General features: G+C 42.0%; 52 protein-coding genes, 3 tRNA genes and 1 riboswitch (1 of these 56 running past the window's edge). Of the genes, 18 read left to right on the top strand and 37 right to left on the bottom strand.

Annotated features, from left to right (window positions below):
- Both AB669_RS20160 and AB669_RS20155 read left to right on the top strand, forming a co-directional pair.
- Nucleotides 1–2,189, top strand: partial view of a mechanosensitive ion channel family protein gene (locus AB669_RS20160; protein WP_047801165.1) — the 3' portion only. It extends 154 nt beyond the left edge of the window; only the last 2,189 of its 2,343 coding nucleotides appear in the window; the start codon falls outside the window, past its left edge; its stop codon occupies nt 2,187–2,189.
- Nucleotides 2,190–2,236: 47 nt separating this feature from the next.
- Nucleotides 2,237–2,731, top strand: a complete 495-nt coding sequence (locus tag AB669_RS20155) for a DUF416 family protein (RefSeq protein ID WP_047801164.1) — start codon at nt 2,237–2,239, stop codon at nt 2,729–2,731.
- A 16-nt stretch (nt 2,732–2,747) separates the two neighbouring features.
- On the opposite strand, the gene AB669_RS20150 is transcribed toward AB669_RS20155, so the two are convergent.
- The 3 genes from AB669_RS20150 to AB669_RS20140 form a co-directional block, all read right to left on the bottom strand.
- The gene (locus tag AB669_RS20150; RefSeq protein WP_197082454.1) at nt 2,748–3,446 is read right to left on the bottom strand and encodes a DUF1826 domain-containing protein; all 699 of its coding nucleotides are present in this window, start codon (nt 3,444–3,446) and stop codon (nt 2,748–2,750) included.
- Between the two features lie 34 nt (nt 3,447–3,480).
- Nucleotides 3,481–3,948: an Lrp/AsnC family transcriptional regulator gene (locus tag AB669_RS20145; protein ID WP_047801162.1), complete on the bottom strand. Its 468-nt coding sequence runs from the start codon at nt 3,946–3,948 to the stop codon at nt 3,481–3,483.
- Between the two features lie 112 nt (nt 3,949–4,060).
- The gene (locus AB669_RS20140) at nt 4,061–4,552 is read right to left on the bottom strand and encodes a hypothetical protein (RefSeq protein WP_047801232.1); all 492 of its coding nucleotides are present in this window, start codon (nt 4,550–4,552) and stop codon (nt 4,061–4,063) included.
- Nucleotides 4,553–4,773: 221 nt separating this feature from the next.
- Here AB669_RS20140 and pncB point away from each other — a divergent pair, with 221 nt between their 5' ends.
- Entirely contained in the window at nt 4,774–5,961 is a 1,188-nt protein-coding gene (pncB, locus tag AB669_RS20135) for a nicotinate phosphoribosyltransferase (RefSeq protein ID WP_047801161.1), read from the top strand.
- Between the two features lie 31 nt (nt 5,962–5,992).
- Here pncB and AB669_RS20130 read toward each other — a convergent pair whose 3' ends face one another.
- From AB669_RS20130 to AB669_RS20100, 7 genes are all read right to left on the bottom strand, one after another.
- A complete protein-coding gene (locus AB669_RS20130; RefSeq protein WP_156166819.1) occupies nt 5,993–6,544 on the bottom strand; it encodes a hypothetical protein in 552 nt (183 codons plus the stop codon).
- A gap of 233 nt (nt 6,545–6,777) precedes the next feature.
- Nucleotides 6,778–7,476, bottom strand: a complete 699-nt coding sequence (locus AB669_RS20125) for a DUF421 domain-containing protein (RefSeq protein ID WP_053058505.1) — start codon at nt 7,474–7,476, stop codon at nt 6,778–6,780.
- 357 nt (nt 7,477–7,833) lie between these two features.
- Entirely contained in the window at nt 7,834–8,160 is a 327-nt protein-coding gene (locus AB669_RS20120; RefSeq protein ID WP_047801159.1) for a hypothetical protein, read from the bottom strand.
- Nucleotides 8,161–8,847 (bottom strand): lipopolysaccharide assembly protein LapB, encoded by a 687-nt coding sequence (locus AB669_RS20115; protein WP_156166818.1) that lies wholly within the window; start codon nt 8,845–8,847, stop codon nt 8,161–8,163. It lies immediately after the preceding gene.
- Nucleotides 8,848–8,937: 90 nt separating this feature from the next.
- Nucleotides 8,938–9,453: a PH domain-containing protein gene (locus tag AB669_RS20110; RefSeq protein WP_047801157.1), complete on the bottom strand. Its 516-nt coding sequence runs from the start codon at nt 9,451–9,453 to the stop codon at nt 8,938–8,940.
- Nucleotides 9,454–9,598: 145 nt separating this feature from the next.
- Nucleotides 9,599–10,114: a hypothetical protein gene (locus AB669_RS20105; protein ID WP_047801156.1), complete on the bottom strand. Its 516-nt coding sequence runs from the start codon at nt 10,112–10,114 to the stop codon at nt 9,599–9,601.
- Entirely contained in the window at nt 10,111–11,334 is a 1,224-nt protein-coding gene (locus AB669_RS20100; RefSeq protein ID WP_156166817.1) for a hypothetical protein, read from the bottom strand. Before AB669_RS20100 ends, AB669_RS20105 begins: the two co-directional genes overlap by 4 nt.
- Nucleotides 11,335–11,676: 342 nt before the next feature.
- On the opposite strand from AB669_RS20100, the gene AB669_RS20095 reads away from it, so the two are divergent.
- Nucleotides 11,677–11,946, top strand: a complete 270-nt coding sequence (locus AB669_RS20095; RefSeq protein ID WP_082120750.1) for a DUF3072 domain-containing protein — start codon at nt 11,677–11,679, stop codon at nt 11,944–11,946.
- A gap of 111 nt (nt 11,947–12,057) precedes the next feature.
- Here the strand turns inward: AB669_RS20095 and AB669_RS20090 are convergent, their stop codons facing one another.
- From AB669_RS20090 to AB669_RS20055, 8 genes are all read right to left on the bottom strand, one after another.
- A complete protein-coding gene (locus tag AB669_RS20090; protein WP_047801154.1) occupies nt 12,058–12,315 on the bottom strand; it encodes a hypothetical protein in 258 nt (85 codons plus the stop codon).
- Nucleotides 12,309–12,485 (bottom strand): hypothetical protein, encoded by a 177-nt coding sequence (locus AB669_RS22270; RefSeq protein WP_156166816.1) that lies wholly within the window; start codon nt 12,483–12,485, stop codon nt 12,309–12,311. The genes AB669_RS20090 and AB669_RS22270 overlap by 7 nt, the downstream gene beginning before the upstream one ends.
- Before the next feature lie 19 nt (nt 12,486–12,504).
- A complete protein-coding gene (locus tag AB669_RS20085) occupies nt 12,505–13,764 on the bottom strand; it encodes a hypothetical protein (RefSeq protein ID WP_047801153.1) in 1,260 nt (419 codons plus the stop codon).
- A gap of 4 nt (nt 13,765–13,768) precedes the next feature.
- Nucleotides 13,769–15,058, bottom strand: a complete 1,290-nt coding sequence (locus AB669_RS20080) for a hypothetical protein (protein WP_047801152.1) — start codon at nt 15,056–15,058, stop codon at nt 13,769–13,771.
- Nucleotides 15,059–15,085: 27 nt separating this feature from the next.
- Nucleotides 15,086–16,645: a hypothetical protein gene (locus AB669_RS20075; RefSeq protein ID WP_047801151.1), complete on the bottom strand. Its 1,560-nt coding sequence runs from the start codon at nt 16,643–16,645 to the stop codon at nt 15,086–15,088.
- 182 nt (nt 16,646–16,827) lie between these two features.
- Nucleotides 16,828–17,655 carry an AraC family transcriptional regulator gene (locus AB669_RS20070; RefSeq protein ID WP_047801150.1) on the bottom strand — a complete coding sequence of 276 codons (828 nt, stop codon included), beginning with the start codon at nt 17,653–17,655 and terminating at the stop codon, nt 16,828–16,830.
- 137 nt (nt 17,656–17,792) lie between these two features.
- Complete coding sequence (locus AB669_RS20065) at nt 17,793–18,371, bottom strand: hypothetical protein (RefSeq protein WP_156166815.1); 579 nt, start codon at nt 18,369–18,371, stop codon at nt 17,793–17,795.
- Nucleotides 18,372–19,108: 737 nt separating this feature from the next.
- Nucleotides 19,109–19,999, bottom strand: coding sequence for a winged helix-turn-helix domain-containing protein (locus tag AB669_RS20055; protein WP_047801148.1), 891 nt, complete (start codon nt 19,997–19,999; stop codon nt 19,109–19,111).
- 99 nt (nt 20,000–20,098) lie between these two features.
- Between AB669_RS20055 and AB669_RS20050 the strand changes: the two genes are divergently transcribed.
- Nucleotides 20,099–21,184 (top strand): two-component regulator propeller domain-containing protein, encoded by a 1,086-nt coding sequence (locus AB669_RS20050; RefSeq protein ID WP_047801228.1) that lies wholly within the window; start codon nt 20,099–20,101, stop codon nt 21,182–21,184.
- 13 nt (nt 21,185–21,197) lie between these two features.
- Here the strand turns inward: AB669_RS20050 and AB669_RS20045 are convergent, their stop codons facing one another.
- The 3 genes from AB669_RS20045 to AB669_RS20035 are packed head-to-tail and all read right to left on the bottom strand — an operon-like array spanning nt 21,198 to nt 23,829.
- On the bottom strand, nt 21,198–22,307 hold the full coding sequence (locus AB669_RS20045) for an FAD-dependent monooxygenase (protein WP_047801147.1): 1,110 nt from the start codon (nt 22,305–22,307) through the stop codon (nt 21,198–21,200).
- Between the two features lie 60 nt (nt 22,308–22,367).
- Nucleotides 22,368–23,222, bottom strand: a complete 855-nt coding sequence (locus AB669_RS20040) for a helix-turn-helix domain-containing protein (protein WP_047801146.1) — start codon at nt 23,220–23,222, stop codon at nt 22,368–22,370.
- 25 nt (nt 23,223–23,247) lie between these two features.
- The gene (locus AB669_RS20035; RefSeq protein ID WP_047801145.1) at nt 23,248–23,829 is read right to left on the bottom strand and encodes a DUF5025 domain-containing protein; all 582 of its coding nucleotides are present in this window, start codon (nt 23,827–23,829) and stop codon (nt 23,248–23,250) included.
- 83 nt (nt 23,830–23,912) lie between these two features.
- Between AB669_RS20035 and AB669_RS20030 the strand changes: the two genes are divergently transcribed.
- Together AB669_RS20030 and AB669_RS20025 are read left to right on the top strand one after the other, a co-directional pair.
- Entirely contained in the window at nt 23,913–25,052 is a 1,140-nt protein-coding gene (locus AB669_RS20030) for a DUF4932 domain-containing protein (protein ID WP_047801144.1), read from the top strand.
- 10 nt (nt 25,053–25,062) lie between these two features.
- A complete protein-coding gene (locus tag AB669_RS20025; protein WP_156166813.1) occupies nt 25,063–25,824 on the top strand; it encodes a hypothetical protein in 762 nt (253 codons plus the stop codon).
- 17 nt (nt 25,825–25,841) lie between these two features.
- Here the strand turns inward: AB669_RS20025 and AB669_RS22260 are convergent, their stop codons facing one another.
- Complete coding sequence (locus tag AB669_RS22260; RefSeq protein WP_047801142.1) at nt 25,842–26,024, bottom strand: hypothetical protein; 183 nt, start codon at nt 26,022–26,024, stop codon at nt 25,842–25,844.
- Nucleotides 26,025–26,092: 68 nt separating this feature from the next.
- Nucleotides 26,093–26,194, top strand: a riboswitch (TPP riboswitch).
- A gap of 85 nt (nt 26,195–26,279) precedes the next feature.
- On the opposite strand from AB669_RS22260, the gene AB669_RS20015 reads away from it, so the two are divergent.
- The 4 genes from AB669_RS20015 to AB669_RS20000 are packed head-to-tail and all read left to right on the top strand — an operon-like array spanning nt 26,280 to nt 28,949.
- The gene (locus AB669_RS20015) at nt 26,280–26,996 is read left to right on the top strand and encodes a class I SAM-dependent methyltransferase (RefSeq protein WP_047801141.1); all 717 of its coding nucleotides are present in this window, start codon (nt 26,280–26,282) and stop codon (nt 26,994–26,996) included.
- A complete protein-coding gene (locus AB669_RS20010) occupies nt 26,942–28,042 on the top strand; it encodes an AIR synthase family protein (protein ID WP_047801140.1) in 1,101 nt (366 codons plus the stop codon). Before AB669_RS20015 ends, AB669_RS20010 begins: the two co-directional genes overlap by 55 nt.
- On the top strand, nt 28,039–28,695 hold the full coding sequence (locus tag AB669_RS20005) for a thiamine phosphate synthase (protein WP_231582723.1): 657 nt from the start codon (nt 28,039–28,041) through the stop codon (nt 28,693–28,695). Before AB669_RS20010 ends, AB669_RS20005 begins: the two co-directional genes overlap by 4 nt.
- A complete protein-coding gene (locus AB669_RS20000; RefSeq protein WP_047801138.1) occupies nt 28,692–28,949 on the top strand; it encodes a Trm112 family protein in 258 nt (85 codons plus the stop codon). The genes AB669_RS20005 and AB669_RS20000 overlap by 4 nt, the downstream gene beginning before the upstream one ends.
- 101 nt (nt 28,950–29,050) lie before the next feature.
- Here the strand turns inward: AB669_RS20000 and AB669_RS19995 are convergent, their stop codons facing one another.
- From AB669_RS19995 to AB669_RS19950, 10 genes are all read right to left on the bottom strand, one after another.
- Nucleotides 29,051–30,223, bottom strand: coding sequence for a glycoside hydrolase family 88 protein (locus AB669_RS19995; RefSeq protein ID WP_047801137.1), 1,173 nt, complete (start codon nt 30,221–30,223; stop codon nt 29,051–29,053).
- A gap of 36 nt (nt 30,224–30,259) precedes the next feature.
- Complete coding sequence (locus AB669_RS19990) at nt 30,260–32,134, bottom strand: RagB/SusD family nutrient uptake outer membrane protein (RefSeq protein ID WP_047801227.1); 1,875 nt, start codon at nt 32,132–32,134, stop codon at nt 30,260–30,262.
- A gap of 11 nt (nt 32,135–32,145) precedes the next feature.
- Nucleotides 32,146–35,232: a SusC/RagA family TonB-linked outer membrane protein gene (locus AB669_RS19985; RefSeq protein WP_047801136.1), complete on the bottom strand. Its 3,087-nt coding sequence runs from the start codon at nt 35,230–35,232 to the stop codon at nt 32,146–32,148.
- A 254-nt stretch (nt 35,233–35,486) separates the two neighbouring features.
- Entirely contained in the window at nt 35,487–37,382 is a 1,896-nt protein-coding gene (locus AB669_RS19980) for a 7TM diverse intracellular signaling domain-containing protein (RefSeq protein ID WP_053058503.1), read from the bottom strand.
- Nucleotides 37,383–37,668: 286 nt separating this feature from the next.
- Nucleotides 37,669–38,256: a DUF4468 domain-containing protein gene (locus AB669_RS19975; RefSeq protein ID WP_047801135.1), complete on the bottom strand. Its 588-nt coding sequence runs from the start codon at nt 38,254–38,256 to the stop codon at nt 37,669–37,671.
- 112 nt (nt 38,257–38,368) lie between these two features.
- Entirely contained in the window at nt 38,369–38,707 is a 339-nt protein-coding gene (locus tag AB669_RS19970) for a hypothetical protein (RefSeq protein ID WP_047801134.1), read from the bottom strand.
- An 886-nt stretch (nt 38,708–39,593) separates the two neighbouring features.
- Nucleotides 39,594–39,667 (bottom strand) — tRNA-Pro (locus AB669_RS19965).
- A 50-nt stretch (nt 39,668–39,717) separates the two neighbouring features.
- Nucleotides 39,718–39,791, bottom strand: a tRNA-Pro gene (locus tag AB669_RS19960).
- A gap of 101 nt (nt 39,792–39,892) precedes the next feature.
- Nucleotides 39,893–39,979 (bottom strand) — tRNA-Ser (locus AB669_RS19955).
- An 81-nt stretch (nt 39,980–40,060) separates the two neighbouring features.
- Nucleotides 40,061–42,067, bottom strand: a complete 2,007-nt coding sequence (locus tag AB669_RS19950) for an HD family phosphohydrolase (RefSeq protein ID WP_156166823.1) — start codon at nt 42,065–42,067, stop codon at nt 40,061–40,063.
- 190 nt (nt 42,068–42,257) lie between these two features.
- Here AB669_RS19950 and AB669_RS19945 point away from each other — a divergent pair, with 190 nt between their 5' ends.
- The 7 genes from AB669_RS19945 to AB669_RS19920 all read left to right on the top strand — a co-directional run bounded on the left by AB669_RS19945 (nt 42,258) and on the right by AB669_RS19920 (nt 49,643).
- Nucleotides 42,258–43,115, top strand: a complete 858-nt coding sequence (locus tag AB669_RS19945) for an SPFH domain-containing protein (protein ID WP_047801225.1) — start codon at nt 42,258–42,260, stop codon at nt 43,113–43,115.
- Nucleotides 43,116–43,149: 34 nt separating this feature from the next.
- Complete coding sequence (locus AB669_RS21870; RefSeq protein WP_082120747.1) at nt 43,150–43,323, top strand: Arc family DNA binding domain-containing protein; 174 nt, start codon at nt 43,150–43,152, stop codon at nt 43,321–43,323.
- Nucleotides 43,324–43,425: 102 nt separating this feature from the next.
- Entirely contained in the window at nt 43,426–44,604 is a 1,179-nt protein-coding gene (locus AB669_RS19940) for an acetyl-CoA C-acyltransferase (RefSeq protein WP_047801132.1), read from the top strand.
- A complete protein-coding gene (locus AB669_RS19935; RefSeq protein ID WP_047801131.1) occupies nt 44,605–45,498 on the top strand; it encodes a hypothetical protein in 894 nt (297 codons plus the stop codon).
- 146 nt (nt 45,499–45,644) lie between these two features.
- Complete coding sequence (locus AB669_RS19930; RefSeq protein WP_082120746.1) at nt 45,645–47,240, top strand: peptide MFS transporter; 1,596 nt, start codon at nt 45,645–45,647, stop codon at nt 47,238–47,240.
- A gap of 66 nt (nt 47,241–47,306) precedes the next feature.
- Complete coding sequence (locus AB669_RS19925; protein ID WP_047801130.1) at nt 47,307–48,788, top strand: peptide MFS transporter; 1,482 nt, start codon at nt 47,307–47,309, stop codon at nt 48,786–48,788.
- Between the two features lie 114 nt (nt 48,789–48,902).
- A complete protein-coding gene (locus AB669_RS19920; RefSeq protein WP_047801223.1) occupies nt 48,903–49,643 on the top strand; it encodes a polyprenol monophosphomannose synthase in 741 nt (246 codons plus the stop codon).
- Here the strand turns inward: AB669_RS19920 and AB669_RS19915 are convergent.
- The 5 genes from AB669_RS19915 to AB669_RS19895 form a co-directional block, all read right to left on the bottom strand.
- Nucleotides 49,632–50,150 carry a YdeI/OmpD-associated family protein gene (locus AB669_RS19915; protein WP_047801129.1) on the bottom strand — a complete coding sequence of 173 codons (519 nt, stop codon included), beginning with the start codon at nt 50,148–50,150 and terminating at the stop codon, nt 49,632–49,634. The two genes, AB669_RS19920 and AB669_RS19915, sit on opposite strands and share 12 nt — an antisense overlap.
- A gap of 53 nt (nt 50,151–50,203) precedes the next feature.
- The gene (gene dnaE, locus AB669_RS19910; RefSeq protein ID WP_231582722.1) at nt 50,204–53,203 is read right to left on the bottom strand and encodes a DNA polymerase III subunit alpha; all 3,000 of its coding nucleotides are present in this window, start codon (nt 53,201–53,203) and stop codon (nt 50,204–50,206) included.
- Between the two features lie 67 nt (nt 53,204–53,270).
- Complete coding sequence (gene dinB / locus AB669_RS19905) at nt 53,271–54,575, bottom strand: DNA polymerase IV (protein ID WP_047801127.1); 1,305 nt, start codon at nt 54,573–54,575, stop codon at nt 53,271–53,273.
- Between the two features lie 201 nt (nt 54,576–54,776).
- Nucleotides 54,777–56,738 carry an OmpA family protein gene (locus tag AB669_RS19900; protein ID WP_047801126.1) on the bottom strand — a complete coding sequence of 654 codons (1,962 nt, stop codon included), beginning with the start codon at nt 56,736–56,738 and terminating at the stop codon, nt 54,777–54,779.
- A 42-nt stretch (nt 56,739–56,780) separates the two neighbouring features.
- The coding region (locus tag AB669_RS19895) for a type IX secretion system membrane protein PorP/SprF (RefSeq protein WP_047801125.1) at nt 56,781–57,671 on the bottom strand (891 nt) is incomplete at its 5' end.

The raw sequence follows: 57,671 nt of genomic DNA, 5'->3' as shown, positions 1-57,671 counted from the left end.
CTCAATCCGCTATTACTGAAATCAATGCAGCGAATAAAAAAGGTTATGCCCTCGATGAAACCTCCCGCCGCATAGCGGATGTTCGCACCAGTATTGAACCGCTTAGCCAATCATTTTCAGCAAAGGGAGAACTTGAAAGTAAGAGCTTGTTAAGCTATGATCTCATTCTGCGGGATGCTGACACCAAGCTAAAGAGCATTACTGAAGTACTGGTTAAAAATAGCAATGATCTTCAGCGCATGTCGCAGCAAGTTCTTGAACTCAGCAATGATTCGCTTTTAAAACTTACTTCTGGCAATGAACAGCAGAAATTACTTTACCAGTCGCAAATTAACGATATCAAGAACCGCCTTCAGGATGCCGGAAAGGTAACAGGTACAAACCTGGAAGAGGTAAATAAACTCCTGGCTGCAACTTCTTCACTCGGCATTGTAATTAGTAATCTCCGGGCACAAACTTCTGAAAGACTGGAACAATCAGGTAAACTGGCGTTGAGCAAGCAAAATCCTTATCTCTGGCAAGCACCATTGCGCAGCCAAAGTGGTCAGCCAACCGGCAACCTAATCGTAGCCTCATACCGGGGTCAGCAGCAAATTCTCAAGTATTTTATCAACTCTACATGGGATAACCGTTTTCTGGCTATACTCATTTCCATAGCCTTTTTCGTTTGGGTACATCGAAACTTCCGTGCAGCCAAAAGGGCATCGATAAAAAGAAAGATTGGTGAACTCAGCTTTGAATACATCCGCCCCTACCCAGTTCTTGCAACGCTTATCGTGTTATTGAATATTACACCACTGTTTGAGCCCGATGCACCCTCCCTATATGTGGAGCTAGTTGCATTATTGCTCCTGCTACTGATGACTATACATCTCTGGCATACGCTTGAGAAAGTTCAGCTTCGTTTCTGGTTAGTAATTTTAGGTCTCTATGTTTTGTTGATCGCTGGTAGTGCTGCTGTAGATGATGGTTTTCCACTAAGGCTGCTACTGGTGTGCATCAATGCTTTTTTCATTTATCTGGGCATTCAACTCTACCGTAAAATAACATTTAAAGCCTTTTCTAAAAAATATGTCCGTTTAGTTATTGTCGCGCTCATCGGGTTAAATTTACTTTCCATTATACTGAATGTATTTGGCCGTGTTGATCTGGCCAAACTCCTGAGTGTTACTGGTGTAATCGGACTAATCCAATTGATTTCACTTGCCGTCTTTGTTCAAATCATGCTTGATGCCCTTGATCTTCAGATTAAAATCAGTTCCTGCAGCAATGGCATTTTCTCCAGGATAAACCACAGTAAGTCGCAATCGAAGGTTAAAAAAGCCCTCTCTGTGCTTTCCGTTATTCTTTGGGTGATGGTCTTTTTCATTAATCTATCCATCATTAACGGTATCTGGAGCTGGTTGGGCGATATCTTGTCGAAGCCTAGAGTTTTCGGAAGCATTCATTTCAGTTTTGGAAATATCCTGTTCTTTGTAGCCATTATCTATGTCGCCAATAAACTGCAAAAGCATGTGCCTTTGCTTTTTGGGGAAGAAAAAATTACCTTCTCCGAAAATAGCGGGCAAAAAGGTTCCAAAGTGGCGCTGGCCAGACTCATTATTATTGTAATCGGTGTGTTGCTGGCTGTTATGGCTTCAGGGTTACCAATGGATAAACTAACCGTCGTGTTAGGAGCCTTCGGTGTAGGTATCGGACTGGGAATGCAAAACATCGTAAACAATTTTGTTTCGGGCATTATCCTGATTTTTGAAAAGCCCTTCCGGATTGGTGATTATGTAGAACTAGCCGACAAAAAGGGCAAGGTTCGTGATATCGGTATACGCTCGAGCAGGTTGCTAACGCCACAAGGTTCTGAAGTCATCATTCCCAATGGCGACCTGCTTTCAGGCCGTTTAGTGAACTGGACCCTGAGTAACGATTATATCAAAACCGAAATCGTTTTTAAGGTGGCATCAGATACTAATTTAGATGAACTCAACAAGGTCATTGACACGGTACTTGGATCAGCTGACGACGTAGTCAAAAATTTAAACCCAGAAATCCTCTTAAACAGTGTGTCGGCCGATAGTATGGAAATCAAAGTACTGGCCTGGATCAGCAATATTTATGTAGAAGCAGAATTTAAAAATAATTTCTTCAGAAAGTTAATTGTTGCTGCACGGGATGCCCAGATAAAAGTAATGTAATCCTCTTTTTTTTTACCTTTGAAATTTTAAGGCATAAATTTACAGTCATGGATTTAAACGAATTCTCTAGTCAACTGGCTATTCAACTTGCATCGCTGTCTCCGATTCAAAGAATTGCATTCGGCCTTGATATCTGCAAACGTCTATATCCTGACTATCTTGAATTCTTTCAGGAGTATCAGTGGGGGAACCCTGAAATACTGAAGCGTTCGATTGATTATACCGGCTATGCGATGAACGATGAGGTAGATGAACAGTTGGTCAACGGACTAATGGATGAGCTAGATCTGGTAATCCCCGATACCGAAGAGTTTGGTGACTTTTTAACGAGCTATGCCATCAATGCAGCCTGTGCCGTATGGGAGTTACTGGAATATTTGCTTGATCAGGATCAAACGCACCTGATGCACATCAGCAACATGATCATTGATACCATCGACTTTAAGCTTCAGGAAAAAGATAACACTTTAACCGCAGATGAACTGTCCCGGCATCCAATGATTATTGCTGAGTGGACACTTCAGCTGGAACAGGCAAAGTAAATATTAAATGTAAATTTTAACAAATTAACAGCAGTCTGGGCTCCCCATCCCTTTCAAGAGGTGCCCTATGTACGCATGGCAATACCTTTTGTTCCGGATGATCTACTGCGAGTCGCCATAAGTGTCCTGTGCTTAAATTAAGTGGCATTGATCCTGGTTTAGGCTGATAATGCAGGTCGAAGAAACATTCTTTCAGAAATTCTTCAAAGTCTCCTTCCGCACCATCATGTAACTTTTTGAGTTTCTCCCGTATTTCAGGAATCAGCACTTTTTGTTCCACCTGATTATTTTGAATAATATCGCTGGCGGCCCCATAATAAGTACACAGAAACGTATCTGTTGCAACGGGCGAGCGGTCTACATGAAATGAATATACGTCGGTGGAAAAAAAATCTAACTCTTCATCCCGGTCATAACTCTTAAGTAAATTTAATACCGGCGATGCGCCAAATGCGCTTAACTCCTTCAAATCCTTGAGAATAATTTTCCTGGCAATGGTCCCCGGTTCAGATAGTTTCAGCGCCATCAGATCCTCAGCCGAAACCTCTGTGATATTTTCAGGTGAATGCAGCTTGGACACAATTTCTTCGAAATCTCCATTCAGGTTTCTATACCAGCAAAAGGCATTTTTCGTACCATAAAAATCAGTATTTACCAGGTCAGTAAAAGAATCGACCAGCCCTACCTGATCTTTACCGAAAAATTCATTGCTCACAAGCATACATTTTTTTTGGAATCATTCATCAGGTTTATAACGGATAGGCTGTTTCACTTTTAGGTTCACTGAGCACAAAATAACTTTGCACGGTAGTAATATTAGGAAGTGTAGCCAATTTATTCCGTAAAAACTCGTGGTAGGCGTCCATATCCCGCGTAGCAATACGCAGAATAAAATCATTTGCGCCCGTCATCTGCAGGCATTCCATTACCTCAGGAAACTTAGACACCTCGGTTTCAAATTCGATCAGCGTACTGGCGGTATGCTCCCTTAGCAGCACATGGGAAAAGGCAATCAAGCTTCTATCAATCTTCTTTCTATCCAATATGGCCACAATTCTTTTAATGTATCCCTGATCTTTCAGCCTCCTGACGCGCTCATGAATGGTAGCGATCGACTTATGGAGCTCCAGGGCAATCTCCTTGTTGGTTAAGGATGCATCGTGCTGAAGTAATTTCAGAATCTCAATATCTACCTGATCTAAATCGCCCTGTGTCATAACGTTAAATGAATATAGTTCCGGCTAAATTAAAGCTTACAACTGACATAAAACAAAAAATCCCCTGAACATTTTCATGTTCAAGGGATTTTAGGGCGTTTAAGCTATTTGCTTAAAAGGTATATCTAAACCCAAAACCGAACCTTCCGGCTTCTGTTCCAAGAAAAGGATTATCACCAACATAAATACTAGGTCTCCAGTCGAAGGCCAAAGCTAGTGGTGCACCGTTGAACTTATAATCAAGTCCAACCATTGGAACCAGGTAAAAAGCTGTATAATTATCATTGAAGAAGTACCTGTTCCTGTCGTAAATTTGAACTTTCGGACCTCCACCCAGGTACCAGTCTAAGCCTCTTGCTCCTTTAATAGGCGCATTATACTGTAAAAAGGCCTGAATTACTGTGGTGTTACCACCAAACAATACTTCTCCCTGCAATGCGGTGTTTCTGTTAAAATGATGTCTTAAAGACGGACCAACAAGTGTACGGCCGTCTCCGAAATCAACACCCAAACCCAGTCCTGTTTTGTAATTCTGTGCTCTAACCCCAGTTGAACTCAAGGCAAAGCAAGAGAGCAAACCCAAAATGGTAAATAATTTTTTCATAATACGTTTATTAGAATATTTACCCACCAAACAGTTAGGCTGCATTTATGTTTTAAGGCAGGTAAAAATATGTTTTACAGCCTTGTTTTAAAGGTATGTAAATCAGTTCAATGGGTTCTAAATTCGGATAATGCTGATTATTTACTTAGTTTGAAGCTAAATTTACGGCAGGAAAAACCAAACTTCAAAACTCCTGTTAACACGACATCAATTATTATGCAATGAGATCCCATCATATTCAATTTAACAAATCCATACTCGATAACGATTTCTATAAGTTTACCATGCAGCAGGCCGTGGTACGGCTTTTTCCGTCTGCTATGGCGCGGTACAGTTTCATCAACAGAGGAAAACATCAGTTTCCTGATGGATTTGGCGAAGCTTTACAGTTAAGAATCCGGGATATGGAACTCCTGCAGCTCAGCATAGGGGAAAAGCAATTTCTCAGGGAAAACTGTCCTTACCTCGATCCGCTGTATCTCGATTTCCTGTCTGGTTACCGCTATGATGCGAATGAAGTAACAATCAAACAGCACGGCGCTGATCTTGACATCAAGATTGAAGGACACTGGTACCGCAGCATTCTTTGGGAAGTACCAGTTATGGCTTTAATTTGTGAGCTCTATTATGAAATGACCAATGGCCAAAGAATTTCTGATGAGTTGCTGATTTCTCAAAGCGCTGCGAAGGCTAAGCAGTTTAGCACCCTGGGTGTGAATGTCGCCGAATTTGGTACCCGCCGCAGGCACAGCTATGAGGTACAAAAGCTGGTGATTGACACCTTTAGCCGGGAAGGCGGAAAAATGTTTGTCGGCACCAGCAATGTCCACCTAGCTATGCTACATCAAACCCGCCCTATCGGCACCCATGCACATGAATGGTTTATGTACCATGCCGCGGTTTATGGCTTTCCTCAGGCAAATGTATCTGCATTGCAACATTGGGTTGATGTCTTCCGTGGCGACCTCGGCATCGCCTTATCCGACACTTATACCACCGATGTCTTCCTGACACACTTCGACAAAATGTTTTCCAAACTTTTTGACGGTGTTCGCCAGGATAGTGGTAATCCAATTGAATTTGCAGATAAAATTATAGCCCACTATAACAAACTGGGTATTGACCCATTGAGCAAGACCATTATTTTTTCTGATGGGCTGGATTACGAAAAAGTTGCCCGCATTACCGAATATTGTAGAGGTAAGATTGGCTTTTCATTTGGCATCGGAACTAACCTGAGCAACGACGTAGGGTTAAATCCGATGAACATTGTCGTGAAAATGACCGAAACCAGGCAAACTAACGGACGGTGGACATCAGTGGTGAAGCTATCAGACAGTCCTGAAAAAAATACGGGAGAGCCTGCGATGATTGAGGCTGCGAAGACTATTTTGAGTATCATGGACTGATTTCTGTGGTAGTTTCCAGCCTGAGCAGCAATTATTTCAAAGTTACCCCATTAATTCTAAGTTTAGTCCAGTTACCAGGAAAGCCCTGCCCTTTTACATAACTAACAACATAAGGGTGCCCCTTAAGGTTAGGATGATAAATGGCATCAAATGAAAAGCTCATTTGTGAACCGCTTTTTTCAGTTACGGTTACCTGGTTATCCGTGTCATCTCCCTCGCCGGTGGTAAAAAACTTATCCCCTACTTTGGCATTAAAATCAGCACGAATAACCCTTAAATCAGGATATTTTGGATCACCGGCAATTAATTTTCCCTGTTCATCGATTCGTAGATAAGAAGTGCTTACCGCATCGCCGCCAATCAACGAAAAGAATTTGTAGTAAAGCTTGCCATTGATAAACACACTGTCTTTAATTTCCGTGTAGTTCTGGCTGTTATGATACCAAAGATTGCCTACCTGCATCGGCAGAAAAGAATTAGAAGCAAGAGGTTGAACCGGGTTGTTGCCTTTTTTACAGCCTAAGCTGAACATGACTGTACAAAGTAACATCAAAGTGCAGGTTCTCAGAGCGATATTTTTCATATGTAGCGGTTTTTATTTTAGAAACGTGGTGAGAATGAGTTTTGCTACAGCCTGAGTAAAATATATTTTGCAGTTAAAAAATCAGCTCAATACAATAAACCGGAATTATCAGCGTATTATATTTCGAGAGCGTTAATTTAGATGAACGGGAATCGTCATTCGTGATGGTTCCCGTTTTCTTTTGGGTTCCAATTTTAAAAGTCCGCCAACAAGCCCCTCTTTTGTACCTCAACCTACGTAATCCTTTTTCCGCTGATGGCCCTTACCCAGCTCGCATGTTCGCATTTTCCACAGATATGTTTTTCGGCCGGGACTAATTCCATTACATTACCGCAAAAGCAGCATGCATAATTATCTACTGATGTTATTTCCTCACAGCTTGCATCGAAAAGGTGCGGTAAAATCGGAAGGCCGTACTTTACCTTTTCATCCTCAAAAAAATAAACGCTGATTGCCCCAGATGTTTCCAGGATTGCCGTGTCTACCTGCCCGAGATGTGAGATGCCGTATTGCCTGAGCTCGGCGAAAAACTCATCGTAGGCAAGGGTCTCCTTACTAAAATTATCAATTGAAAATTCACCATCTTCTATCAAGTACGTACACTTCCCCTCGATGATGTCATCTGCAGTCTGGCTTTTTGCGGTTAGAAAAGTCGTAAGACGGTAACTGAGGACAATGACGCCGAAGATCACTACAGGCACCGTTAGCCCAACCTCCTTGTAAAACATGGGATCGCCAGCTGCTGAACCTAGGGATATGATCACCACCAACTCAAAAATAGACAACTGTTTAACCCCTCTTTTGCCCAGTAATCGAAGGCCTAAAAGAATGATAATATACATGGCAAACGTACGAAGCGCAATTTCCAGCAGAAATACCCAGTCCTCTTTACCAATAAAAAATTCCGTCCAGTTTATATTTAAAGTTACCATCTTTATAGATTTGGAATCATAACCACTGACGCCCCTATTTAGTTTTAGACCTGGCAAAGTCGACAAAGCAGTTAATGGGTTAGACCAAATTATTCTTCTTGTAGATACACAGAAATCGCATTTTCTCAGTCGCGGTTCAATAAACTTCAAGTTACAAATTCCCATAATATCAAATTTTAAATGAAATGGCTAAATAGCCGGCGGTACATCTAGCACGATTCAAACCTAGCATGAAAGATATAGGCTGTAAAATTTTGACCCGAATTGGACTGGTTTGACCTGATTTGAGCTAATTTAATTAAAGTTGCTAGCATCAAGACACCGAGGTGATGGTTTGGGGAGATATTAAACGAGAAACTATTGGCTAACCACTGGCGAACCGATTGCTTTATTTACAGACAACTTCATACCAAATTCCAGAAAACTTCGGGTTGTCATTTGCGAGCGTTCTGCCCCCATTCGAGACCGTGCAGAACCTGCCCCGAACTTTTCCAGAAGTTTTCTGCCAGTTTTTCGGGAGGTTTCCCGAAGCTTTCCCGAACACTTCCCGAAGCGGGTTACAAGGTTTCCCGAAGAACTCCCGAACAACTCGGCCAGCGCTCCCGAACAAAAATTAGAAAAACGTGTGGAAAAAGTTAATGCCAGATATGGATTGAATGAGGTAAGTATTGGACGGTGCAGCACCTAGATTATCCAAATTTCCCTTATTTCGGCCGGATCAATTGAGAGATAGCTTTCTTTTATCTCCTCGTATAACTTTTTTTTATCAGGGTAACTATTACTGATATCAGCTAAAAGACTTGCTGCTTTTACATTGTATTTATCGGTGTTTTTTTTCGATGCAATCTTCTTTAGGGATTGCTGGTATTGTTCAGGATCGGTAAGTTTGAAAGTGTAAGCATAGCGAAAAGCCAGCTTAGCGTTACCAGGGTTTGCAGCAAGTGCATTTTTTAAAATGGAGGTGGCGTCCCTATCCCCTTCAAAGTACGACAACAGGTATAAATCCTGCCAGCCTTTAATCAGTTGTGGATTTGTTTTTATAGCTTGCCCCAGGTATTGCCTGGCTTTTGCGACATCTAGCTGCATGTAGTAATGGCCAAGCTGAAAGGATACCATCGCTGTTTTCGGAAATATTTTCATCCATGAGACATACTGCATTTCAACTGCCGTGGTATCCTTACCCATTGTATTGAGATACCAGTAATGCGCCTCAGCATCATCCGGATTCTCATCAATCATTTTGATTAACTTTCTGATCTTTGTTGCTGCCGGAACATCTAACATTCTATAATCGGTCTGCCCCTTTGCAAATGTGGAAGTAAGCAATAACGCCAGAAGTAATAGGAGTGGAAGTGAGTGGTTATACTTCATTAGCGTTGAAACTTAAAAAAATTAAATCTATCAAATTCGACCCATTATTCGCGAATGTTGATAGCTTAAAATAATATCAGTAAATATGAATTACATATTATTGACTGTTGAATCCCTCAAACAATCAACCAAACTAATATCATCGGGGGAAATAATGATCTTATCGCCTTGCAGTGTTCGAAGAAGAATCCGGTTCTTCTTCTGTGTAACATACCAGGTCATGCTGCCAATTTTAGTGTTATAAAATTTTCCATAGTAACCGAAAAGCCCTCCGTTACCGAAAGTCCTGATGGTTCCTGAAAAGTCCGTTGAATCAATAAATCTTATTTCTGTAATGTCGGCCAGTTTAATTACTCTGTTACCGATTAGACGGTGAATAACAAGCGTATCTCCGGTAACGGAATATTTCCTGGTACTGTATAGATAACTACCGATAACAGTTAACACAAAGAGCAATAGAACTCCGCCGTGTATCAGGGTTGTTTTGACATCACCATTTGATGAAATTATTGCGCTTACGTTCTTCTGCCCTATTGCGATGAAGACAATTAATACGCCTGCGGTAATGACTTTACCAAATGTGTCAAGTGATGCTTTGTATTCCATAGGGTTAAGATCTATCCTTCGCGAGAGCTGTTTTCGAGTTCGTTATTTAAAAGGCTTTTTAGTCAAAAGCCCGCTATCTCAAATATAATAGAAATTGAGAATTATTGGAGTATATACTTGAATTACAGCAAAATTAAAATGATCGCTACCGCGCGTGTATTGAACCCTTTTTAGGCACAGCCAGCGAAAACACATAAACGGAAAGGACAAACGCCAGCATACCAAATTTACCACCAGCAACGTATTGAATGCTATAGCATGTTTCAGCAATACCAGGATAGTGGAAATTGTGTAATAGCATAAGGTTTTCGATAACGTCAAGGCTCCCTGCTAATACTCCTAATAGCAAATTTAGCCGCAAGAGTTCGTTTAACCAGTAACGCTGTTCTCGCTGCATTCTCGCATTTGATAAGGTAATGATCAGGAGTACATAAACCGGGATAAACCAGAAGTCGGTATACGTATTTCTCCTGGCGATTGTGACGAGCTGTTGGTCGCCTTCAGATAGCTCGTGCCAGCTTTGAACGATCTCTGCAGTTTTCTGCTTGCCGGCAAATTCAATATCAAGTATACCATAACCACTGCCCCGCAGCAATACTCTGCCCTGAAAATACATGATGCCCGACAAAACAAATAATATTATAATCAATATATGTTTCATGGCTTGTTCTCCTTATTTAAATCAGTAACTCGGATTACCGCATCGCCGGTTTTATCAGGATTATTAATACATTGAATAAATGCCTGGGATGTCTCTTTAAAATGGGCCGGCAGCGGGTGAAGTTCATCCGTCCAGCCATTTTCGCCCACGCTGTCGCGAGAGTCAATGTGAAACACCCTGTTCTCTCCGAGTCTTTCTTTGAAGATGCGCCCAATATCGATCATCATTTCGTTGAATAGGAAGATCATGGCGAACACGATTTTCCGCTGGTCGCCGGAATCATAAATACCTCTTAGTTGAAGTGGTGTTTTGAGCCAGCTACCATGACCCAGAAAGGTACGGGCGAAAGTGCGGTACCATTTAAAGGGATTTAACCCTACCCATCGCTGATCATTGGGAATGGCATAGTCGTAGCCCTGAGTGATGATCTGAATACCCGGAAACTTACTTGTTGCAGGTTCGTTTTTGCCGGAGTTAAGGATACCATTAATAAGGAAATAATATTGCAGCTGGAAGAAGCCGAGCAAGGCATAAAAATCTTTGGATATGAATTTGGCGCCGTCTTTGAAATCAGCCAGTTGCTGGCCGTTTAATGGACGGGAAGCAGTTTTGAAAAGGTATTGTGCAAATTCACTGTGTTCGAATTCATTGGAATCGGCCAGGTGAGTTACCATGGCGGCAATACGGTTATTCCCAACCAGGTCATTCCCGCCACCGCTGATAATGAATACATCGGGCTGCAAGGTAGACAGGTGTTCTACATATTTTTTAGCACTGATCATATTCAGGAGCCAATCACCACCAGAAGCCACCGAATAAACTGCCATGTTTTCTTCCATTGAAATCCAATCAATTACGTCGCTAAGCAAAACAGGGTAATTGAACCATGAATCTCCCTCCACCACAATTACGCGGTTTTTAAGTCCGTTCTTTTTTGCAATGTGTTTACGGAAGTTGGCTTTTACTTTCTTTACAAAAAGGTGGTTGCGCCTGCTGTTTTTCAATTTGTCAACCCAGCTCATCACCGGCGCCAACGCAGCAAGTTTACGAACCTGTTCGATATTGAGGTCGTAAATTTGCTGAATGATGTTTGCGAGATCAATTTCGTCAATCTCAGCGCGCAGAACATCGAGCTCATCACGAGAAATACGGTTAGCCAGGAGTTTTTGGATTAACTCGTTTTTCACCGCTGAAGGCATATTAAATTGTTTTCGAATCATGATTGCTTTGGTAGTTTGTTACTATGCTGCTGACGTTTGGCCATTTAAAGATATACATATCAAACTGTTATCACAAAGTCTTTGCAAGGCATTTAGGCAAATTGGATCAGCATATTTACAGATTAACCGCGCTTTTGGGCAAGACCAATTGAGTATTACCTTAAACTTGATGACATATTCACTTTATCGGAGATGGAGAATAAAATCCTAGATTATCAAGATTAAGTAGATATGGTGAACTCCGTAAACTCACATGCGCGATGATATTGTTACGCTTTGAGGGAATGAAGGGAAACTTTGGCTGGTTTTTATTTGTTAAGTAATCACATCAACTACAATATTATGATTGACAACGAAGAAAAAAACGAACAGCAGACCAACCAGGCTGCTCCAAATACTGGTTTAGATACAACAGGTGGCAACACTATTAAAAATCCTGACGACTGGACTACCGGCGATGAGCCAATGACCGGCGCACAGGGATCGTACCTGAAAACACTTTCTGATGAGGCTGGAGAAGAGTTTGATGACACGCTTACCAAGTCAGAAGCGTCAAAGCGAATTGATGAACTGCAGCACAAAACCGGCCGTGGTTTAGATCAAAACAAATAGTATGGCGCAACTGGAATCAAAGAATTTTGATTCCAGTTTTTTATGAACGCTGAGATTCGCCACCTTTTCAATGAGAACCATAAGGGTGGAATCTGGATGGCTGCTGAATATTTAATCGGAGTTGATGGTAAAATCAAATCCCTGATCGCTACTGATTTCGGTTCCATCGGCCGAACAGATTACCGCCTGCAAATGAAACACTGCAAATTCATTTGCAAAAGAGCCATAATGGTAAAACAAAAGGCTCCTACCACCGGAATCAAGGTTTTCAATTTCATCTGTGAAATATTCTTCTGCGGGGTCAGCATCTCCGCTCAGCACAAATTTGACCATAAATGGCCCTGAAGGCTCATCACCAGTGTTTACCACTGTAATGCAGAAATCATATGGTATACCTTGCTCAGGATCTGCAATATAGGTACTCCCTTCGTCAGTAGAGATCCATACATTTCTCCTGCCTGCAGATAAGCAGAGTCACTTTTTTCATGATTTTCCGACGACTCAGTTTCGTCCTGATTGTATTCAAATTCGTTTTCCATAGTAGTAGAATTTAGTGGGTTAAACTGTGAATTGACTTTTGGTCAGCGCATCATAAAGCATTAAGCTGGGAATGGCCTGGTGAATGGATTGCCAATCGGCTGAAGCGAGAATATCAGTAAAAAAAGACTGCCCGATTAAAGCAAATGACCTGTTTGGGTTGTCACTATTGATGATGTTTTTACCTTGCATGATGGACTGGCCCCTGGCCAATAGCAGGCTGGTGTTATTGGGATCCCATTGTGAATAACCACGGATAACTTTATCATCGCCATATGTGGTGGCCCAGGCATGGGCATTAGCAACCCAGCTGGTATTGGTATCTTTGGGGGCATCAAACATATACACCTCTTGCAGGGTATCTCCGAAAAACTCGCCTAAATCAGTGTTTGTGGCATGCTGCAATAAATGGTTAAAACAGATATGCCCGCTACTGAATGCTGATATTGCCGACTTCCCTACCGGAAGCAGTTCAGGACTTTCGAAGCCATTATGCAGGATGATAAACTGCTGGAGCTCTTTAAGAATTTGCAGGAGCAGTTGCGGGTCTTCAAAATCGCCAGCATTCCTGGTTGGGTCGAGAATAGGGATAACGTTGGGAAGGTATTTGCCAGAATTGTTAATCTGATAGAGCAAGCCTTTGCCAGCCCATACATCAACCTTACCGTTGACATCGAGATTGGTGCTTGTGCGATAGGTCATATTTTTTAGACCAATAAAGAAGAGAAAATCCCAGCCATAAGGCATAAAATGATTGTCGACAGTATCTTTCAATGATGCTCTCCCCGGTTCGTTTACGGCGGTATAATGGCTCGCAATATTCTGGCCGAGGGTTGGGTGAAAATAAACATGAAAGGGAATGCCGCCGGCATCGGTATAGTCGGATATATTCAATAAGTTAGGGATACTGAGAACAATCAGTTTCGGATAAACATCGCCCTCACGTTCCAGAACAACGGTTTTAAAATCGGGGTCTGCTATATAATTGACCACATTCAGCGTTTGCTCATTAACGGAGTTATCCTCACATTCAATAAACAAAAGCTCCTTCTCTTGTTTATCAAATTCGAATTCCATACTCCGTTTATCTACTGTTATCCAGTATTCCCAAAGTTCATCGTTGGTCATTTGCGTTGCCCGCTCATAGTCGTCGGGTATATACCTTCCGCAAAAGGCTTCGATAAAAAATCTGGCTTCATCAAACCGGCTTAAGCCTGGCCTGCTGGTTGTACCGGGAATGGCGTTGAGTTCATCAAGCACCCGGGTAGTTACATCAATCATAGGGTTAGGTTAAAAAATTTACATTCGGATCGTCCATTGCGGGCAATTTTGGCAGAACCTCACACATCCATCCGATGATCTGCATGCCCGGAGTAGCCAGTTCATTGTTAGAAAACGTACTGCCACTTAAATTGAAAATTCCCAGTCCAATACTATCTTGCGCCTGCTGCTTATCGCTATCTGTCCAGGAAGCTTTGATTTTTAGGTCTTTAATCAGAATCATCGCTGTAGGGATACATTTTAATAAGCCATCATTACTTTCATCCTTCTCACCGGAGGAGAAATATTTCTCCTTCATCATCAGGCAGTACCACATATTGGCATAATGGAACAAGCCAGTATTAAACCAGGGCCTGTCAAGGTATACAATGCAGTACTCAAACTCCATCGAAAATTCATCGGCATGTACGGGAACTTCGGGCGCAGGATTATTGGTTAGAAAATGATTGGTAAGCTTAATCCGGTCTGCAAAATTGAAGTGTTTAAGTACCTGCATGTCCTTCATCTCGACCTTTTGTTCGGCATCTGCCGGAAGCGCAACCTTTTTCAAATCAAAAGCCGTTGAATTGAGGCGGGTAAATTGTAAAGGTTTGATCAGCGTGCTTTTAAGCTTCGGCGCAATGGTACGCTCCAGATTAAGCTGACTTCCCCCGTTTCGGCGTAGTGCTGCAGACAGGTTAGTCAGCTTCCTCCGTTGTGGTTGCTCTTCGGCTATCTTCACAATTTCGGGATTGGCCAATACCCTGGTACGCCACACCATGGGGATGGCTTTACCGGTACCGGCGTTGGACGGAGGATTCGGGGCGGCTTCTTTTGTCGAGAATACTTTTGCTACCCAAAAGGCACCATCAGGGTCATACCATTTTTTGGGATAGGCATGTACTGGCAGGTAGCTACCCTCAGGAGTGGTAATGGACGCTTTCTTTCCGTATTCAAACTGTTGAAGGGAATCTGACTTCACTTGTCCGAACTTACTTATGTACGCAGTTTTATCCTCAGCTGTGATTTTGGATCCGGAAAATACGGCACTTTCAATCAGTACTTCATACACACTGCTCAGGCTGGTGGTTCCAGTGAGAAAAATATCAGCAATTTCCGGGAGCCTGTCGCCTAAGATGGAGACCTGTTCAGTAGCTTTGATTTCTGAAATCATGCCGCTCTCATCCATAAAATCCTCAGGATCGATCATACTTCCCAAAGGTTCAAAAGACAAAAACGAATCCGAGTGCTCCACTCCCTTATATTGTTCAATAAAAAACGCTTGCACCGAGGTGATTAGATTGTTTACATCCATAAGGCATTTAGGTTAGGCAAATATGATTTATGGATTTGGAACAGGTTGGGCGGGTGTTGCAGGGGTTTCTTTTTTCTTCTGCATATAATCTTTTCCGTTCTTTTTCGGCGAACCCGGAACAATGGTTGAAACGTAACCAATAAGCTGTACGCCTGATATTTCAAGCCCCTGCATATTATCATCGAATGTATAATCTCTTTTATCGTGTGTTTCACCATGCGATGCCCCACCGCAAAAGAATGGTCCGAAGCCTACACTTCCGCCACCTGAAACGGCTGTTTTCAACTTATCGATATCGGCAGAAGTTTTTCTCCATTGTATTTTCACATTTCTGGCCAGGATGAAACTGGTAATCACCGAGGGAAGAAACAACATTTCTGTAGGGTTATTTACCTTGAACTGTTGGTTGAAGGTTCCGTCAGAAATGCAGCTTGCAGGATAATCGCCAACTAGGAACCAGTTACCAAGGTTTAATAGTGTGGTATCGAGCCATGGCCGCTGTATATCGGCTGTGACATATTCGAAGGTAATGGTCAGACTTTCAGTATCGATATCAATTGAGGTTTTCTCTTCACTGCTTGAACCTTGTCCGCTAGCCCTGAAAAACCCGAATTTTATGCCCCCGCTTGCTGCTGTACGCTTGGTTTGGGTATCAACATGAGTTTCCGTATGGAAGTCGGCCTGGGTATAGGTATTCCAGCCATCGGCACCTGTTGAGGAGTACCATTTGGCGGGCGTCATGAAGGTGTAAGGGATGTTACCTATGTTAGGAATGTTGACCAGACTGTTTTCGTATTTATGTTTAGCCCTGGCGATGAGTAAAATGGCGGGATCGATACCCTGACTGGCCAGAACGGCAATGGCCTGATCAATTTCCTGTTTGAAGCCAAATCCCTGCCACTTGTCCCATGCAAAATCTACATCATCCTGATAGGTTTTGCCCTGTATAGGCCACATCTGCAATTTCATCGGATCAGACATCGCATTTGCGTACATCTTATCTCTGGTTCTCACCGCTTCCATGTATTCATCCCGGTACTGAATATATTTTTCAAAGTGCATGGTACTGTCCCCTTCAGGAGTTTGTAACTGTGCATTGGCATCTTTTACCGCCTTTTTCATTTCCTCATTCAGCTCAAGGTCGGGAGCAATACCGTTGGCACCATTTACAATGGCAAACCAGGTGTCATTCAGTTTACTGGAGGTTGGTGCTACCCGGTAAGTGGAATCAAGCAGGATTTTATTATCGGTAAGCATGAATGTTTGCAAGAATGCCTGCATATTTGCGCCGATATTGGCAGTCATGAATTCCATTTTTTCTAACTGTTTACTCACAGATACTGCCTCAACGGTAGCCGGGTCTTGCGGCTCTGCCGATGTTGCTGAAGCATCCGTTGGTTTGGAATCCAATATTTGTTTCGGGTTAGAGCCTGTCGGTGTCCAGGGGTTTCTGAAATCATCTTCCGGAATCGGGAGTCCGATTGAACGGAAAGAAACAAAATACCCTTCGGGCATCTTTTTAGTATTAGGGTCTACCCCTACTGCTTTATATTCCAGATCTGATAAGACCTTCATTACATCTGCCATAACTTTAATTTTTTTTAGAGGATGTGTAAATGATTATGAGTTTATACTTATCCAATATTAAGTATTAATTCGGGCCGAGGATAGTATAAACGCGACATCATGAAAAAAATTTACTGGTAAAAATTGGCAGGCTATGGCATAGCCATAGCACAAAGTGATACCGTTAGCGTATGTAAGGGTTGTTATTTATCGGCAATAGAATTGAATTTCACAGAGACTTTCAGGTTATCTTCCTTTAAAAGACTGGGGGTGAATCCGGCAAAAAACTTAAAATCGCGGATAAAATGCATCTGGTCGAAATAACCAAACCGGTAGACAATTTCACTCCATGACACGGCAGGATTGCGCTCTTTGTAATTGTAGGCATGGGTAAAGCGTACCATACGGGCATATAGTTTGGGTGGTAAGCCAATTCGCTCCAATGATTTCCGTTCGAATTGCCGCACACTAAGGCTGGATTGGCTTGCCAGAAAATCCATAGAAAGGTTTCCCATACCTTTTACCAGCTGGATCATCGCCTGATCGAATGCAACTGCAGGCTTAAGATGTTGCAGCTTACCCAGAAGATATTTTTGTATGGCCTCATTCTTCAGGGCGTTGGTTGGTGCTGCCTGCAATTGCTCCAGCACATCGTCAATTTCAGACCCTATGACCAGGCGTGCATCATAATCTCTGTCGATAATTTCTTTCAGGGGAATACCTAAAAGGCGATACATACCACAGGGTTTAAGAGAAACGATAACGCAATAATGATCGCTACCCAGATCTAGCGTAACGGGAGTTAGCTGTGGACCAATGATAATTGACCTTGCACGGCTTTCGAACTCCCCGTCTGACTTTTTAACTTTTACCCTGTCGTTCAGGTAAAAACATAAAAAACGAGTATGTGTGGGCACAAAAGTATATATTGGGGATAGTGATTCCACCAGAGAGAATTTAATCTCGATAACATGAATACTTTCTACATATTCCAGAAGTGCAGGATGCGATACAAAGGCGGTTAGTTGCATTAAACCATAATTTATTAATGTGCAGCCTAACCACTTTACTTGTTGCAAGTTACAATTTTAAAACCAACCAAGATTATATTTCTGCTATCCTGCACAACATGTAAAGTTGAAAGCAAATGTGGTTTACAATATGGCTTCTATTTTTGGCTATTGAGCTGCTTTTTTAGTAAGATATACTTTTTGCCACAGTCCGCCAGCTTTACGTAATAGTTCATGGAGTTGCCGTAATTTTGAAGAGTAATCGAATGATCCTGAAGTAAGGCATCTACACCTACGGGTAAATCTAAGCCCTCTTTTGCTTTGGGATCACCTTCATCGTCTAGCGGGCCTTCATATTCGCTCCATTCAATGCCTTCGAGTGTGATGTAGTAACCATTATTTTCAGCGGTCGTTTCAACCGAAAGCTTTCCTTTCAACGACCTGCTATCGGACGTGAAGGTATAGGTATAGCCTTTAGCATCCTTCGAAATGGTAATTGTCATCGAGCATTTATCGGTTTCTACTGGCTCGTTTACAATGTTATAGGTACCCGCAATTTCATCTGCTGGACCAGATGATGGAGAGATTTGCTTTGGAATGGGTAGATCGGAACTACTTTTTATTGTGCTATCTTTTATTGAACTGGAAATCAATTTGTGATTGTTATTGGTGCAGCTGAATAGGATTAGCGTAAAGAAAACAAATAGGATGGTATAGAAAACCTTGGTTATTAACATATTGAAGGTATTTAGCATTTATCTTGGGAGACTAATTTATTCATTCGTTGCAGGATATGCAAGAGAGTGTGAATCAGGCGTCACCGATTATTTGTAGGTGTATCGAAATTTACTATATTTAAAATATTAATTAACATCCTATAAAAATTTACTTGATTGCATTGACAATGCTTTTGATTTACAATGTCGTTTTTTATGCAGCAAATCTCTTTCTACAGTTAGAAATTCCTATGGCAGTCCAGATTGGATCTTCGATGATTACTACGATCGCATTGGTGTCTTTTTTCAAACACAAGGATTCGAGTTTGTAATCAGTAAGTGTAAATCACCTACTTTTTAAGCGCTTTTTCGTTTCTTAGGTAAAACAAGACGGTATTCCCGATGATTGGAGTGAATATCAGACTAAGTGCAAATGATTTCCAAAATCCGAATCTAGTTGGCCGACCGTAATTGGCTGAAATTAAGCATAAGCTGATGTAAACAATAAAGATGATGATGAGGCCTATCGGGCCAACTTCCATGGTACTGTGAGAGGTGAAATCGCGCATTTAATTTGATTTTGATACAGTCAAATATAATTATTTTTGATTAAAAACAATGTGTATCCCAGGATCAAATGCACCCAGCCGATGCATTATCCCGGACCGGGAAAGCAAATCGTAAACAATCAGCTGTTTTCCATTTCCTTTTTTGAGATAGGCTATATTGGTGAAATCTATTTCCATATCTTCTATATTTCACGTACCGATCTCCAACTTATACCCTTTGCCCCTGATCACCAGAATATTGACTAATGGATCAACTTCCAGTTTTTTTCTGAGTTTTGAAATGAACATATCCAGACTGCGTCCTACAATAACACCTTCATCTTCCCAGATTTCCTTCTGCAGCCGGCTTCGTTCAATGGTTTGATTTGGCTGGCGTGCGAAAATGCTCAGCACCCGCGTTTCTGTCCCCGTAAGATAGATCGTATTTTCATCTATCTGGAGCGTCCTTTGCTGCTCATTGAAGAGTATCGAACCTAGCCTGAATACATCAGCGGGCAAATCATCAGACAGCGATTTTATCGGCTTAGCGGACTTCAAAACAACAAATCCAACGAAGGCCAGGAATGACAGGCTACCAAGCAGATACTCTTTGTTAGCCGGATGTGATCCCGAGGGTTTGAATTTGATATTGATCAGGTATGCTGCTTTAGGTTGCATCCTTCCTTTACAGGAAATGATATCATCATGCTTATTTTTAGAAATGGCGTAGCCATATATTACGTCAGTGCTACCGCTTTTCCGCACATTGACCACATAATGTTTCGTGAGTGGATCGTGGGCCAGCAAACGCCGTGTAGTGTTCACCAAAGCATCAGGCAAAAAACTAAACTGATGCTCGAAGCTGATTTGATATTCGTTTTCATCAATCTTTTTCACAGGCAGTACCCTGGATGTACGATCACCCGATTTTAAAAGCAACTCATGCGCTATTTTGCGGAGTAAGATTTCTCTTTTGGATTGATCGAAATCATCAGCATCCCCCGTGCGGTAGGCCACACAAATAACTGAGATAAAACAAAGTAATATCAATCCGACCATGTATTTATGGTTTCCGGTGAACAGATTTCGGGCGGTTTGCATGTAATCAGGTTTTATTTACAAAGTTTACAATTTTATTTACAATCCAGATTAGGCTGTCGGAAAGATATCAAAGTAATTTCGCTGAACCAATTAAAAAACATGAAAAATACAACAAATGCTTTTTGCTTCCTGCTCTTTGTAATGGCAGTAATATTTCATTCGCCGGCAAGCGGACAACAAAAAAACGACGCTCAGGATTCTGTTTACACTGGCGATTTACCACTTAATACTATCCCGAAAGGTATTGTGAGAACAATTAAAAGAGACAGTAATGGCAATATGTGGATTGCTTCATGGAGTGGTGTTTTTAAATATGACGGAAAAACGTTTACGAATATGACCCGCGGTGTGAGTTCGGCACGTTTCTTTTCTGTTTTGGAAGATAGGAAAGGCAATTTCTGGTTTGCTTCTGTGGGTTCGGGCATTTATTACTACAATGGAAAATCGTTTCAGAACTTTACCACAAAGGATGGGCTGGCCAGCGACAGAGTGACTCATATTTACGAGGATACACGTGGCCATATATGGTTTGGAACAGAAAATGGGGCAAGCATTTATGATGGTAATGGTTTTAAAAACATCAAAATGAGCAAGGCCACTACCCTTGCCCAGTCTGATTCTGTTCACAGCTCCGCTTACCAGCACACGCTTCCGAACGACAGCTGGATGCACAATGATGTGAATGGCATTATCGAAGATAAGAGAGGGAGATATTGGATCGCGACACGGGGTTACACTACCATTTACAACGGAAAGACGTTTATCACTTTAGCCAATATTGATGGTAAACCTTTTACCAATATGCGTTCCATTATTAAGGATAAAAACGGCAATATCTGGTTGGGCGGTGCAGATGGGCTTTGGCGCTACAACGGCAAAACGTTTACTTGTTTGACCAGAAGATTTGTAGGCTACATCTATGAAGATAAAAAAGGAAACATCTGGACAAGTTCCGAACGCGCTGACAATACTAGCACGGCAATTGGAAATAGCGTGAAAGGCCCTGCCTGGGCGCTTACACGCTATGACGCGAAATCGCTAACTGACCAAATACTAATGACCACTGAAATTGTGTATAAGCCCATGATCTTCGGAATTCAGGAAGACGATGAAGGGAATATCTGGTTTGGTGATTTTGATGGAGTACACCGGTATGACGGTACGGCAATCAAAGACTTCAAGTAGCTTTTATAACTACTTAGAAACCGAGGCCATTTTGGTATCGGTTTTGAATGGCTTCTTCAGTTCTCGGAATCAGGACGTCCAGACCAAAATCGATCACCTGTGCCTGCACGTCGTCAATAAACGGGCGGAAGCTTTCATTGTAAGCTCTAAAGGCCTCTTCGTGGTTCAAATGATATTTTTCGAAAGCGGTTGCCATTGCCGCTGCGCCATCTATAGCCAGTGAACCGCCTCTTCCGGCTGCCGGAGAGGCACAATAACCTGCATCACCCACCAGTGCAACACGACCTTTGGTCCACGAAGGCATCTTCATCTGACAAAGCTTGTCGAAGTAAAATCCATCAGTTTGCAGCACTTCTTTGAGTAATTCCGGAGTTCGCCAGGCCGTATCCTTGAATTGATCCAGAATAATTTCGCGCATTTGCTGTTCATTACGGTAATCATAACTGATCTCTTTGTCAGAATGAAAGCACAGGCAGATATCCGTTTTACCGTTATAGGCATTAAGCATAACAGTTTTACCAGGTTCGCTGTACATCTGCGTGGTATTTTCGGGAATAAGCAGTTTGTTTACAATCGTAATCGAAAAATAAGCTTTGAGGAAATGTGAGAATAAAGCTTCATCTCCAAACCAGTGCTTCCGAACGGCAGAATGGATGCCATCACAGCCGAAAACTAAATCGAAGGATTGTGGGCCTTTATTTTTAAAGGTGACATCCATATGTGTTGCCGTTTCTTTCAGGCTGGTGATGCGCTCATTGAAAATAAAAGTCGTATTATCCTTTATTGCCTCATATAGCAGATTTAACAAAAAATCCCGTTCAACCTCATACTCTACTTCATCAGTTTCGGCCTTGTCTTTCGCGCGGAAATCAACCAGTTGGGTAACATCATCTGCATTTTTAAATGACATCGATTCCATTTGCAGTTGGTTTGCTACAATTTGATCGAACAGGCCCATGCGTTTAAGGATGTCAATTGTATTCTCCATGATGTTAACGGGCGTTCCGCCTTTTTTAATCCCTGATGCAACCTCCACTATTGTGACCTGATAGCCAAGTTTGTTCATCCAATGGGCCGTACAAAGTCCGGCAAAACTTGCACCGGATATTAAAATATTTTTCATGAAGACAAAGGACGGGTATAAACGAAAAAGAGAATAGGCAGAATACAGGCAAAGCTTGAACTAATCGCGGTTTTTACTATGAAAGCTTACAGGCGCAACACCTGCAACCTTTGTAAAAAGTCGCGAAAAATACGGATAATCGTCATAACCCAGCGTAACAGCTACTTCTTTAAGCGATAGATTGGAATGGCAAATAAGGCGTTTAGCTTCTAAAATTACGCGTTGCTGAATATGGTAAGATACCGGCTGACCAGTGGTCATTTTAACACATTCATTGAGGTATGCAGTAGATAGATTTAACCTTTCAGCATAAACTGCAGGACGTTTAAGGTTCATAAAATGATGTGCAAGAATCTTTCTGAATGATTTTGTGACCTGCTCTGCGCGTGAAAATTTGTCGCCAGGTTTAATCCTGCCCATACAAGAAATCATCAGTCCAATGAGCGCATTGCCGTGATCTTTGAGCAGTGATTTATAAAACTGATCTCTTTCCCTGCCAGCGATTTGAATGCAAAGTGATGCGGCCGAAGACAAAAGTTTAAATGTTTCTTCATCTAATAAAACAGGTTCCGTAGGATTAATTTCTTCTAATACTCGAAGATATTCAAGGTTTAAGACCTCATCATTAACGGCAAGGGTACAGGCCTTTATTTCATTGAAGCTAATAATCCGATGAACCTGATCAGGGTGCATGTAAACCATTGCCGGCGCTTGAATGTCATATCGTTTAAAATCAATTTCGAGTGCAACAGAACCTGCTTCGATCAGAAAAAAAGAATGCCTGTCGTGGCGTTCCGGTTGTTCCCATTCACCCATATCCGGCAAATCTTCAAAACTGAAGCGTTCGATACTAAGCCCCAGGTCATATTCATCGCCAAAGTGCTTTACAGGTATGGATGGAGTTTTTCCAGGCATTGCCTAAAGATAAACTAGCTTTTGTTTAAAACCGAACATCAAACACACCATTGCGGATCACAATTGAATCCTGGAGGTTTTTAACATTGTATAATACACCATCCAGTTTGCCCCCCACAAAAGGAATTCCACTGTCTTTTGGTATATCGTATTTTGAAATAACAATATGAAACGGCGACTTAACAGCGCTGGTCGTATATAACTTTGAATCTGGCCTACCCAGGTCGGTTACCAAAAAAATATGCGTTGAAAAATCCTTTTGGTAGGCATCACCGTTTGCTAGCTGATATTCCTTTGGCCTGATATCGAATATTTGAAACTGCAGTTTTGAAGGGGATGTGGTGTTTAGAACTGTAGCCTGAAGGGCGACATTTACCGTATACATCTCATGTTGCGTACCATCAGCGTCGCCGATTATGGTTCTGCTGCCGCGGAAAATTTCTCTGTTTGTAGAATTTGATCCTTTTATATCTAGAGACTGACCAGCTACGTTTGCTTTGAAGTACTGGACATAAGTTTGTTTTTCAGTTACCTCGGCGACGTCTTTCTTACAGGAAAAGAGTAATACGGGAAACAAAATTGTAAGTATTGTATTATGCGTTTTCATAGATAACAAATATAACGACTTCAAGATTAACTTTAAAATATCTAATCTAGAGGCTGTATATTGAATATTAAATGTTACATTGATTGCAATCAGATCCTGATTTTGGATTAGGGTCATTATATGTTAAATTAGCGGCAACACTGATGATCATGAACCGAAAGCCCATTTTCCAATACGCCACTACCCTATTACTGAGCCTGCTTACTACAATATCTTTTGGCCAGAAAATCTTTTCCATACAAACTGACCCTAGAGTGGAAGCCTTAAGTATATTTTACACGCTGGCAACAGCAAACACATTAGATACAAAACCTACTCCATCTACTTATTACAAGGATGTAAAAACATATTTTAAATCCTATAACCAACATCAATCGCTGAACTGGTATCGAAACTTAAAGAATTGGGATGGGCCTGACATGGCATCTTTAGGACTTTTTCTTTCTCAGAAGCATCCTTTTAAACTAGAGATTAAACCTGAAATCAACTATATCAGAAATGCTTCTCTGGATACTTTCATCTCCTATTTCAATGCTTTCTATAAGGATTGTCAGGTTGAAACCTTCCTTACTAACCACAAAAATGCATATAACAAGATTAACAAGAAGGGAGAGTTACATATTGAAAAAAGCGGAATACTAGCTGAAGTAGTTTCGTTTTATCAATCGAATCAAAGTGGTGAATTTGTGATATACACTGATTTTTTATGTAATCATGGAAGCAATGCCATCACCTCGAAAGACCAAAAATTTGCTGGAAAAATCATAGCTAAAGCAGGATACATCGAGGATAAGTCTAAAAAACTAACAGATGATAGCCTGGTGAATTTTGAGCCTGCACCGAATGTTGTTGCACATGAATGCAGTCACATTTACCTGAAAAACTTTTTAAGCAATTATCATGATAGACTATTTAAAATCAGGAGTTATTTTTTAACGACTACAGCCGGAAAGAAGCTTGATGAGGCCTACTGGGAAAATGAAGTTGACGAGTTGCTGGTAAGAGCCTGTGTAGCAAAAATTCTATCTCAAAAATATGGAGAGGAAAGCGGGGATGCAGAGATAGCCAATCAATCCAAGCATTTCAAAGGGGCCAAAGAACTGTATTCATTTTTCGATGCCTACAGTAATCACCGGGATCGGTACCGAAGTATTGAAGATTTCTATCCGGAGATGATAGGTTTTTTGGAAAGTATGGCGACAAATAATGACATCATTCACTAGTTATATCGCCATGAAAGCAAAACTTATTACACTGCTCGCCATTCTCGTTTTAACATCTGTAGATTCCTTTGGAGGCTGGTTCAAAATCTACAATTACGCTGGCGCTATTGATCATTACCCGGTTACCTTATCATTTCAGATAAGAGACGGCTACTTTGGTGAGGCTGCGAAAAAAACTTTTAATGCAATTGGAGTTTATAAGTATGACAAATTCAACAACCCCATCAGATTAGAAGGCAGATTTAACCAAAAAACTAATGAGATTGAACTTTACGAGCTTGGGAGCAATGGGAAGGTTTCAGCAATCTTTCAACTCCGGTTTTCCAATCAGCAATTAATTGGTACCTGGAATAGTGGAAAAAACAAACGAATAGTTAAACTTAAGCTTGACAATAAACTGAGCGATCTCTCGGATGAGGCGTTTAAGGATATTAAAATCCTTCAGCTTGCATCGTTGAACGACTATTATTTTGTCGGTTTGTATGCAAAGAAGAGTGCCGGTGAAGATGCAAATATGACCGCATTGAGGATCATTAACAAAAAAACCAATACTATTTTTCAGACGCTTAACTTTGAAAACATTGATACTCCTACGGGCAACATCATGACCATTATTTATGATAATGTTCCTCTTAGTAATGGAAATAACTTCTACGTTTCCAATCAAATCGGGCGGGTTGGCGGCTACCTGAATGTAAGCTACAATGCCGTTAAAAAGCGATTTATTTTAGATCCTGAACCGGTTGCTGAAGGGGTAAAAGGGAATGAATAAATTCACCCTGCCCGCTCCTATTCAAACCTATCTATAATGGGATGATCACCTGGTTTTGGAATATCATCCATCTGTTCATGGTTATCCATCGCTATAGCGGTAACCAACTGCTGTTTTAAATCCGCTAATTCAGAATTTGGTTCTAAAAGCTGAATGAGGCTATTAAGTTGCTGGGTTGTGGCTTCTATTTGTATTTTCATAAGCACTGTGAAGCAAATTACAGGCCAATAAGTGTTTGCAAAAAAGAATTTAAAATCAATATATTTGCCATTGTTGCACGGGGTGCTTTTAACTAATGTTAAAGGCTGAGATGAATACCCGCGAACCTGACACGGATAATACCGGCGTAGGGATGCATTGGCTCAAAAGGATTGCGGCTGCCTGGCTGTTTGAATTTTTGCCCTGGTCACTATCCGTTAAAACCGGTTAGCTGACAGGAATAAATATTTAAACATATGCAATTAGAACAAAAAAGCTTTAGCGTACTTTCAGACCAACTTACTAACTGGCAGGGACGGAAAGAATGGTTTTTTAACCGCGAACATACCGATACTTACGAGCAATGGTACGAAGGGCGTTACAAACGTGCAGAGGTGTGGCAGAAAAAGGTGATGGGTCAGTTACTCACCAGCCATCCCGGCATAAAAGAACTTCTGGAATTTGGATGCGGCACTACCCGCTTCACCAGATGGTGGAAAGAAATAGGCATTGAGGCCACTGGCGGAGATCTTTCTCCCTTTATGCTCGGCCAGGCTGTGCACTTATTCGATGGCGACCTGGTCAATGCCGATTCTCACTATATGCCTTTCAAAGATAACAGCTTTGATGCAGTGGCATTCATTACCACATTTGAGTATTACCGCGACCCTCTGCAAGTGATCAGGGAGGCCGCCAGAGTGGGCAGAAAAGGAATTGCATTTGGGATGATGAACCGAAATTCTCCCAAGTTTTTCAGACGACGAATACAGCAGGCATTCGGAAAAAACCCACTCTACGTTACGGCTACCTTTTACACTCCGCAAATGCTGATTGAAAAGGTTCATAAGGCGCTAAAAGGACGTGAGTATACCATTGAATGGACCTGTACCGGTTTACCAAAGTGGTTTCCCCTTCAGCAATGGAGTTTGCCTTACGGAGATTTTTTTGGTCTTTACGTTCACTTCAGGGATTAGTTGAAACTTTGGGCTTAGGAAAAATAGATAACGATGGTCTTGAGGAAATCATTCTTCAGCATTGTGGAGAGAACCGTAGTGAGGTACATTGCGGACCAGCTTTTGGCGTAGATGTTTCGGTAGTCAACCTGCCCGGCGGACTGGCACTGGCGATGACAAGCGACCCCTTGTCGTTGATCCCCTCTTTGGGTTTGCAGGAATCAGCCTGGCTATCGGTTCATTTAATGGCTAACGACATGGCTACCACCGGGTTTGCTCCTATGTATGCGCAAATGGTGCTCAACCTGCCTACGTCGCTGACTAAACAGGATTTCAATATTTACTGGGAACATGTTCATCAATACTGCAAAGCCATTGGTGTAGCGATTACCGGCGGACATACCGGTAGCATTGAGGGGCAAAACTCGACCATAGCTGGCGGTGGCACCATGCTGCTCACGGCACCTGCACAAAACATTTTACTGAGCAGGCAAGCGCAGGCCGGCGACCTCATTGTAGTAACCAAAGGATGTGCTACCTCATCTACCGCTATTTTATCCATGAGTTTTCCTAAAACTCTGGTGGCCAGACTAGGAACAGAAACCTATCAGAAAGGATGTGAGCTTTTCTACCAGACATCAAGTCTGAAAGAGGCGATGATTGCTAACGCAGCCGGACAGGCAAATGCCATGCACGATGTAACCGAGGGCGGGGTATTGGGTGCAGTTTATGAGATGGCTATTGCCTCTGGCAATGGCGTAGAAATCGATAGTCATGCGATTCCGGTAAGCCAGACGGCCATTGAGGTATGCAGGCTCTTTGAAATTGATCCACGATTCTGCGTTGGCGCCGGGAGTATGATCATGGCTGTAAGCCGTGACCAGGCAAAAAACCTAACTGATCAGCTCGAGCGTGAAAATATTCAGGCGACTATCATCGGTAGCTTCACCGAAAAGGAAAAAGGATACAAAATACGAGAAGCGGATGAGTTGGTTGATCTGCCGTATTTCTCTACGGATCCGTATTGGAATGCTTTTTTTTCTGCACTAAAGAAAGGATGGACATGAGCAACATTAGGAAAAATATTACAGGCGGAATCTATCTGGTAATAGATCCGGCAATGCAGAGGGCTGCTTTAATGGATAAACTTAAGCTGGCACTGGCGGGAGGAATTGATGTGCTGCAGATCTGGAATAACTGGCCTGAAGGGATAGATAAGCTGAGTTTTATAAAGGAAATATCCATTCTTTCCCATCCCTATCAAATTCCGCTTCTCATCAACCAGGAGTGGACCCTGCTGAAAGAACCTTCGGAGCTCGACGGCGTACATTTCGATGTTTTCCCGGATGATCTTAGCTGGATTAAAACTCAAGTGGCCAGAGACTTTATGATCGGCGTAACCTGTTCGGGAAATCTGGATACGGTACGGCTTGCACATAAGGATAAGCTTGATTATATCTCTTTTTGCTCGATGTTCCCTTCGAGCTCGGCAGGGAGTTGCGACATTGTATTACCGGAAACCGTGAGCGCAGCACGCGAGCTTACCCATCTGCCGCTGTTTGTTTCGGGAGGAATCACACCGGAGAATGCGGATGTGTTGAGTAAACAGATACCCTTCGATGGTGTTGCCGTGATATCAGGGATTTTAAACGCTGATAATCCCGTTGCGCGAACAAGGCAATATCAACAAGTATTAACAACAAACAATAAAATATTATGAGAACCAAAACCATAGAAAAACTATGCTGTCCATTTGATAAAAAGGACCTTAAGCTAGACATATTTGTAAAAGACATCGACTCAAACGTTCTGGAAGGAGTACTCACTTGCATAGAATGTAAACGTAAATTCCCTATTGTTTATGGGGTACCGATTATGTCGCCGGATGAATACCGTCAGATTGAACTTGAACAACCAATAATGGAAAAGTGGAAACTTGAGCAGGAACTGACAGATACCAGGCTACTGCCCTAAAGCTTTAGCTTGAAGCACTTTAAAAACAAATGAAAAAGCCTGTACTCAGACAGGCTTTTTCATTTGATAGTCAAAGATATAAGGTTTCCAACTTAATCTTCCTATTTACTTCTTAACAGTGCTTCCAGATAATAGTAATCTGCATAGTTAATGGGCACATCAATTTCAGACTTGGCAGGGCGATGACCAGTGCTATGTTCGAGTATAAAACCATAGTTATCGCCAAACTTACTGGTGTAGTTTTTACTCAGTGAACTCAAGATATGATCTGCAGCGGCTTTATATTTCTTTCCATTGCTGCTGTATTTCGCCAGCTCGTACAATGCAGATGCCGTAATGGCCGCAGCGGAGGCATCTCTTGAAGCATCTGGAATCTTCGGGTCGTTATAATCCCAATAAGGAACACCATCTGCTGGAGTAACCTTATTATTTAAGATAAAGCCTGCAATACCATCTGCCTGAGCAAGATACCGCCTGTCTTGGGTTTCCCTGAAACACATGGTGTAACCGTATAATGCCCATGCCTGTCCCCTCGCCCAGGCTGATTCGTTTTCGTAGCCCTGAGCCGTAACCTTCTGTAAAATGTTCCCGGTTTTAGCGGTATCATAGTCGATTACATGATAAGAACTGAAGTCAGGCCGGAAATGGTTTTTTATGGTATGATCTGCATGGGAAACGGCAATCTTATAAAATGAAGAATCACCCGTCATTTTGGTCGCCTCGAAAAGTAATTCCAGGTTCATCATATTGTCGATGATAACCGGGTACTTCCATTTATCGCCATTATGGTCCCAGGATTTCAGTACGCCTGCCGTTTTGTTAAACCGTGTGGCAAGCGACCGGGCCGCCTGGATAATTACAGCCTTATAGGCGGTATCTTTGGTTAAGCGATAGCCGTTTCCAAAGGGGCAGTAAATCATAAATCCCAGATCGTGCGTACCCCGGTTGTATTGCTCCTCTTTGATATCGTCGGTATACTTTCTCGCGAGTTTGAGCCACTTTTCGTCTTTCGTAAACTGATAAAAGTACCAGAGTTCGGCAGGGAAAAACCCACTTGTCCAGTCTTTTGAAACGACCATTTTGAACTGACCCTTTTCTACCGTGCGTGGTGAAACCTGGCTGGGCTTCACCAACCGGGCAGAGTCGACATTGCGGATAAGCACATCAGTTTGCTTGCCGGCGGATGCAAAGGCTTTTTTAACATCAACGTTTTGTGCGTTTGCAACGTGGCAAGCCAGGAGAATCAGTAATGTAATATTGATTTTAAATTTCATGGAGTCGCTAGATTATGCTTCAAATTCATATTAAAGTTACGGAAGTTTATCCAGGGCAGGCACATTAAGTTCATATCCTGCATAGCCTTTATTCTGGTTAATCCTTCCCTCGGTGTTAAATCGCTGAGCTGAAGCAGGAACCGGCCATAGTACATGATATGGTGCAATTTTATAATTTACGCCCTGCAGGTTTGGAACCTGGTTTTTATAGAAATCATTTTTCTCCATAATCCTGTCGTACATAAAGTTATTGTCGGAGAATGCGGCAATGGTATACACTTTTCCATTATATGCTGCTTTGCCGGTTTGTGCGAAAATATAGGCAATGCGGGTCAGCTCTGTTTTGCGGGGTTCTTCCCAATACAATTCCCGGGCGCGTTCATCCAGAATGGTACCAATAGTGATGGCACTGGCGTTGGTTAACAGGGTTGCATTGGCCCGTGCCCGAACGACATTGATATCGGCCATTGCAAGGGCAAGATCGCCTTTCCAGTAATAGGCTTCGGCCCGCAGCAAATAAGTTTCTGCCAATCGGAACACGTACCAATCCGTATTTGTTCCGCGTGGTGGCGTCCAGTATGGATCGTTAGCCAGTGCGTTGGTAGAATTGATAAACACCTTATAATGCGGCCATCCGAACCAATGCCGAATGGTATCAAGTGCACCATTGGTAAATCTTTGGGCAAGATTTGACGACGAATAAGGTTGTAGCGGCTGTCCGTAAAGGGCTCTGTCTGCAGCGTTTGATGAAGTTTTCAAGGCTGGGTTATTGTAAACCAGATCCGTCATATCCATCCACATCCCTTTTGCATGCCGGTAATCCGTATTATCTGTCCAGATGTATTTTGTGCTGTACGGCGTACCACGATAACGTCCGATCCCCCTGCCGTACATTCTGGTGAGGGGAATTTCGGCAGTTACGGCATCGACGATGGCCGTAGCGCCGGAAGGTGTTTTTACATTTGCAAAATGCCAGGCTGGTACGGTATTTCTCATCAGCTGCGATCCGTTAGCGGTGAAGCCCACGAAATTCTCTCTGTCGATTACCAGAAACAGCGCTTCGCGGTTTGAGGCAATGGACTTGTTATCCATGCGGTGCAAGTCCCAGATTACATTTTTGCTGGCATCTGAAGCGGTGCTCCCGAAGCGCGCTGTCATCATTCCATATTTACCGCCATTAATCACATTATTTGCAGCAGCTATGGCATCGTCAAATTTGCCCAGGGCCAGGTTGACTTTAGTGAGCAGGTGGCTGACTGCGCCTTTTGACACCTCACCTTTATTACCACCGTCGGTTACCCAGGTTTGTGCAAACTCCAGATCTGTTTTCAGTTTAGCCAGGATCACTTCTCTTTTGGTGGAATAAAAATCGGCTTTAGGAGATTCCAGATCCTGTAAAAGTAAAGGGACGTCGCCAAACTGATGTACCAAACGATAATAGTTATAAGCCCTGTAAAATAATGCCGATCCGAGAATCAGGTTTTTCTCTGCCTCGGAACTGTAGCTAGGCCTGTCGATATTGGAGATAATGGTGTTGGCCTGTCTAACGGCAATGAATTCGTTTTCCCAGTACCATCCTATTTTGTTGTAGTCGTCACTGTTCAGGTTGGCATCCGGCGTAATTCTCGAAATCAGGTCCTGGGCAGGTGTATTTTTATCAGTGGTGCCCTCTACGGCAACGTCTGAGAAGATTGATTCGGTAAGCATAGGTGCAGAATCGCCGAAAAACTCTCTTCTGGTTGCTGCACCTAAACCATTGAGTGCGGCTTTCATGGCAACGAGATTATTGAGATTCTCCGGAGCATAAGCCGAAAGCTGCTCGGAATCCAGATAGCTTTTCTTGCATCCTGTGGCTATGATCAGGGCAACGAATCCAAGAAAGAATAGAATGTTTTTATTTGTATTTTTCATATTCATCAATGTTAAAGCGTCACATTAAGGCCTAAAGTGTAGTATCTTGGAGTTGGTCCGTCATTCTGCGGATCCCAAAAAGTCCATGTTGGTGCATAATAACCTGCATTGGTGACGTTGGCATATATCTTTGCTGATTTAACGCGTATTTTAGTTAGCAGGTTTACAGGAATAGAGTACGACAGGGCAACGGTGTTCAGGCGGATAAATGAATTATCCCAATACACATTGAAGCTGGTGCCACTGGAACCTGAATTTAATCTCGCATAATCGTTGATAGGGTTGGATGGTGTCCAGTACGGAAATACATAAGAATTTGAGCGGGCAAAGCCTACACTTCCGGGCTGGTTCTTTGCCAGGTTGTACTGTTTCATCTGTCCCCAGTTGGATAAGAGCTGAAAGGAGAAATCAAAGTTTTTGAAGATATTGAACTCATTTCTCATCGCCAGAAAATAGCGTGGGGTTTTATATCCCAGAAATTGTTTATCATCATCAGAATAGGCATAATCTCCATTCACATCTTCCAGTTTGAAATCACCCGCTTTAATTGCTGCTTTGGTGAATTTCGCTGCTTCAGCCATTTCATCTGCCTGCCAAACGCCTTGAACCTTATAATCCCAGATGACGTCGATGTCTTTACCAATAAACCATCCATTACCAGGATCGTTGGTTGGCAGTGCAAGGGCGATAATCTTATTCCGGTTGAAGGAGATATTGAAGTTTGTGCTCCATTTAATATTACCTTCTATCAGGTTTTTTGTGGTTACACTAAATTCACCACCCTTGTTGTTGATACGGGCAAGATTAGAATATACATTTGAATAGCCACTTACGTTAGGCAGCGTTTGCCGCACCAGCAAATCGGTTGTTTTTTTAGTAAAAGCTTCAATGGAACCATTGATGCGGTCATTAAACAGCGAGAAGTCTAAACCAATATTTAGTGCGGTGGTTTCCTCCCATTTCAGATTGGAATTGGCCATCTTGCTGGAAATCTGCACCGTGTTTACATCAGATGCTGTGCCTCCGGGAGTTACCGTCTGGTATTTTCCACTGGTCAGTTGTGCTAAAGCAGCATAAGGATCCACTGTTCCGTTATCAGGATTACGCAGGTCACGGTTTCCATTTACCCCGTACGATAACCTTAGTTTTCCGTAATTGAGCCACTTTTGATTTTTAAGAAACTTTTCATCGGTAAATACCCAGGCCAGCGCGGCGGAAGGGAAAGTTGCTCTTTTTGAGTTGACGCCGAATACAGAATATCCATCACGGCGAACGGTAAGGGTAAGGTAGTAGCGTTGTAAAAGTGAATAGGTCAACCTGGCCAGCAAAGCGTCGCCCGTGTAAACTTTATCTTCACTGTTGGTTGTTGGCTTGACACCACTTGATAAGTTATGGTAGCTCAGCACATCGCCCGGTACGAAACCCTCATTACCTGCCTGTGTCCACCAGGTTTGGTATTTTTCGGCATTTGCAAGCAGCGTCAGATCGAAGTTGTGAATATTGGCAAAGGTTTTATTCCATTTAATGAGGTTATCGACTTGCCAGTTGTAGCGGGTTTCATTTGATCTGGTTGCCGAACCACCTGGGGTTACCACGTCAGGGTTTCTGGAGGAGCGGTAATCGAAGGTACGGTAGAAATCCAGTCCGGGGCTAAAATTGATCTGGTAGCTAAAGCCGAACGGAAGTTTCACCTTGCCATATACACTTCCGAAAATGGTATTCTGTTTATTCATCCTTTCGTTATAGGTCATGCTTAAAAAAGGATTTCTGGCGTTCAATCCGCTGTCATCGGTAGGGATCCGGCGCAACTCTCCGTTAGCGAGGTAACGGTCTCCATAAGGGGAAAGATTGATGAGTTGGGTCCAGTCTGCCTCGAGTGAGCCGGTGCCGGTTCTGGCTTCATCGCGATCGGCGAATTGGAAGTTCATTCCAAGTGTGACTGATTTTGCGACCTGCCCTTCCAGGTTAATCCTGGCCCTGATGGCGGTATAGTCTCCACCTTCAATTACGTTCTCGTTCTTTTGGTAACCCAGAGACATGTAATAGTTGATTTCCTGTTTTCTTCCGCTCAGGCTTAGGGTATGGTCCTGGCGGAAGCCTTTTCTAAAAATATCATCGTACCAGGGTTCTGTTTTACCTGCGAGGTAATTGGCTTTTTCGTTGGCCACGAGTCCCAGGCGGTTGAGCCACAAATCTACGGGATCGCCCGTTTGACCGTTTAACCACTGATTTAACGTGACTCCGGCAGGAAGATTTCTGGGGTCATTGTAAAGGTATTCCGGTGTTGTTGCGCCGCTCCTTAATACGTCACCTCTCCAGGCCAGGAAATCTTCTCCATCATAACTGCGCATGTTTTTGGCCATTTCGGCGAAACCTGCATTGGTGTTGATGGTGATGAGTGGCTCATCGCCTTTACCTTTCTTGGTGGTAACGGCAATCACTCCTGTTGCAGCTTTGGCACCGTACACAGCCAGTGAACTGGCATCTTTCAGTACGTCTACCGTTTCAATATCATTGGGGTTAATATCTGCCAGCTGTCCGTTGTAAATCACGCCGTCCAATACAATTAATGGCGAGCTTCCGGCGCTTAACGTTGATTTGCCACGCACCAGGAAATCGCCCCCGCCTTTGGCACTTGAACTCAGGCCTACAGACAGTCCCGGAACATTTCCCCGGAGTACGTCGGACAGACTCTGCGGATTTTCATTCTCTAGCTGAGTAGCCTTAACACTGGAGATGGCACCAGTAGCATCGCGTTTGGTTGCAGTACCATAACCGATTACCACCACATCGCTGAGGTTTTGGGGTTCATCAAGCAAGATGATTGAAAAAGTAGTGCGCCTGTTGACTGCTACCTCTTGCGGGGTATAACCAACTGCTGAAAATACCAGCGTAGCATTGGATGGTGCGGTAATGGAAAAACCACCATCAGCCCCGGTAGAGACACCCGTTCTTGCGTTTTTAATTTTCACCGAAACACCGGGGATGCCTGCCCCTGCTTTGTCTTTTACGGTTCCCTTTATGGTGGCTTCCTGCGCGTGGGCAGAGAGCAGCATAAAGCAAACCAAACTAAAAAATAGCGTAATTTTTTTTCTCATAATTGTATTTGGTTAAGAAATTAAGAACACAAACGTATTCTATTTAAAACCAAAAAACAAAAAGAAATTACACATAAAACACTACATTTCAATTAGTTAAAGACAACACCAATACACTTTAAACGCAATAACTTAAAAACAAAAAAGCTGTTTAGAACAGCGCTATAGCTACTGATCAAAATCAGGGCAATACGCTTTAACAGCAAGATTTTTTTTTGTGAATATTTAAGCGATTTAGGTTATTGATAGCCATTCTACTCCATGATCAGTTTAGTCCACCCCTCTTCCCCGGCCTTTTTCACAATGTCTTTCTTCTCCTGATAAATCTTCTGCATTTTGGAGTTGTAAGTCCAGCAAGTTCCCTGCCGGATCTCCAGAATCTGAGAGAGTTTATAGGAAGATATTGTGCCTTTGGAGTTGTACACCAATAGCAGCATATAGAGTGCTTTATTAATTGGAATCCGGCTGTTCTGAAAGAGTGTTCCGGCAATTACTGATTCATCGTAACCACAGCGGGTACAACGACGGGCATGGGGTGTGGCACCATTTAAATAGTGATCATTACCGCATTTTTTACAGGCATATCCCGCAGACCACTTTAACTCAGAGAGGTACTTAAAGCAACTTTCTTTGTCAGGATAGATTCTGCTGAACTCTTCAAAATCGACTTTTTTAGCCATGACACGTGCCTTAGTTACACGCTCGATGTTCAGGTTCAGTTCTTTAACATCCTGTTTCAACATTGCATTCATTACCGAAATTTCCACGTTTTGTGCCTCAATAATTTCTGCCTTCTCACGAAGCTCACGCGTTCTGGATTCAACCATCGCTGTCAGTTCATTATTCAGTGTCTGGTTAAGCTTATCATTCACCTGAAGCTGTTCTATAATCCGTTTTTGTGCAAAGTTCTTTTTCTTTCTTAAACTCCGGATGCTGTTTCCTATTGCAAAGGACACCAACACCATTTCAATTACAAAGCAAATACTTAAACTATAATAAGCCAGCGTACCGTAAGGAATCCATTTGAGCAGTAGTAGTATTTTAACAGCGAAACCAGACAGGAGAATTCCGTAACCTGAAACCAAAAACAGTGCAGGCTTGAAACCCATCCGGTAAACGGACATAGCAGATGAGAAAACCACGATCAGCGGGATGATTTCTATTATCTTAAAGTTGAAAAGCGTTGGAGAGATTAAACAGGCCAGAAAAAATACGGTACGTAGAAAAATGGTGCACAAAACTATCTTGTGGAATAGTGGTGATTTTGCCTTGAGATAAAGGAATCTGATGGTGAAGAGCATTCCGAATATGCTACTGATGAAAAGTGAAACCCCGAATCCATAGGTGTTTAGTGCAGGAAAAGAAGGCCAGAGGTATTGGAAAGCAATACCATCGTTGCACATTTCGTAAAGGCCAATCCCGAGATTGTACAGTACGTAATACAGATATTGTTTCCCTTTTATGGCAAAATACATGAGCAGGTTGTACAAGCAAAACACGAAGATCATACCGTAGAATAACCCGAATATGAAGTATTCGCTAATGGCATAGCCTAAAAACCACCTGAAATCGCGCACCACAAAAATAGCGCTTACCGGATTATCACATTTAATCCTGACATAATAAGTTAACAGTTTGTTAGAATTATTATTGAGGTCGTATGTAAAGTTCTTATGTTCATATACCCTGTTAGCAAAATCATATCGGGTACCGAATGAATTTTCCTGATAGCTGGTGAAGCCGTCGGACACGTACAGTTTGAGGTCGGTTATGGACTGATCAAAAAACTCCAGGATCCATTTCTTTTGAGAGGCCTCATTGTGGCAGATTTTAAATCTGTACCAATAAGCAGATGCCTGATGCTCGTTTTTGGGGATCCGGTTTTTATTGGGTTTAAACTGATGTTGATATACTGAAGTGATGATTTCTCCGATGCCGAGTTTACCTGTTGGATCTTCCAGAATGTCGATTTGATTGTAAGTAAAGAGCTGGTGTGGGGTATTGTCATCTATTTTAAGCGGAACCTGGGCGCGTATTTTACCTGCGAAAAGCAATATGGTTGCACACAAACCGATTGTAATGAGCTTGAGGGATTTTAATGAGCGAATAATCCCTGCTTTTCCGTAGATGAACTGGAACGTATCTTGCATGATAAATTTGGTTAGTCGGCTTATATTACAAAGAATATTGCAGAAACCCAATTGCTATGTCAGATTTTGCTGAAAATTATTGACTAAGCGGGTTATTTGCAAAATCTGACTCCACCTCTACTCCACAGTGACACTACCTTTTTGCGCTAAACGGTGGAGTTAAGGTGCTTATTACGAAGCTTAGGGGGCAGGGATGGTTGGATTTGACTGCCTTGATCCTGCCTTGATATGGCGATGAAGCCTGGTTTAAATCCACTTAATATTTATCAGGCAGGCAATGAGTGATTTAAAAGTCATCGAGTCTGGCCTCCTTGATGATTTCATTAAAGGAATTCAATAGCCCCCGGAAAATGGTATTTAATTCCAGTGAAGTTGCCTTGGCCCTGTCAATGCGGGCTTTTCCGGTTATGGGTGGAGATTTCAGAATCAGCGAATCAAGATTAGCGGTCACTTCCTCTCCAACCCGGGGCTGAATGTTTAAAAGGATATCATAAATCCTCATCCGGTATTTTCCGTCTCTGACATCGAACTGAACGCTAAACTTATAGATCGGGTATCCTTCAAGACTGCTCACCAGGGAAGACCGGTTCTTCACGTCTAAAAACGCTTTCCCGATGAGTTGTCCTGTAGTGATGTCCTCTGACTGGAGAACAGGTCCGGTATTTTTAAGCTTATCAGCCATCCACTTTTTTGCACTGGCGTATAATAGCGGCTTCTTTACATCCATCCCCTCGACAATTTTTTCGTATACCAGCTTACCGTTTTTGATGGGTAAATCCTGCTGGTATTGGTAGCTTTGACCATATGAAGATGTTGAAATAAGGATCAAAAACAGAACCGACCAGAATTCCAGGCTACCTGATATACTTTTCATGGCTATAACTCATTTAGTAAATGTACTAACAAAGATAAATCATTTGGCCATAACACTACGTAAGGAATACGCATGTAAAGTGCAAGTTAGTTAAAGGCGAGATTATCAAAAACTAAACCTCGTCTATAACGGAAAAACCTTTTGATCTATCGCCGGAAGTCCACTCCCAGGTTTCGTGGAGCCGAATTTTTCCGGAAGGCAATATCTCAGGCACTGAATTACATATCCCTGTCATCAACTGCCCGGATTCATTTACCTGGTGATAGCGCATATCAATTGAGCCGTCGGCACTAACAATACCTATTAAGTGTCCTGTTTGGATTTGACCTCCGGAATAGCTGGCAGTAAGTACATTACCCACTTGCGAATAATGAAATTTTGTCTCTTCAGAAGTTTCTCCATTCTCAGAATTGGATGATGGAATGAAGATTCTGTTATTATAATTGATCATCGTGCTAATTTAGCATTAGATCGTATAACACATAATCATTTACCTGCAAATAATAATGGCACTTATAATGTTCTGCTACACTATAATCTAATTTATTTTTTTTATATGTTAAACAATGGATAGAAATGGAACACCACATCAGACCAGCTTACTCATCTTACAGGCTGCAAGGTTCGCTATCCTGAAAAGCACAATGGTGATTACTTTCCATGTATATTTATTTAAGAATCTGAAAAGCAAAATATAAAATGAAACTGTACTCAAATTGTGTTTATTAATATGCCTGCTGACTGGTTGTGCCAAGAATAGTGATTGCCCTATAAGCGAATCATCTGGAGATGATTACCTGGGTAAGTATTATTGAGACAAGGGTAATGTCTTATACTGTAAACTTATTCCAGTATAGACACATTATAGGACAGGGTTATAACCGTCTGAGTGTTACCCAGTGCTTACCCAGTCGTCACCCAGTGCTTACCCAGTGCTTACCCAGTCATGAATTGGGTGAGCACTGCGTAAGAAAAGAGTAATTACACTTTAACCTCTTGGAAAGTCTACCGGATATCTTTCTGTTGATATAGACTCTAGATTATAGATGGACCTTTAGCTGATAGTGAATTCAGACAGATGGAAATAATTGAAAAACAATAATTAGTTCCGGGCATTCATAGAGATGTAGTCCCCAGGGAGGCAAACGAAATAAGATCAGAAAGTAGTAGTTCAATGTTGAAGCCTGAACAATCTTGGTTTGCTATTGAACAAAATTATTTGCTTGCGGTATTTCAGTTTAGATATTTAGTTACTGAAAGATCATTCGCGGTTGGTGGTGGTTTATTAGAAAATAAAAAAGGACAAAATGAAAGTAAATTCACTTTGTCCTCTGAAGTCGGGATGGCAGGATTCGAACCTACGACCTCCTGCTCCCAAAGCAGGCGCGATACCGGGCTACGCTACATCCCGAACAAGGTATCACCTTTTGTAAACCTTTTTAAAGTAGGTTAAAACTTTTGTCGGGATGGCAGGATTCGAACCTACGACCTCCTGCTCCCAAAGCAGGCGCGATACCGGGCTACGCTACATCCCGAACTTGGTATCTTCTTTTTTTACTTCCCTTCTCCAAGGGGTGGCAAAGATATGTTTTATAATTTATAAAACGATTATTTTTTGCCTTTTTATTTCAATTTGCGGAGAGGGCGGGATTCGAACCCGCGGTACCGTTACCAGTACGACAGTTTAGCAAACTGTTCCTTTCGGCCACTCAGGCACCTCTCCGTTTTCCTCATTCATCTTGTCATACCGACCTTGTTTTGAGGTGTGCAAATATAGTAAAACAACCTATTCTACAAAAAAAAATTACAAAATTTGTTGATAATCTATGCGCACATGATAGATACTCATAAGCATCGTCTTGAATATCAATTTGATAGTTTCGATATCTTTTAATGTCAAATCGCAGTCATCGAGCTGATTTTGCTCGAGTTTGTAATTAATTATCCTTTCAACGATATCATTTATGTTCTGCGCATCGGGATTTTTCAGACTTCTGGAGGCAGCTTCTACCGAATCAGCGAGCATTAACACCCCTTGTTCCTTGCTAAAAGGGATCGGTCCGGGGTACCTGAAAATGTTTTCATCAACAAATTTTTCTGGCGTATTTTTTAAAAACGACTGATAAAAATAGTCCACCCTGGTATTTCCATGGTGCGTGCGGATAAAATCAATGATCACTTCAGGCATTTGATTTTTTCTCAAAATCTCTATTCCTTTATGAACATGCTGGATAATGATCTGCGCGCTTTGTTCATAGGGCAATTTATCATGCGGACTAATGGCTGTATTTTGGTTTTCGATGAAGTATTGCGGATTATCTACTTTACCAATATCATGATAGAGTGCTCCTGCCCTAACCAATACAGAATTACCGCCTATCTTAAATATCGCCGCTTCTGCAAGGTTTGCCACCTGCAATGAATGCTGAAAGGTTCCAGGTGCTTTAAAAGCCAGTTCCCGTAAAAGTTTATTGTTGGTATTGGTGAGTTCGATCAGGGCTACATCTGATGTGATACCGAAAATACGCTCAAACAAATAAATTAATGGATAAGCCAGCAATGATAACAGTACGCTAAATATAAAGGGCACAAAGTTGATCCATTCAATTTCCCTAAAGGAACCTTCGCGCAAAAGTGCAATACCAACGAAGGCTACAAAATATGACATCAGGATATACAAGGCAGAAACCAGAAAACGTTCACGCTTTACAAAGTTCTTAATACTAAAAATAGCGACCATACCTGCCGTAACCTGATAAAACACGAATTCGAAACTATTGGCTACGAAGAAACCGGCAACCAGGATAACCAGCATGTGGAGATAAAGTGCCAGTCGGGTATCAAATAGAATCCGGATGATAATAGGGACGACGCAGAAAGGTATGTAATATAAGCTCGGAATCTCTACTTTTATCGCCCAGGTAAGTGCAAGCAACATTCCGGTTGTCACAATTAATAATAGCGACAGCTGACGATTATCGGCAAATATATCCTTACGAAACAAGAACAGGAACGACATGAGAATGGTTAAGATGAAACTTACCAATATCACCTGCCCCAGATATACCAGCGCGCGGCTGCCAATGGTTTTGGTTTGTGCATCGTAGGTTGACTTATACGATTCGAGCTTCTGATAAATATCTTCGTCAATAACGTCATTCTTAGCTACAATCAGCTCGCCCTTTTGCACCATTCCTTTTGTCGTAGAAATATTATTAAGTGTGGTTTCCTGGATCGTCTGGGTTAAGCGTTCATCGAAAACGATGTTCGGGGAAATATGATCAAGTGCCAGATTAACAATTAAATCTACAACTACCTGATTCGGCGCTTTGAAATTGGCTTTAAAATAATCCAATGCGGTTTCAGCCGTAAACACATCCTGTGTATTCACCTCCCTGGCCACATTATTCTCCATCAACGAAAAGTCGTAATTCTTCCCTCCTGCCTGATGTTTGACGTTGAGCCCAATAATTCCTTTATCATAAACAGACTGCAGAATTTTATAAGCCTGAGTTTTATACTCTATCCGGTCTTTTTCACCAAGCTGGGTTGATTTCCATTTAATATCAAATTCATTCGAAAATTCTTCAAGCGAATTGCTGGTTACTTCTCGCTGATATTGATAAACGGGCAAAATATCTTTAAGCGCATTCTTCTTATCGGTACTTACCTGCGGATTAGTTTTCAGGATAGCAAAACTGAAAGGAGAAATCAGGTCTTTATTTTTCCATACGGTATTCTTTTCAAACTCGTACCTGAAGCGGGGTTGTTTGGGAAGGAAAAGCGTAATGATGAAAACCGTAAATATCATCATCAGATATTTGAGATTTGATGAATACTTGCGGTACAGTATTTTATGAGAATTTCTTTTGATTTTGGCCAAAGCGATAGAATTATTGTGCTTTCAAAATTAACATTTTTATCTAATATAAATTTTAAGTGTTTTGTTTGCATTTACCGCATTTTATATTTTACTTTATGATATCAAATTAATATCAATCATGTATCAGGAAAAAATCATTAGTCCGCCCTCGGGTTATTTAACCTTCGTATTAAGTCTGGCACTTTTAGGTGCTTCAATTTTTTGTTTTTTCACAGAAGTATTTCTCTGGGGAGGTATCCTATTGGCCATCGATATATTCTTAATTTTTCCAGGTTTCTTAATCATCAATCCCAATCAATCGATGGTTTTAACTTTGTTTGGAAAATATACGGGAACGGTTAAGGCTGACGGATTTTTCTGGGTAAACCCATTAACGGCAAAAAGAAGGCTATCGCTAAAAGCCAATAATCTGAACGGCCAGCAATTAAAAGTAAATGATAAATTGGGTAATCCTATCGAAATTGCTGCTGTTGTAGTATGGAAAGTTAATGAAACCGCCAAAGCAGTGTTTTCGGTGGAAAACTACATGCAATACGTAAACATTCAAAGCGAAGCTGCCGTACGGCACCTGGCCAATATTTTTCCTTATGATCATTCCGAAGGCGAAGAGACCAGTATTACGCTGAAAGACGGGGCAGAGAAAGTAAGTGAGCTACTGGAAAATGAGTTGAACGAAAGGCTGTCGAGGGCTGGTATTGAAGTTCTGGAAGCCAGGATTTCGCATTTGGCCTATGCTCCTGAAATTGCCAGTGCCATGTTGCAGCGTCAGCAGGCTACGGCAGTTATTGCTGCACGTAAGCTGATTGTTGAGGGTGCTGTGGGAATGGTCGAAATGGCGCTCGAAAAATTATCGCAAAAAGGGATCGTGGAATTGGATGAGGAACGCAAAGCGGCAATGGTAAGCAATTTGCTGGTAGTGCTATGTGGCGACAGACACGTGCAGCCAGTAGTTAATACCGGAACCTTATATAATTAGTATGCATTTCCGGGAGAAACTTTAAGCAATAGCTATGGGGGAGAAAGATAAAAAAGCATTTGTTTTAAGAATAAGCCCTGCCTTACTAAAGGATATTGAGACCTGGGCTGCTGATGAATTCAGAAGCACTAACGGGCAGATTGAATTTTTGCTTACGCAGGCTTTGAAATTGAGAAAAAGAGGGCAATCAAAAGAGGACAAGGTATAACCGATTGAACTGGTATGCTAAAATGACTTTTCACCCGTTAGTTGAAGATAAAAAAATATATAACTTAGTAGCCTAACCAAAAGTTCATAAAATTTTTAATTCATGAAAGAAGTTGTAATTGTATCGGCAGTCAGAACCCCCATAGGAAGTTTTGGAGGTTCATTATCTCAGTTTTCGGCTACACAGCTTGGAGGCTTTGCCATTAAGGCTGCTATTGAAAAGGCAGGCTTACAACCCGCACAAATTCAGGAAGTATACATGGGCAATGTGCTTTCGGCAAACTTAGGACAGGCACCGGCTACACAGGCTGCTAAAATTGCCGGACTTCCTGACCTACCCGCCACTACCATCAACAAAGTTTGTGCTTCAGGCACAAAAGCCATTATGCTTGCTGCCCAGAGTATAGGCAATGGCGATCAGGATATTGTTGTTGCAGGCGGCATGGAAAGCATGAGTAATGTACCCTACTATCTGGATAAGGCCAGAAATGGGTATCGCCTGGGGCATGGTCAGCTAACGGATGGTCTGGTAAAAGATGGGCTTTGGGATGTCTATAACGATTACCATATGGGCTCCGCGGCAGAACTTTGTGCATCGGAGTGTAACATCAGCCGCGAGGATCAGGATAATTTTGCTATTGAATCCTATCGAAGGGCACAAGCTGCGCAAACATCGGGTAAGTTTTCAGGAGAAATCATTCCGATTGAAGTGAAAGACAGAAAAGGTGAAATCACTGTAATAGATACCGACGATGAACCTTATGCTGTGAAGTTCGACAAAATACCAAGTATTAAACCTGTATTCAAAAAAGATGGAACTGTAACAGCTGCAAATGCTTCGACACTAAACGATGGGGCTGCAGCACTGGTTTTGATGAGCCTAGAAAAAGCACAGGAACTTGGTTTAAAACCCATAGCCAGAATTTTAGGATATGCTGATGCGCAACAGGCACCGGAATGGTTTACTACAACGCCGTCAAAAGCCATTCCCTTAGCGTTGCAAAAGGCAAACACACCTCTGGCGTCTGTGGATTTCTTTGAAATCAATGAAGCTTTTTCTGTCGTTTCGATTGCTAATAACCAGAACCTGAATCTCAATCCCGAACAGGTAAATGTTAATGGCGGTGCAGTATCCTTAGGCCATCCGTTGGGTGCATCTGGTGCCAGAATTGTTGTAACTTTGTTATCGGTGCTGGAACAAAACAACGGGAAAATAGGTGTTGCCGGAATTTGTAATGGCGGCGGTGGTGCCAGTGCACTGGTTATTGAGAAAATGTATTAAATGAATATCAGATATTATCTCTTCATTATATTGGCGTTGCTGATCGTTGAAGTAAAGGCTCAGCAACACGACCTTAAACTCAAAAGTTTACAGGATACCCTTATTAAGATTTCCACGGCCGCAGTTGCTGCTGAAAGTGACGAGGTAAAAACCGAAATTAACGGGCGTTTTGTAAAAACACTTGTAGAGGCTTTAAAAATCCCTAATTCCTTCTCTTATCCATTCGACTCATTGAAAAATGTATCGGTCATTCAATCGCCAGACCGAGCGTTCAGAGTTCTGAGCTGGTACCTGAAGCAAAGTAATGGCACTTACCGCTATTACGGAACGATACAGATGAATACGAATAACGGGCCTCTAAAACTTTATCCTTTAATTGATCAGACAGACAATTTTACTGATGCGAATGCCATTAACAATAACCAGAAATGGTATGGTTCCAGGTATTATGAAATTGTGCCGGTTAAGAGTGGGAACCACTTGCCTTATTATGTATTATTGGGCTGGAAAGGGAATAACGAAACCACCACAAAAAAAATCATCGAAATACTGACATTTGAAAAAGATAACCTTGTTTTTGGTGCGCCTGTTTTTGATGGCAAAGAACTGAAGGGTAAAAACAGAATCATTTTCGAGTATGCTAAATCGAATGCTATGGTTCTTAAAACCGATCAAAAGGCAGGAATGATTGTGTTCGACCACCTGGCTCCTTTTGACCCTGAAATGGTGGGAAGGGCCGAGTATTACGGATCTGACGGCACTTTCGATGGCTTTAAGTTTATAGGAGGCAGACTGAAATTACAGGAAGAAGTAGAATTGACGAATGAAGCCAATGCAATGGATGAACTCTATGCCGATCCGAAGAAAAATCTTAAGCCCATCAGGAAGTTTTAATTTTTACGATCACCTAACAAGTTCATTACCTTCCGCGTATACTAAATATTTGTGAGTTTGCCAATCACTGACTATATTGCGCCCTGCAAACTAGCTTAAACAACACACAAATTCTGAATTCATAAACTAAAACCAACAAACGTTTTATGCAAACATCTAGTGAAACGACTAGCATTGACCATGATAAGGAGTTAGATCTCCATTTAGCAAGTCAGGGCGTATCAAGTGAGAAACTATTTAGCCATCCCGTAGGTTTATTTGTACTGTTCTTTACTGAAATGTGGGAACGCTTCAGCTACTATGGTATGCGTGCCATTTTAGTTTTATTTTTAATCAGTGATCTAAGTAAAAATGGCTGGGGCTGGCCTCGTCCGGAAGCCCTGCAACTTTATGCATTATATACCGGACTTGTTTATTTTACGCCAATACTGGGCGGATTAATTGCCGACAGATTTACAGGTTACAGAAAGGCTGTTATCCTTGGCGCTGCTATCATGACCCTTGGACATGCTTCAATGGCTCTGGAAGGAATCAGTACCAATTTCTTTTATTTAGGTTTACTACTGCTTATCGTCGGAAACGGATTCTTTAAACCAAATATTTCCTCCATTGTAGGTAAACTCTACCCTCCTATCAGCGATAAAAAAGACAGTGCTTACGCCATTTTTTACATGGGTATCAACTCAGGTGCCTTTATAGGTATGTTAATGTGCGGTTATATTGGCGAAAAAGTGGGCTGGCATTATGGTTTCGGATTAGCCGGAGTTTTCATGCTTTTCGGGATGCTCCAGTTTTACTTTGCACAAAAAATATTCGGTGTAATCGGTGCTGCTGTTGATAAAACCGAAAAAGTAGAAAAAGCAGACCCGACTGTTGTTGAAATCCCTAAACATGTGAGAAGTCAGCGTTTATGGGTGATCGCCATCCTTTCTATATTTACTATTTTCTTCTGGATGGTTTTCGAACAGGCTGGCGGATCTATGACAATCTTCGCCAAGGATTATACGTTGAGAAACCTGACCGGGGGTGCAGCGACAACTTTTAAATGGATTGACAGTATTTTAACGATTTTCCCTTTGGTTGCGGTAACTGTAGTATTGGCCAGTTTAGCTTCTAAAATATTTAAAAAATATCCGGCAACCATTTTGTTTACCCTGTTAAGCTTTGTTATCATCTGGGTTATTGCTATCTGGAAAGTAGACAGAGAGTTAGGTTCTGTAAGCACAGAGGTTCCTGCTTCATGGTTCAGCGTTTTAAACAGCTTTTTCATTGTTTCACTTGCACCAATCTTTTCCAAATTCTGGGAGAGTAAATTTAACCCCAGCGGTCCGGTGAAATTTGGTTTAGGGTTAATATTTGTAGGGATCGGTTTTGCGGGTTTAGCCTACGGTGGATCAGATATCCCTCAGGGCGCTACTTCAGCCCAGGTAAGTTTATTCTGGTTAATTTTTGCTTATTTCTTCCATACTGTTGGTGAGCTTTGCATTTCCCCAGTCGGATTATCTTACGTGAGTAAACTTGCCCCTCCCAATCTGGTAGGCCTGATGTTTGGCGTTTTCTTTACCTGTACAGCGATTGGAAATTACCTTGCAGGTGCAACCGGTTCTTTAATCGATAAAATCAGTGCAGAATATTCTATATCAACCTTCTTCTTAATATTCACTATTATTCCGGTAGTGGCCGGATTCGTGATGTTTGCTATTAGTCCGATATTGCGTAAATGGATGCATGGCGTACACTAGAAAATAAAATAATCTAATTTTTAAAAACCCGCCACTACTGGTGGGTTTTTCTGTTAAAAACTTGTAATGGAAAAAGAAATAACATTAGAGCAGATTCAGAATTTTGAAGGTAAATATCCAAAGCAACTTTGGTATCTGTCACTTGTAGAGATGTGGGAGCGATTCTGTTTTTACGGTATGCGCGGTGTACTCGCCTTTTTCATGGTGGAGCAACTGGGTTTGAGCGACCAGAAATCAAATCTGCAATACGGCGCAATACAAGCATTTGTGTATGCTTTTACTTTTATAGGCGGTATTTTTGCCGATAAAGTATTAGGCTTCAAAAAATCTTTGTTCTGGGGTGGTTCGCTGATGATTTTGGGAAACCTCATCCTCGCGGTTTCTCCACACGATTTCTTTTATGCGGGCATTACGCTTTCCATCATTGGAACCGGCTTCTTTAAACCCAACATCTCATCGATGGTTGGTGAACTGTATCACGAGAAAGATAACAGAAGAGATGCGGGCTATGGGTTGTTCTATGCGGGAATAAATATTGGTGGTTTGCTTGGTGGTGCGATGTGCATTTATCTGGGCAAGTATTACAACTGGCACTATTGCTTTCTGTCGGCAGCATTGGTGATGGCGTTTGGTCTTGGTACGTTTATCTTTACTAAAAAGCACCTCGGACCTATTGGTGATTCTCCACTCCTTAACCTCGATAAAAAGAAACGTACAATTTATGAAATCGCCGTCTACATCGGCTCGCTGATATCGATTCCACTAATCTTTATCATGGTAAAGAACACCGATTATACAGATTATTTCATGTACACCATTGGCATTATAGCCCTGATTTATTTTATTTATGAAACAGCTATGGTACCTACCCTGCAGGCGAAATATAAACTGATTGCAGCTTTTGTTTTCATTTTTTGTTATTTCATTTTTATGGCTATTTCTGAGCAAAGCGGCGGCTCATTATCGCTCTTTGCAAAAGATAATCTCGATCATAGTCTGGTTTTTCTTAACATCGACCCTAATGTGGTTAACAACAGTGTAAACTCACTATTTGTGATTATTTTCAGCCCGTTGATAGGTATTTTGTGGATAGGGATGCATAAACGCAAGATAGAACCTAATACCGTTGTTAAGTTTGGAATCGGTTTTCTGTTACTGGCACTCAGCTTTTACGTTTTCTATGCTACGCGTTTATTTGCCAATGCGCAAGGGATTAGTTCGTTGAATATTTTCACGTTAGCCTATCTTTTGCTTACCCTCGGAGAACTTTGCCTGGGTCCAATCGGGATGTCGATCATCACCAAACTTTCCCCAAAAAAGATGTTCGGTATGATGATGGGATTATGGTTTCTATCCAGTGCTTTCGGGCAGCTTGCAGCAGGTAAATTAGGCGCAGAAATGTCGACTATAGAGAATGCTTCGCTGATGGCTAAACTAGTTGCTTACACCGAGGGATACAAGGTTTTAGCATTGTATTCATTAATTGCCGGCGTTGGACTGATCGTGTTTTCGCAGCTGGTGAAGAAATTAATGGGCGAAGTTCGTTAAGCTTTACATCAAACATTTAATCCCTATTAGGCTTCCGGATAGGGATTATTCACTTTTAATATTTACTTTCGCAGTTTGAAAGCTAAAATGGCTTTCGTTAAAAAAATAATAACCGTGTCAGACAGTTTAGTTATCATCCCTACTTATAACGAAAAGGAAAATATAGAAAAGATTATCCGAAAGGTATTTTCTTTGACTCAGCCTTTTCATGTTTTAATTATTGATGACGGCTCGCCCGATGGCACAGCTGAAATTGTAAAATCGCTGCAGGGAGAGTATCAGGATCATCTGTTCATCGAAGAGCGGTCAGGGAAGCAAGGACTGGGCACAGCCTACATTTATGGTTTCAACTGGGCTTTGCAACGGGACTATCAATACATCTTTGAAATGGATGCAGATTTCTCGCATAATCCCGACGATCTTGCCCGCTTACGTGATGCCTGTTTACAAGGTGCGGATGTGGCGATTGGATCAAGATATGTAAAAGGTGTTAATGTGGTAAACTGGCCTATGGGCAGGGTGCTGATGTCGTATTTCGCCTCAATGTATGTGCGCTTTATCACCAGAATAAACATTCAGGATGCCACTGCCGGTTTTAAATGTTATCGCCGGATTGTACTGGAGACTATTCCGCTAAACAAAATACGGTTCGTGGGGTATGCCTTCCAGATCGAAATGAAATTTACGGCCATCAAATTCGGTTTCAATGTGGTAGAAGTCCCCATCATCTTCACTGATCGGACTGAAGGGACATCAAAGATGAGCACGCGAATTTTCCGTGAAGCATTTTTAGGTGTTATCCAGATGAAAGTAAGTAGCTGGTTCAGGGACTATAACCGGAAATCATCCATCTAAAGGCCTGGATTTAGATGCTCTGATCATTGCTCCATAGTCCTGCCCTTTTTCCATTGCACTAACGGTCATGGTCAGTCTTTTAGTTCGGGTAGCTTCTGTTTTAGCCTCGTTAATCCATTTAATAAAATAGTTTTGATGCGACTTCGGTTGCCCCAGAAAATGCTCCAATAGTCCTTCCCCATCGGCAAGGCATATCTCCAGATCTTCGGGCATTTCAATTTTGAATGTTATGTCCTCTTCCAAGAATAATTCAATAGCTGCTCCCGCCTCTTTTTTAAGCTTTTTACGAAGCTCAGATCGCAGCGCAATGATGTAATCCCCCTCGCCCATTGGGATGGTGGCCAGACCGCTTATTTCAAGCGCATCAATTTTTCCTTTCACCCTGAAAGTTACTTTGCAACCGGGTTTTATTTCGTTTGCCTTAGCCGCGGGAATGAATACATAACTCCATCCCGTCTTTTCGCCCATTTGCGCGAAGCGCTCTATTTCTGCTTTAAGGTGAACCATAACTAAATCTCGAGGACATTACATCAGCCAAGATATGAATTAATCGGGTGGTATTAGTGAACTGCTACCGGATTCATAACAATCTCGAGCTTGGCAAACTTCAAAACTTCAATACTTGGAAAACCAAAATCTTCCACTACTTTACCTAATATCAAATAGCAGCCCTTCCCTTTAAAAGGATACAACGGTGTAGTATTCGGAAAATGGGTGGTATCAAAGAAATCGCCCTGATCATCTATAAAGGTGCCGAACCACATCTTAGTATTTTTGATAGTACGGACAGTTTTCTCACAAACATAATTACCAACCATTTTCACTGTCTGCCCCACATATCGCTGCAGATCTGCCGCCTTTACGTCACCACGGTATTTGGTTTTCAAAAAGTCGAACATGGTGTAATTTAGAGGAAATCCCAATAGTTCCAGCTCGGCATAGGCATCTTCCAGAGCGGAATTCTCGAGTTCTGGCAACTGATATACGCTATGTTCTACACTAAACAGCTCAGCCGTATTGATTAACTTCCGCTGGTGCCCCAGATAGTTATGAATATCCCATAACAGGCTCTTCTTATCTTTGCCCGTAAATCGTAGCGCGCCCAAACGAATCAGTAAAATAGATTGTTCCAGTGTAATCTGTGTACGCTTCACAAAGTCCTCCAGGTTCTTAAAATTGCCATTTAACCTACGCTCGTGGGGTATTCGTTCGATAAACTTATTTTCAAGCCCCTGTATACCGATAAAGCCCAGGTAGGCTTCATTCCCTTTTATATTGACCACGTCATCGCTAAAGTTTACACAAGGCAAATGCACCCTGGCGCCTGTTTTCTGTAATTCATGTACATACACCCATCTGCTGTAAAAACCTCCATAATTATTCAGTACCGCAACCATGAACTCTTTTGGGAAATAAGTTTTAAGGTAAAGGCTTTGATAGCTTTCTACCGCGAAAGAAGCCGAATGGGCTTTCGAAAAGCTGTAGCCTGCGAACGATGAAACCTGCCGCCAAACCTCTTTAGTCACTTCTTCATCACGTCCTAACTGTTTCGCGGAATCGAAAAAACGTTGTACCAGTTTATCAAACTCCAGTTTCGACGGGTACTTGCCACTCATGGCTCGCCGCAATATGTCTGCATCGGCCAGATCCAAACCCGCATAGTGATGACAAATCTTAATCACATCCTCCTGATAAACCATAACACCGAAGGTTTCCTGCAATTGCTCTTTCATCACCGGGTGGAGGTATTTGACCTGGTGAGGAGCATGATAACTCTGAATGTACATTTTCATCATACCAGAGCTGGCTACCCCGGGACGGATGATAGAGCTTGCTGCCACCAGCGTAAGGTAATCTTCACAAGTGAGCTTTTTCAACAATTGACGCATGGCCGGCGATTCGATATAAAAGCAACCGATGGGCTGACCTTCCCTGAGCTCAGCGTTTAGTCTCGGGTCGTCCCGAAACCTGGGGAAGTTATGAATGTCTACATCCTTACCCTGGTTTTCCTTAACAATACGAACAGCCTCTCTAATGTGCCCTATGCCCCGCTGACTTAAAATATCGAATTTCTCGAAACCAATAAATTCGGCTTCATACATATCCCATTGTACGGTTGGAAAGCCTTTGGGAGGTAAATCCAAAGCAGTATAGTAAGTAAGCGGCTCTTCAGAAATTAAGATTCCGCCAGCATGAATCGATCTTTGGTTGGGCATATCTCTCATGAGGCTGTGGACCAGCATTAACTTTTTAAACGTAGGGTTTTGGAGGTTGTCCCTTTCTTTTGTCTGGTCGCTAAAACTGTCAATTTCTTCTTTGGGCAAGCCAAGTACTTTTCCTATTTCGCGGATAATTGCCCTGTCTTTAAAAGTACTCATGGTCCCTAGAAATGCTACATGTCCTTTAGGATACCGATCAAAGAGGTAGCGCTGTATCACCTCCCGTTCGTCCCATGAAAAATCGATATCAAAATCAGGCGGACTTGTACGTTTTTCATTTAAAAACCGTTCAAAATACAAATCAAGTTCAATTGGATCAACGTCTGTAATGCGTAAACAATAGGCAACAATGCTATTGGCTCCAGATCCTCTCCCCACATGATAAAAACCGCACTTGTCGATAGCGAAACGAATAATATCAAAGGTAATCAGAAAGTATGCACAGTAATCCAGTGCTTCAATTACCCTGAGTTCCTTTTCGATCCTTTCCCTGGCAACAGCATGGCCCACCCCATATCTATATGCTAAACCTTTCAACGTGAGATTGCGAAGCATCAGCCGGTCACCATCCGGACCTGTTCTAGTATAAGTTTTTTTATTTTTAGAGAACTTGCCCTTCACCAGGTAGTCATCCATGGAGCAACTATCAAATATTCGCCGGGTGTTTTCGAGTATAAAAGGATATTCGGCAAACTGATTTTCAATTTCCTGTTCCGAAATCAAAACTTCTGCTTCCAAACATTTATCTGCTTCATCAACTTTAGTTAGCAAGGTGCTGGAACTGATTGCCCGCAAATACTCATGCAAACGATACTCATACTTTCCTGTAACTGTTACCGGGTGCCAAACCACCAGCTTATGCCTGATATGATCCAAAGGATGGGAATACAAAAAATTGAGTTGGTCACGTCGTATGCCCATAAACTCATTTGATCTCAATGTCCGGTCGGCATTTTTGGAAAAAGGATAAATCACAAAAGCATTTTCGAAAGCTGGTGCAGTTCGTGGAAGTTCTTTCTGATTCAGGTTATGAAAGGTTAAAAACTCGTTGAGCTCCCTCATACCTTCCTTGTTTTTTGCTATACCAATGTAAAGTAAAAGGTTATTTAACCGGAATTCAATGCCGGTAACCGGCTTAATTAAATATGGGTTATTTCCTGCGTGCTGTTCTGTTTTGTCGACCTTGAGTTTTTGCTTTTCGCATTCACGGATAAACTCCATGGCACCCGTTGAATTATTGATATCGGTTAAAACCAATTGGTGAATATCCAATGCGCGGGCCTGACGTACAATTTCCTGAACGGGAATGGTTCCATATTTAAGGCTATATGTAGAATGCACGTTTAGAAACATTTCAGTATCAGGTACAAGATATGGTGGGTGATTGAATGATGGGTGGACAGTTTAACTAATCCAGCTTCGTTGCTGTTCCCAGGTCAGTATTAATGAAGGTTCTGATCCGCGAACGTCTCTTCTCTTCCGTCTCATCCGGCCGCTCTGTTGTCGCTTTTTTCTTCCTGGGGTTATATTTAATTACTTTATTATTTTCATCTTTAAGAGGGGGCTTGACGATGCAGGCTTTCACTACCGATTCTAATCCATAATGATCCCGTACTTTATCCATTGCCTGGTACAAATCGTATTCAACTTCAGAAGTATGGTACAGGCCAATCTGCTCAAACCCGCTCACCAGATGAGACAGTTTTACCCCGATCAGGCGCAACATCATCCGGCGGGAATAGAGTCGCTCAAACAAGTCGTGCGCTTTTGCGGTCAGAAATGAATCCAGCGCAGTATAGGGAATCCGCGCCTGCTGGGTAACCGTTTCGAAATTCGAGTACCGGATCGTAACCGTAATGCAGGCTGTAAGTTTCTGCTGGTGCCGGAGTTCATAAGTTAAATTGGTAACCATTCCACTTAGTATAGCCTTCATCTTCGAAATATCCATACTGTCACTTTCAAAAGTTGTTTGGGTACCGATTGATTTACGTTCCCGGTAAGGCACTACGGGCGAAAGATCAATTCCGTTGGCTTTCTGCCAGATGCCCAGTCCATGCTGACCCAAAATCTTAAACATCAAATCCTGCGGAACTTCTGCAAGTGTTTGTATTCTACGCACGCCCATCTCACTTAGCCTTTTATAGGTTGAATCGCCAATGCCCGGTATTTTATGCACGGCCAGGGGATTCAGAAATGAGCGTACTTCAGGCAAGGGGATTTTGAGCTCTCCATTAGGTTTACACTCATTGGTCACGATCTTTGAAACCGTTTTATTAACAGATAAGCCAAAAGATATCGGTAAGCCGGTTTCTTTAATGATGGTTTGGCGCAATTCGGAAGCAAATTTCATGCACCCAAAAAACTTGTCCATCCCGGTCATGTCGATATAGTGTTCATCGATGCTCGCCTTTTCGAAAAGCGGGACTTTATCCGCAATAATCTCTGTGATTTCGTGAGATGCTTTGGAATAGTCTTCCATATTCCCGCGGACAAATATTGCCTGGGGACAGAGTTGCCGGGCCATCCTTCCTGGCATAGCGGCATGTACACCATACTTACGGGCCTCATAACTACAGGAAGTTACTACGCCCCGATCAGATCCGCCTCCAACAATAACAGGCTTCCCAACCAGGCTGGGATTTTTCCTTAATTCTACAGATACGAAAAAGGCATCCTGATCCATGTGTATGATATGTTTATCAGTCTGGTTCATATCATCAGCGTTTAAAATGTTAAGAATAATTTTACAATCAAAATTACTAATATATTTAGCTTTAACTTAAAAATCAATTTGTGAATTATCCACAATATACTAACATTTTTAGCTTAACGTTTTTTATTCTGAATGTTGGTGCATAAAAAATGCCCTGATATTGCTATCAGGGCATTTCAATATTTATGCTATTAGTCTTATTTATTGCTTAACAATTTTAAACTCCGTTCTTCTGTTTAACTGGTGATCAGCATCGCTGCATTCTACACCATTGCTACACTTGTTTAACAGTTGCGTTTCGCCGTAACCTTTAGCCGTGATGCGGTTTTTAGCAATGCCTTTTGATATGATATACTGAACGGCAGACTCAGCTCTTTTTTGCGACAAACTCAGGTTATAACCATCCTTTCCGCGGCTATCGGTGTGCGAGCCCAGCTCAATCCAGATCGTTGGATTTTCAACCAAAATCTTAACCAGCTTATCCAGTTCAACCGCTGCATCCGGACGAATATTCCATTTGTCGAAATCGTAGTAAATATTTTCCAATCTGATCCCTTTCATCAGCTCAATTGCTTCAAGGTATAAATCCTGTTTCAACACTTCTGAGGTTGTTAAGCCAATAGTGGCCAGGTTTTCTACATCAGATCTGTAAGCGGTTTTTTCAGCAGAAACATTGTACTCAGATTCTTTCGCGAGATTAAACTCATAGAATCCGTTTTCATCTGTTTCGGTTTTGATTACTGAGCCATTCACTTTAGAAAGTGTAACCACCGCATTCGTTAATGGATCGCTGGTTTTACGATCGAAAACCCGTCCTTCCAGTTTAAAAGCCAATATCGCTTTCTGATCTATCGAATAAATATCATCACTACCCACTCCACCTTCACGGTTTGAGGACAGGTAAACAATGCCGCCTTTTTCATTCAGACTGAAACTAAAGTCATCCTGAGGAGAGTTAAAGGGGTAACCAAGATTCTCTATCACACCAATCCCACCTCCTTGTCTTAAAGCCTGGTATACATCCAGTCCGCCCATACCCACTCTGCCATCGCTTGAAAAATAAAAATTATCTTTCTCATCGAAAACCGGACTCCGTTCGTTACCAGGTGTGTTGACCTCTTTCAGGTTAATTGGTTTTCCCCATTCTCCTGCATCGGTTTTCAGGCAAACGTAGATATCTGTTCCACCTAAGCCGCCAGGCATGTTAGATGCAAAGTACAGACTATTGCCGTCGGTGGTGACAAACGGATCTCCAACAGAATACTCGTTCACGTTATTGTAAGTGAAAGATACCGGTTCGCTCCAGGTACCATCTGCGGATTTGGTGCTGCTGAATATTTCAACGTTAACCGTTGTGGGTTGTTTTTTCAAACGTTCCAGTTCGTCGGTAATGCGGGTGAGTGTAAAATACATGGTTTTCCCATCAGCAGTAAAACTTGCTGAACCCACATGATAACGCGTACCTGTTCTGATTGGAAACAATGCCAGACTGTCTTTAGAAGAGGCTTTATAATATAATTTGAGGTAGCCATTTCCCGTCCAGCCATATACATTGGCATTGGGCTCTTTGGTGCCATCAAATCGTAAGAACGGGCGGCTTTCGTTCGATTCCAGTTTACTGTTTAAACGGTCAGATGTAAAAACTACTCCATTCTGATATTTGAAAGCTCCCCAGTCTGATTGTGTACTGTTTAATTCCTTTTGATTGATCAGCTCTACTTTTTTTGGATTCCTGATCCATTTTATTGCTGAATCACATGATCCGATCCAAACGGCTTGCTGCCTTTCCGGAACGTCTTTTTTCTGCTCGATATAATTTAAATACTGAACTTTTGCTTCACTGTATTTTGAATTATTCTGGAGCGCTTTTGCATAGCCTAAAATATTTTCAGGTTTACTGCCGGCCATTTTAGAAGCTATTGCATACCAGCTTTCTGCCTGTTTGTAATTGTACATATTGGCGTATGCATTGGCCAAACGTTCGGCAGCGTGTAAAGTTTCTTTCTTTTTATAGGCCTGCTCGTATAAATCTGCCGCCTTGCTGTAGTTAAACAAGTCAAACTGTTTATCAGCATCCTTGATTACATATTGCGCTTGCGCAGAGAAACCAGTTACAAATAAACAATATGCAGAGAAGCAGGTACCTATTAAAATTTTCTTCATTATAATTGATTGGATAATTTAGCTAATTTACTGATTTAATGTTTAAAAAACCCTTGGTGTTGCCAGTCGGATGTTTGGTTTGATGAATGAATAGGCAATTGAGATCTCATGTGTACCTCCGCTATACCCCTGTAAAGGACCGATAGAGAAATCATAACCATAACCAATCCTGATTTTTTCTGATGGGAAGATCTGTATCGCTGCAACAGCAGAGTTACGTGGTGTCAGGTCGTTTTGAAGATAGCTCTTGTCGTAGAGTTTTACACCTGTGCGGTATGACCCACCTACCCAGAGAAATTCCTTAATCAACAAAAAGGCATTTAAATCTAAACTCGTTGGCCCACCCCTGTCGTCTTTTAACAGAAAAGATGGCTTGATCTGAAAATTTTCATTGATCGGGAACAAGGCACCAGCTGTAAGATAATAATGAGGCTTTGGTTGTGCAATGAAGGCGTACCGGTCTATATTGATGTAAGTCGCAATCAGATTGTCAACGGAGAATCCGGCATAATACCTGTCGTTGGCAAAGTATACCCCTGCCCTTGCATCAGGCACAATGGTGCTTTGTACACCAACGGGCTGATAGGGTTCAGGATCGTTGGGGTTCAGCAGTGAACCGTCGATACCCAGTTGCATCATTCCTACACCCAGACCCAGCGCTAAACGGGAACTCCCGTCATCATTCATCCGTATCCGGTAGGAATAATTTCCATAAACGCTTAAGTTGGTTTGGGCACCCAGTTTATCGCTGGCTACCTGAAGGGCCAGGCCCACATTGCCACTGTTTGCAATGGCATCAACAGCAAGGGCCATACTTTTAGGTGCACCGGTAATACCTGTCCACTGACTGCGGTAAAAGCTGTGCACATTGAGTACCTCTTTGTAACCTGCGTAAGCCGGATTGATGTAAATCCCGTTGAACATATACTGACT

Origin of the sequence: Pedobacter sp. BMA, from assembly GCF_001027745.1 — a bacterium.
Classification (GTDB): domain Bacteria; phylum Bacteroidota; class Bacteroidia; order Sphingobacteriales; family Sphingobacteriaceae; genus Pedobacter.
This window is presented reverse-complemented; position numbering and strand designations above follow the sequence as displayed.

Excerpts from the sequence above, each read along its gene's own strand:
- AB669_RS20045 (WP_047801147.1), bottom strand. The coding sequence starts at position 22,307 with ATGAAAAATATTTTAATATCCGGTGCAAGTTTTGCCGGACTTTGTACG.
- AB669_RS20125 (WP_053058505.1), bottom strand. The coding sequence starts at position 7,476 with ATGGTAACTTTAAATATAAACTGGACGGAATTTTTTATTGGTAAAGAG.
- AB669_RS20065 (WP_156166815.1), bottom strand. The coding sequence starts at position 18,371 with ATGTTAATAACCAAGGTTTTCTATACCATCCTATTTGTTTTCTTTACG.
- AB669_RS19980 (WP_053058503.1), bottom strand. The coding sequence starts at position 37,382 with ATGCAAGATACGTTCCAGTTCATCTACGGAAAAGCAGGGATTATTCGC.
- AB669_RS19995 (WP_047801137.1), bottom strand. The coding sequence starts at position 30,223 with ATGAAATTTAAAATCAATATTACATTACTGATTCTCCTGGCTTGCCAC.
- AB669_RS22260 (WP_047801142.1), bottom strand. The coding sequence starts at position 26,024 with ATGAAAATACAAATAGAAGCCACAACCCAGCAACTTAATAGCCTCATT.
- AB669_RS20105 (WP_047801156.1), bottom strand. The coding sequence starts at position 10,114 with ATGAAACATATATTGATTATAATATTATTTGTTTTGTCGGGCATCATG.
- AB669_RS20005 (WP_231582723.1), top strand. The coding sequence starts at position 28,039 with ATGAGCAACATTAGGAAAAATATTACAGGCGGAATCTATCTGGTAATA.
- AB669_RS20010 (WP_047801140.1), top strand. The coding sequence starts at position 26,942 with ATGGAGTTTGCCTTACGGAGATTTTTTTGGTCTTTACGTTCACTTCAG.
- AB669_RS19985 (WP_047801136.1), bottom strand. The coding sequence starts at position 35,232 with ATGAGAAAAAAAATTACGCTATTTTTTAGTTTGGTTTGCTTTATGCTG.
- AB669_RS20035 (WP_047801145.1), bottom strand. The coding sequence starts at position 23,829 with ATGAAAACGCATAATACAATACTTACAATTTTGTTTCCCGTATTACTC.
- AB669_RS20085 (WP_047801153.1), bottom strand. The coding sequence starts at position 13,764 with ATGATTGATGTAACTACCCGGGTGCTTGATGAACTCAACGCCATTCCC.
- AB669_RS19925 (WP_047801130.1), top strand. The coding sequence starts at position 47,307 with ATGGAAAAAGAAATAACATTAGAGCAGATTCAGAATTTTGAAGGTAAA.
- pncB (WP_047801161.1), top strand. The coding sequence starts at position 4,774 with ATGAGATCCCATCATATTCAATTTAACAAATCCATACTCGATAACGAT.
- AB669_RS20155 (WP_047801164.1), top strand. The coding sequence starts at position 2,237 with ATGGATTTAAACGAATTCTCTAGTCAACTGGCTATTCAACTTGCATCG.
- AB669_RS21870 (WP_082120747.1), top strand. The coding sequence starts at position 43,150 with ATGGGGGAGAAAGATAAAAAAGCATTTGTTTTAAGAATAAGCCCTGCC.
- AB669_RS19975 (WP_047801135.1), bottom strand. The coding sequence starts at position 38,256 with ATGAAAAGTATATCAGGTAGCCTGGAATTCTGGTCGGTTCTGTTTTTG.
- AB669_RS19915 (WP_047801129.1), bottom strand. The coding sequence starts at position 50,150 with ATGGTTCACCTTAAAGCAGAAATAGAGCGCTTCGCGCAAATGGGCGAA.
- AB669_RS20145 (WP_047801162.1), bottom strand. The coding sequence starts at position 3,948 with ATGACACAGGGCGATTTAGATCAGGTAGATATTGAGATTCTGAAATTA.
- AB669_RS19940 (WP_047801132.1), top strand. The coding sequence starts at position 43,426 with ATGAAAGAAGTTGTAATTGTATCGGCAGTCAGAACCCCCATAGGAAGT.
- AB669_RS20075 (WP_047801151.1), bottom strand. The coding sequence starts at position 16,645 with ATGGCAGATGTAATGAAGGTCTTATCAGATCTGGAATATAAAGCAGTA.
- AB669_RS20130 (WP_156166819.1), bottom strand. The coding sequence starts at position 6,544 with ATGAAAAATATCGCTCTGAGAACCTGCACTTTGATGTTACTTTGTACA.
- AB669_RS20040 (WP_047801146.1), bottom strand. The coding sequence starts at position 23,222 with ATGCCTGGAAAAACTCCATCCATACCTGTAAAGCACTTTGGCGATGAA.
- AB669_RS20080 (WP_047801152.1), bottom strand. The coding sequence starts at position 15,058 with ATGGATGTAAACAATCTAATCACCTCGGTGCAAGCGTTTTTTATTGAA.
- AB669_RS19945 (WP_047801225.1), top strand. The coding sequence starts at position 42,258 with ATGTATCAGGAAAAAATCATTAGTCCGCCCTCGGGTTATTTAACCTTC.
- AB669_RS20070 (WP_047801150.1), bottom strand. The coding sequence starts at position 17,655 with ATGCAACTAACCGCCTTTGTATCGCATCCTGCACTTCTGGAATATGTA.
- AB669_RS20110 (WP_047801157.1), bottom strand. The coding sequence starts at position 9,453 with ATGGAATACAAAGCATCACTTGACACATTTGGTAAAGTCATTACCGCA.
- AB669_RS20025 (WP_156166813.1), top strand. The coding sequence starts at position 25,063 with ATGAAAGCAAAACTTATTACACTGCTCGCCATTCTCGTTTTAACATCT.
- AB669_RS19930 (WP_082120746.1), top strand. The coding sequence starts at position 45,645 with ATGCAAACATCTAGTGAAACGACTAGCATTGACCATGATAAGGAGTTA.
- AB669_RS20140 (WP_047801232.1), bottom strand. The coding sequence starts at position 4,552 with ATGAAAAAATTATTTACCATTTTGGGTTTGCTCTCTTGCTTTGCCTTG.
- AB669_RS20115 (WP_156166818.1), bottom strand. The coding sequence starts at position 8,847 with ATGAAGTATAACCACTCACTTCCACTCCTATTACTTCTGGCGTTATTG.
- AB669_RS19970 (WP_047801134.1), bottom strand. The coding sequence starts at position 38,707 with ATGATCAATTATAATAACAGAATCTTCATTCCATCATCCAATTCTGAG.
- AB669_RS20055 (WP_047801148.1), bottom strand. The coding sequence starts at position 19,999 with ATGCAAACCGCCCGAAATCTGTTCACCGGAAACCATAAATACATGGTC.
- AB669_RS19950 (WP_156166823.1), bottom strand. The coding sequence starts at position 42,067 with ATGATATTTACGGTTTTCATCATTACGCTTTTCCTTCCCAAACAACCC.
- dinB (WP_047801127.1), bottom strand. The coding sequence starts at position 54,575 with ATGAACCAGACTGATAAACATATCATACACATGGATCAGGATGCCTTT.
- AB669_RS19990 (WP_047801227.1), bottom strand. The coding sequence starts at position 32,134 with ATGAAAAATACAAATAAAAACATTCTATTCTTTCTTGGATTCGTTGCC.
- AB669_RS20100 (WP_156166817.1), bottom strand. The coding sequence starts at position 11,334 with ATGATTCGAAAACAATTTAATATGCCTTCAGCGGTGAAAAACGAGTTA.
- AB669_RS20095 (WP_082120750.1), top strand. The coding sequence starts at position 11,677 with ATGATTGACAACGAAGAAAAAAACGAACAGCAGACCAACCAGGCTGCT.
- AB669_RS19935 (WP_047801131.1), top strand. The coding sequence starts at position 44,605 with ATGAATATCAGATATTATCTCTTCATTATATTGGCGTTGCTGATCGTT.
- AB669_RS20050 (WP_047801228.1), top strand. The coding sequence starts at position 20,099 with ATGAAAAATACAACAAATGCTTTTTGCTTCCTGCTCTTTGTAATGGCA.
- AB669_RS19900 (WP_047801126.1), bottom strand. The coding sequence starts at position 56,738 with ATGAAGAAAATTTTAATAGGTACCTGCTTCTCTGCATATTGTTTATTT.
- AB669_RS22270 (WP_156166816.1), bottom strand. The coding sequence starts at position 12,485 with ATGGAAAACGAATTTGAATACAATCAGGACGAAACTGAGTCGTCGGAA.
- AB669_RS20015 (WP_047801141.1), top strand. The coding sequence starts at position 26,280 with ATGCAATTAGAACAAAAAAGCTTTAGCGTACTTTCAGACCAACTTACT.
- AB669_RS20000 (WP_047801138.1), top strand. The coding sequence starts at position 28,692 with ATGAGAACCAAAACCATAGAAAAACTATGCTGTCCATTTGATAAAAAG.